The sequence below is a fragment of the Cupriavidus basilensis OR16 genome, assembly GCF_000243095.1.
Lineage (GTDB): Bacteria > Pseudomonadota > Gammaproteobacteria > Burkholderiales > Burkholderiaceae > Cupriavidus > Cupriavidus basilensis_D.
Genome location: NZ_AHJE01000038.1, coordinates 1 through 57,671 on the forward strand (window position 1 = coordinate 1; position 57,671 = coordinate 57,671).

Here is a 57,671-nt window from a genome sequence, read left to right on the forward strand (position 1 = left end):
CGGCATGACCAGCGTGACACCGGCGGCGGCGAAGGTGTCCATGTAGCCGCGCGCTTCACAGTAAGCCTTCACGCCCAGCGTGCCAAACTGCAGGAAGAGCCGGGTACGAGGCGACACCTTGAGGCCATGGTCCAGGCCCCAGCGCAGCACCTCGTGGTAGTAGTCGAAATCCTCGCGCTTGCCGGCCGTGCAGGAGCCGCCATAGGCAATGTCCACCGGCACCGGCTGCGCCAGCGTGTTGGCCGCGATGCCATTGCCGGGGGTCGCCGGGACGCGCAACCATCGGCGCGATGGCGGCAGCATCGATGCGGATCACGTCGCGATACGCGGCGCCGGCATCGCTGCGCATCCAGTCCTCGACCACAAAATCAGCATCGCGCCGCGCCTTCAGGAAGGCCACCGTCTTGTCATCCGGCTCGACAATGCCCGTGAAGCCGCCCAGTTCGGCGACCATATTGGTCAGCGTGGCGCGCTCGTCGATCGACAAGCCTCGCACGGTGCTGCCGGCGTATTCGAACACCACGCCGATGGCCCCGCCGGAGCGGATCGCCTCCATCTGCAGCAGGTGGAGCACGATGTCCTTGGCGGTCACGCCCGGCGCCAGATCGCCCTCCACCTCCACGCGCAGGGTTTCCGGCACCTTGCAGCGCACGTAGCCCGTGACCCAGCTATTGGCAAGATCGGTGGCGCCAGCGCCAAACGCCAGGCAGCCGAGCGCGCCCGAATGCGGCGTGTGCGAATCGGTGCCCACCACCACCTGCCCGGGCAGGGCGTATTGCTCGGCCATCAGCGCATGGCAGATGCCTTCCGAGCCTGGCACGTCGCCGGGCAGCGCGTTGTGCGAGCGCACCGGGTAGTCGCGCGTAAAGCCGCTATGGCCCTGCATCAGGTTGGCCACGCCGGACAGCAAGCCGTCGCGCACATGCGGGAAGCTCTGGGCCGCCAGCACAAGATGATCCTGGAAGGCGATGATGTGATCCGGCTCGTGCAACGTTACCGGCTTGCCGAACGCGCGGTGCATCAGGTGCGCGCACATGCCGGTGAAGTAGTCGTGCGAGAAGCGCCAGTCGGCCGCCACGAACACCCCCTGGCCGCGCTCGGCGGATGCCGTGCCGGGCAGCAGATGGCGGGCGATGATTTTCTCCACCAGCGTGCGCGGCGCGGCATCGCTGGTTTCTTTCGCGTCGTGCGTGCCTTCGCCCGCCGCCGGCCAGCTCGCGGCGCGGCTATAGGCCAGCAGGCCGCCGGCGCGGATCACCTGCTGGGTCAGCGCGTCGCGCCCGCTCAGGAATGCCTCGATGGGAATTGCCTCGCCTGCCAGCACGCGATCCAGCACGGAGAAATCCGTGGTGGTCAGGATGCCGATGTTGTCGCAGTTCTGCTGGTAGATGCGCTCGAAGCTCTCTGCCACGATCAGGCGGATGCCGGCAGACAGCTCTGCCAGCGGACTGGACTCGCGCGAGGAACCCTTGCCGTAGCGCTTGCCGGCCACCGTGACGGCAAAGCCGCCGTTGCGGATGGCGTCGCGCCCGATCGGCTGCTCGCCCCCGGCCTGGAACCCCACATAGGGAAACTGCCCCAACCGCTCATCGTAGGTCAGCATGATGGTGACCGGCGTGATCTCGTCGGTGGAGATGTTGTCGCGCAGCGGGCCGGCCTCGGCCAGGGTCATGGGCTTGCCCTCCAGCTGGGCGCGCACGCAGGCGGGATCTTGCGACAGGTACAGCACGCGGCCGTCGAAGCGGAGGGTGGCTTCCATTGCGGGGATTCTCGTTTTGATGAGCCCACTATATGGGTTGGCGCCGCCGGGGCAAAGTGCGCAGTCGGCATGGCAGGCGTCTCGGATCGAGACGCCTGGCGATTGGCCCGCTTTCGCCCGGGCTTGGCCCGCAGCGCCTGCGCTATTGCCGGCAAAGGAAGCCCACCAAGGCCGCGGCACTCGCCGAGAGATGCTCCCGCGCGTGGAACACCACCACCAGTTGCCGGGTCGCCCAGGGGTCCGTTAGCGGTCGCGCCGCCACGTCGAGCGTGTTCAGGTAAAGCTCGCCCACTTGCCGGGGCACGATGGCGATGCCAAGTCCAACATGCACCATACGGCACAGTGCATCCAGGCTCGCCACCCGGATCTAGATCTTGAGCGCCGCGCCCAGGCGCGTGGCCTGCTCCGCCAGAAGCCGGCTCAGCGCACTCTCATCACGCAGCGCCACGAAGGTCTCGCCGAGTACGTCCGCAAAGCCCACCTGCTGCGCCGACGCCAGCGGATGCCCGCGCGGCACCAGCACGCACAGCTGGTCCTCCCGGTAAGGCAGCGCGACAAACTGCTCCACGCCCTGGATCGCATTGCAGATGCCAAAGTCCGCGCTGCGCTCGCCCACCATGCGCAGCACCTCGGGGCTGTGCTGCTCCTCCAGTTCGATGCCGATATCCGGATACACGCGCCCAAAGGCCGCCAGGTCTTCCGGCAGGAACTGCACGATGGCGCCAAGGTTGCACACCAAGCGCACGTTGCCGCGCGCGCCGGACGTGAAGCGCGACAACGCCGCGCCGAGCGCCTCGATATTGCCAATGATGGCGAGCGCATGCCGCAGCACCGTCTCGCCCACCGGCGTCACCGTGATGCCACGCGGATGCCGCTCGATCACCGGCAAGCCAATCAACGTCTCGATCTCCGCAATGCGGCGGCTGACCGCCGACGGCGCAATGAATTCTCGCTCGGCCGCGCGCGCGATGTTTTGTTCCTGGCAGACCGCGACGAACAGGCGCAGCGAGGTCAGGTCAAGTTTTCTGAGCAGATTGTCCATGGGGCGATGCTACAACGGTTGGCCGGCGTCGCGGTTGATGCCGTGAGCGTGTCAACGCGATGAGCGCCGATCCCGCTGGATTTGTGCCATGCACAATGTCCTAGCGCATGAGCGCCGGCGATGGAACTCCCGAATGGTGATGAGCAGTATTCGGGGCACCCTATTGCGGGCACGCCACGCCCGGGCGCAGAATCCGCGCGCCGGCGTGCACTTCTGCGCCTAGAATAAAAACTTGCGTTGCCCCACCATTCATCAGCCCAGTCTTGCGTCGTAATCCGCGCCGGTGCTGCACATCGTGCCCGCGCCCTCTTGCACGGAGACCTCGATTGCCGCTGTCCGTCGCACCCCGGTTCTCTCCGTCTTCCGTCCGGCCGTCCTGGCCGGGCGCGTCTGGCCGTCAATCGCAATCCCGATCGCAACCCGAACAGCACCAGGCTGCGCCACTGCAGCGGCATCAGCGCAAATTCAAGGAAATTCCATGGCTAACTTCAGCCCAACGCGTCGCACTTTCCTGAAAGCCAGCGTCGTGGCCGGGGTGTCGGTGTATATCGCACCGATCGGCGGCAAGGCCTTCGCGGCCCTGTTCGAAGAAAAAATCCTGACCCCGGTCCAGTGGGACCCCAAGACCGGCGCCCCCAGGTTCCGCATCGACGGCATGGCCAAGGTCACCGGCGCCAAGGTCTTCGCGCGCGATATCCGCTCGCGCGACATGCCGCACTGGCCCAAGGAACAATCGCACGCCTTTATCCTGCGCACAACCAAGGCGGACCGCAGCTATGCGGGCTTTGACCTGGCGCTGCTGGGTGACGACCTGAAGCCCGACCGCGTGGTCACCGCGGCCGACCTGGCGCGCGATGGCGTGGCCTTTCCTGCCTTTTACGGCGAGGACATGCTGCTGCCGGAAGGCAAGACGCCGGCCTATCTGGGCCATGCCGTTGCCATCCTGATTTATCACGACTTTGCCCGATTCCGCTTTGCCAAGGACAAGCTCAAGTTCCACGACGAGATCATCCGCTACGGCGCCGAGACCGGCCCGCTGGAGCGCGATCCGTGGGGCACGTTCCGCTTTGTGCGGGTGGGCGGCGAGACGCCCTTCGACGACGACGTGTTCTCCAGCCTGAAGAACGCACCGCTGTTCCCCAGCATGATGCGCAAGCACGAGCCGGTCTGGCCAGATGGCAAGGATCACGGCCAGCTTGGCGAGCAAGGCATGTTCCATGCGGGCCAGATCCGTCAGCAACTGGATCAGCCACCGACCGGCTGGCTGGTGCTGGAGCGCGAGTACAACACGCAGTCCATCGACACCGCCGCGCTGGAACCGGACAACGCCAACTGCTGGTACGACGCCGCCAACCAGGCGCTGCACATGGTGGTGCCGACCCAGTCGCCCATCGAAGTCGGCGACAGCACGGCGGAGATGATGGCCAAGGCCAAGGGCGTGTTCCCGGTCAAGCAGGTGTTCGTCCACCCCTGCTACACCGTGGGCTACGGCTCCAAGGATCACTACAACTTCCCCTTCTACGGCCTGGTGACAGCGCTCTACGCCGACGGCAAGCCGGTGCGGCTGGCCAACGATCGCTATGAGCAGTTCCAGACCTCGATCAAGCGCCACGCCTTCAAGATGCGCTACCGCATCGCGGTGGACAAGAACACCGGGCTGTTCCAGTCGTTCCAGGGCGACTTCGAGGCCAACGGCGGCGGCCGCGCCAACTTCTCGCCGTCCGTGGCGATGGTGGGCGCCACCGCGGCGCAGTCGATCTATTACTTCCCGAAGAACGACCTGACCGCGGTGGCAATCGCCTCGCGCGCCATCGACGCGGGCTCCGCGCGCGGCTACGGCACGCTGCAGAGCATGGCGGCTACCGAGATGATGGTCGACGAGTTCGCCGAGCAGTTGAAGCTCGACCCGATCGAGTTCCGCCTGAAAAACGCGCTGCGCTCGGGCATGAAGAACACGCAGGGCGCGATCCCCGCCGGCGCGATTCGCGTCGACGAGGTGCTGCAGGCGGCCAAGGCCCACCCGCTGTGGACCAACCGCGCCAAGAAGAAGGCCGATTTTGAGGCCAGCCACCCGGGCCGGCGCTACGGCGTGGGCTTTGCCTGCGTGCAGAAGGACTTCGGCACCGGCGCCGAGGCCTCGTTCGCCAAGGTGGAGATGCGGGCGGACGGATCACTGCGGCGCGGAGATCGGCACCGGCATGTCCACCTCGCAGGCGGTGGCCGTGATGCGCTGGCTGGGCAAGCCCGCCACCGAGGTGCGCGTGGCGGTCACCGACTGGCCCGACCTGCCCGTCACCGCCACCGGCGATCCGTACATCATGAGCCAGGCCGACCAGGACAAGCTGTCGGCCAACCCGCGCTGGTCGCCCGCGTATGCGTCGCCATCGAGTGCCACCAACTCGGCCTACTACTTCACCCACAGCACCCGTGAGGCCGCCCGCGTGGTCTTCATGCATGGGCTGTGGCCGGCGGCGATGGCGATCTGGAGCCAAGGCCTGGGCGGCGGCCAGGCAGCCTCGCTGGTGGTGCGCGTCGAGGACGCGCGCTGGGTCCAGGGCAAGCTCACGGCCGGCGGCCTGCAAGCCCTGCCCTACGAGCAACTGGCCAAGAAAGCGCACGAGCTCGGCCTGGTCACGGGCGCCACCGTGCACGTGTTCAATCGCTGGCAATGGACGGAGGCCGATTTCGAAGTCAATGGCGCCGCCACGCGGCTACCCATCGACGGCCTGTCGGTACGCTACGGCGAAGGTGCCGACGCCGCGCGCAAGGCGCGCATGACCACCAGCGGCGGCTACCAGGTGCTGGACCGCAAGAAGGTCTACATTGCCCCGACCCAACGCAACAACGCCACCGTGACCTACTACAGCGCGGTAGGCACGCTGGTGGAGCTGTCGGTGCTTGAGGCCAGCGGCAAGGTCGACATCCTCAGCCATCACTCCATCATGGAATGCGGCTCGCAGCTGTCGCCGGAGCTGGTGTCCGGGCAGTTGCAGGGTGGCATCGCCATGGGCATCGGCCATGCGCTGCACGAGTTCCTGCCGCTGTACGAGGACGGGCCCGGCAACGGCACCTGGAACTTCAACCGCTACCCGTTGCCGCGCGCCAGCGACGTCGCCGTGTGGACACAAAGCGGGACGGTCCTGCCTCCCGTATCCGAAACCGATCCGCCCAAGGGCATCGCCGAAGTGGTGATGATTCCGGTGGTGGGCGCCATCGTCAACGGCATCGCGCATGCCATCGGCCATCGCTTCACCGCCCTGCCGGTCAGCGCCGAGAAGATTAAGGAGATCCTGGCATGAGCATCGCCACCCAACCGCTTTCCCTCAATATCAACGGCAAGGACGTCGGCCCCATCGATGTGCCGGAAGGCCTGATGATGATCGACTTCCTGCACGAGTACCTTGCGCTCACCGGTTCGCGCCTGGGCTGCGGCCAGGGCATCTGCCACGCCTGCGTGGTGATCCACGACAAGGCCGACGGCACCAGCGAGGAAGTCCGCGCCTGCATCACCGGCGCGCATTACTTCCAGGGCAAGAAGGTGCGCACGGTGGAAGGCCACGCCAAGCGCAACGACAAGGGCGAGGTCATGGAACTATCGCCCGTGCAGCAGAAGTTCCTGGAGCACTTCAGCTTCCAGTGCGGCTACTGTACGCCCGGCTTCGTCAACGGCGCGACCATCCTGGTGGAGCGCCTGAAGCGCCAGCCGGTGGCCAAAGGCAAGGTGGACGAGACCATCACCGCGGCGCTCAACGACCATATCTGCCGGTGCACCGGCTATGTGCGCTACTTCGAGGCCGTCAAGGACGTGGTGATCAACACCCCGGGCCTGGTAAAGGAAGACAAGTGATGATGAGCCAGCCCAACTTCCTCCGGCACGCGCGCACCAAGCTGGCGACCATGGCCGCGCTGGGCGCGGCCCTGCTGGCTGGCTGCGGCGACCACGCCGCCCCGGTCGACGCCGCCGCCGACCAGCAACCCGCCACCAAGCTCTCTCCCGCCGACCAGATCGCACGCGGGCGCTACCTGGTGCGCGCCGCGGATTGCACCGCCTGCCATACCAGCGCCCAGGGCGCGCCGTTTGCCGGCGGGGTGGAACTAGCCTCGCCGTTCGGCACCTTTTACGGCACCAACATCACGCCGGACAAGGACCACGGCATCGGCAAGTGGAGCGCGGACGATTTCTACAAGTCGCTGCATGACGGGGTCACGCCGGACAAGCATCTCTATCCAGCCATGCCCTATACCTCGTATCGCGGCCTGTCGCGTGGCGACACCGACGCGATGTACGCCTACCTGATGCAGCTGAAACCGGTTGCCGTGGCCAACAGGCCGCACGCTCTCAGCTTCCCGTACAACATGCGTGTGGCGCTGGTCGGCTGGAACCTGCTGTTCCTGAAAGACCAGTTGCCGGATGCATCCACGGGGCAGACCCCCGCCTGGCAACGCGGCCGCTACCTGTCCAACGCGCTGGGCCATTGCGCCGAGTGCCACACGCCGCGCGCCATGTTCGGCCGGCTGGATTCGGCCAAGCCACTGGCCGGCGCCGCGCTCGGCCGCGTGGCCGCGCTGGACATCACGCCCACCGGCTTGGCCGCGCGCGGCTGGACGGGCGCCGACCTGCAGGCCTTCTTCGCCACCGGCATGGCGCCGCAAGGCTCGGCCTACGGCGAGATGTTCCCCGTGGTCCATCTCAGCAGCCAGTACCTGAACAAGGCCGACCTCACCGCCATGTCGACCTACCTGCTGGGCGACCAGCCGCCACAGCCCCAGCCACTCAAGCCGGCTGCCGCGGAAGCGGACGTAGCCCGGTTCAAGCCCGGGCGCCAGCAATACCTGGCCGTCTGCGCCGGCTGTCACGGCCGCGAGGGCGAGGGCAAGCCGCACGTGGCGGTGGCGATGCTGGGCAACTCCACCGTGCGCAACGCCGACCCGCACAACCTGATCGTATCCATGCTCGACGGCATCGAAGCCCAGAAATTCCCCGGGCTGGAGAGCATGCAGGACATGCCCGGCTTTGCGTCGCGCCTGAGCGACACGGAACTGGCCGGCCTGGCCAACTACCTGCGGGCGAGCTACGGCGGACAACCCGGCGACGTGAGCGCGGACAAGGTAAAGGCCCTGCGCGCGGAAGCGGGCAAGGGCCATTGAGGGCGGCCGCCGGCGCGGACGTGCCGGCGCCCTGCCCTCCGGTTCAACCGGCTACTTCATCGCTACTTGCTCGTGCATGCAGCGCGGCGCGCCGCCCGGTTCACGGGACGTTGCACTCCGAAGGGTTGGGGCTCAGGAAGGCCGACAGGCGCTCAGGCGCCGTCGAGGAAGGGATTGCGCTGGCCTAGGCGCGTCCCGAGCGCATCGGGGGCCAGGCTCATGCTGGCGGCGTCCATTGCCGGGTTGGGGCTGCGCGCCAGCGTCGGGTCGACCGGTGCGCTCGCCATGCCCGGCTGAACCGGCTGTTCGGCACTCTGCGCATAAGGATCGCGTGCGGCCGGCAGCGTCGCCTGGGCCGATGGCGCTGCCGCCGGCATGGCTTGCATAGGCTGCGCGGATGGCACCGACTGTGCGGATTGCATAGGCTGGGTGGATTGCATCGGCTGAGTCATCGGCATCGGCTGGGCCGGCTGAATGGGCTGGGCCTGCTGCGCGAACAGCGGGTAGGACGCGATCATCGCGCCAGCCATCAACAGGGATTTCGCCAGATGTTGCTTCATTCGTGTACCTCCAAAAAACGCCTTCAGGCATGGGAAGGACCACTGTAGCGCCGAGGCACCTGACATTTTGTTTGATTTTGCAACAGTCATTTACCAGCCTTGCCATCGACGCCAAGGCGGGGTAACCGCGCGCGCTCGCTGTGCATCCCCATCCTCTGCGGCACGCCCCTTGCGGGCTTCACGCCGATTCCGATGCCGCCTGCGGTATAGTCCTCGCGTTCAATTTCGGCAGAGAGATAGCATGGCGGAGAAAAAGATCCGGGTGTCGCATATCGGTGTCCCCGGCAACCTGAGTGTGTTGAAACTCAAATCGTATCTGCGGACTGCCGTTGCCGATGCGGCGCGGACGGAGAATACGGAGGAAACCGAGAGTGAGGCGGAGATCCTGCTGGTCAAGGTGCTGGTTCCCCGCCCGCTCGGCTTGCGTGCCGGGGAGAAGCTGTTTGACAAGGTGCTGCAGGGCATCGTCGACAAGGATCCCCGCGTTGCCCGCGTCTCGGTTGAGTTCATCGATGGCGAAGTTACGCAGCAGGCCATCGACGCTAGCATGGCGAGGATCCAGAAGGAACTGGATGCGTTCGGGCACGTCTTGCATGAACAGCCGCAGGATGAGGACCGGGAGTGATCCACGCTGTCGTGGCTGCCGTTCCGCGCGCCCGGCTATCCCGGCCACGGCGGCAGGCGCTGGCTTAACGCACCCAGGGCGCATCCACCGCCGTCCTCGAGATTGCCCGCAGCGCGGCAATCGCCACGTGGTACCGGTCGATCTCGAAGAAGCGGCGCAGCGCGGCGCGCGTGTCGCTGCGCCCGAAGCCATCCGTGCCGAGCGCGGTGAACGGCGCGCTCAGGTAGGAGGCGACAAGCTGCGCGTAGGCCCGCACGTAGTCGGTGGCGGCGATGACCGGAGTCGCGCCCGGCAGGCAGCGCTGCAAATGGCTTTGCGTCTCGCCGCCGCTGGCGAACAGGCTGGCGCGCTCGCATTCGCGGGCGTCCCGGGCCAGCTCGGAGAAGCTGGTCACGCTCCAGATCTCCGCTTTGATACCCCAGTCGCTCGCCAGCAGTTCCGCGGCGGCGATGACTTCGCGCAGGATGGCGCCGGAGCCCAGCAGCCTGATGCTGGCGGCAGCGCCTTCCGGGCCGCGGGTGCCATAGAGGTACATGCCCTTGATCACGTCTTCGTGCGCGTCCTCGCGCAGCGGCGCCTGCGCGTAGTTCTCGTTGTTGACGGTGAGATAGTAGAACTCGTCACGCTGTTCTTCCAGCATGCTGCGCGCGCCGTGGTGGATGATGACCGCGGCCTCGCTGGCGAAGGCCGGATCATAGGCGCGGCAGTTCGGCACCGTGGCGGCGATCAGCTGGCTGGTGCCGTCCTGGTGCTGCAGGCCTTCGCCGGCAAGCGTGGTACGCCCGGCGGTGGCGCCGATCAGGAAGCCTCGCGCGCGCTGGTCCGCCGCCGCCCAGATCAGGTCGCCGACGCGCTGGAAGCCGAACATCGAGTAGTAGATATAGAACGGCAGCATGGCCACGCCGCTCACGCTGTACGAAGTGGCCGCGGCCGTCCACGATGCCAGTGCGCCGGCTTCGGTGATGCCTTCTTCCAGCAACTGCCCTTGCTGGCTCTCCTTGTAGTACAGCATGGAGCCGGCATCCTCCGGTTCGTAGAGCTGGCCCACCGGCGAATAGATGCCGATCTGCCGGAACAGGTTGGCCATGCCGAAGGTGCGCGCCTCGTCGGCCACGATGGGCACCACGCGCGGGCCGATGGTCTTGTCCTTGATCAGGTTGGTAAACAGGCGCACCACGCCGGTGGTGGTGGAAACGGCACGCTCGTCCGGCTCCATGGCGAAGCGGCCATACTGCATCAGCTCGGGCATGCGCAGCGCGGGCGCGGTGCGCGCGCGGGCCGGCAGGTAACCGCCCAGCGCCTGCCGGCGGGCGTGGAGGTAGGTCATCTCCGGGCTGTCGTCGGCCGGCTTGTAGAAGCGCAGATCCGCCACGGCATCGTCGTCCAGCGGCAGCGCAAAGCGGTCGCGGAAGGCTCGCAGCGCGTCGATATCGAGCTTCTTCTGCTGGTGCGCCGTCATGCGGGACTCGCCCGCCTCGCCCATGCCGTAGCCCTTCTTGGTCTTGGCTAGGATCACGGTGGGCTTGCCCTTGTGCGCCTGCGCATCCAGGAATGCGGCGTACAGCTTGCGGAAATCATGGCCGCCCCGGCGCAGCGCATCGATATCCGCGCTGCTCATGCTGGCGACCAGCGCCTTGAGCTCGGGGTCCGTGTTGAAGAAGTGAGCCAGGTTGTAGTCGCCGTCCTTGGCGCCGAGGTTCTGGTACTCGCCGTCCACCATCGCGGCGAAGCGCCGGAGCAGCGCGTGATTGGTGTCGCGCGCAAACAGCGCGTCCCACTCGGAGCCCCAGACTACCTTGACGACGTGCCAGCCTGCGCCGCTGAACAGTGCCTCCAGTTCGTGGATCACCTGGCCGTTGCCGCGCACCGGGCCATCGAGCCGCTGCAGGTTGCAGTTGATGACGAAGGTGAGGTTGTCGAGCTTCTCGCGCGCCGCCAGCGAGAGCGCGGCAAGCGATTCCGGCTCGTCCATCTCGCCATCCCCGAACACGCCCCACACGCGGCGCGCGGCGGTGTCGGCGATGCCGCGATGGCCGAGATAGCGCAGGAAGCGGGCCTGGTAGATAGCGCTGATCGGCCCAATGCCCATGGAACCGGTCGGGAATTGCCAGAAATCCGGCATCAGCCACGGATGCGGATAGGAGGACAGGCCACCGCCGCCCGTTTCCTGCCGATAGCTTGCCAGCTGGGACTCGGACAGCCGCCCCTCCAGGAAGGCGCGCGCGTAGACGCCCGGGGCGGAGTGCGGCTGGAAGTAGACCAGGTCGCCCTTGTGCTCGCCGTCGTCGGCGCGGAAGAAGTGATTGAAGCCGACTTCGAAGATCTCGGCAGCGGAGGCATAGCTGGCAAGGTGGCCGCCAAGTTCGCCGTAGGCCTTGTTGGCGCGCACCACCATGGCGAGCGCGTTCCAGCGGATGATCGAAGTCAGCCGCTGTTCCATGGCGAGGTCGCCGGTATAGCGCGGCTGCTCGCCCACGCCGATGCTGTTCTGGTAGGCCGAGTACGGATTGGCCCGCTCGCCTAAGCCGAGATGGCTGGCGTGCTCGGCGAGGCGCTCCAGCAGGAAGCGCGCACGCGGCGCGCCCCCGGTGCGGAAGACGCCGGCCAGGGCGTCGAGCCATTCGCTGGTTTCCTCAACGTCGGGGTCTTGGCCTTCGCCAGGGGCAATCTGGATGGCGGCTGTGGTGGGCAGGGCAAGCATTGCGGTCTCCGTCGGCTTAGTTCTTCTCTATCCGATTGTAGGGAGGGGGCCGCGGCAGAAGCTGCCGAATTGCCAGGGGACACGGGGCGCCGGCAGCGTAGCGTGCTGCGGCTGGGCCGCAGGCAGCGCAACGTGCTGTGGAGACTGGGATGCGGTCCGATATGGCCAATAGGCCACATCCGGATTCAGGACATTGCGCCTCCCAGATTGGCGTCCCGCCCGCTGCTTACTTCGCCGTAGGCATGGCGAACTCGGCGCCCTTGCCGATGCTGTCGGGCCAGCGCTGCATGACCGACTTCTGCTTGGTGTAGAAGCGCACGCCTTCCTCGCCATAGGCATGGGTGTCACCGAACAGGCTGCGCTTCCAGCCGCCAAAGCCGTGCCAGGCCATCGGCACCGGGATGGGCACGTTGATGCCGACCATGCCGACCTGAATGCGCCGCGCGAACTCGCGCGCCACGCCGCCGAGCACCGGACCGAAGATCTCTTCCTTGTAGATGCGCATCGCGGGGGTCACGTTGTCGAACAGGGTGCCGCCCGTGAAGAAGCCCGCTTCATGGCCCGGCACGCGGCAATCGCGGCCGTCCACCACCAGCGTGGCGCCTTCCTCCACGCCCAGGCCGACATAGCCCTCGATCCGCTCCAGGGCCTGGCGCGTGACGATGGGGCCCATCTCGGCTTCGGCGTTCATGCCGTTGCCGATCACCAGCGCCTTCACGCGCTCGGCCAGCAGCGGCAGGATCTTGTCCGCCACATCGCCGACCAGCACGGCAATCGAGATCGCCATGCAGCGCTCGCCCGCCGAGCCGTAGCCGGCGCCGATCAAGGCGTCCACGGCTTGCTCGATGTCCGCGTCGGGCATGACCACCAGGTGGTTCTTGGCGCCGCCGAGCGCCTGCACGCGCTTGCCGAAATGCGCCGAGCGCTCGCTGATGTACTGCGCAATGGGGGTGGAGCCGACGAAGCTCACTGCCTTGACTTCAGGATGCTCGATCAGCGCATCGACCACGACCTTGTCGCCCTGCACTACGTTGAACACGCCGGCCGGCAGGCCGGCTTCGGTCAGCAGTTCCGCCATGAACAGGCTGGCGCTGGGATCACGCTCGCTAGGCTTGAGCACAAAGGTGTTGCCCGCCGCCAGCGCGATCGGGAACATCCAGCAAGGGACCATGCAAGGGAAGTTGAACGGCGTGATGCCAACGACCACGCCCAGCGGCTGGCGCAGCGTCCAGTTGTCCATCCCGGTGCTGACCTGGTCCGTGTAGTCGCCCTTGAGCAACTGGGGGATGCCGCAGGCAAACTCGATGATGTCGATGCCACGGGAGACTTCGCCCTGCGCATCGGAGAAGACCTTGCCATGTTCAGCCGTGATCATCGCCGCGAGCGTGTCGCGATTCTGGTTCATCAACTGCAGGAAGCGCTGCATGACCCGCGCGCGTCGGATCGGGGGCGTGTCCGCCCAGGCCGGGAAGGCGGCGGCGGCGGCGGCCACCGCCGCGCCGGCTTCGTCGACCGAGCCCAGCGCCACGGTGCGCGCGGCGGCGCCGGTAGCGGGGTTGAAGACATCCTGCGCGCGGCCGCTGCTGCTGGCAACCCGGCTGCCGTTGATGTAGTGGCCGATCTGGCCGCCTTCGGTGTATGCGGTGGGAGTCTTCACGTTGTTGCCTTCCAGGAAAAGAGAGGGGGGATTAGCCAATGCGACGAGTGTAGTCAGTGACCTTCCCCCCATCAATGCCGCGCGACTTGACTCATTGTTTAGCAAAGTAAACAATGCGGCGATGGAAGACGAAAATAAAGAGCCCAACTGGGCGCACCTCTATTCGCTGGTCGTGCTTGGCGAGCTTGGCAGCTACACGGCCGCGGCCGTGCGCCTGGGCCTGAGCAAAGGGGCGATGAGCCAGCGGATCGCGGAGCTCGAGCGCAGCGCCGGCGTGCCGCTGGTGCAGCGGACCACGCGCAGCGTACGCCTGACGGAAGCCGGCCAGCAGCTCGCGGACACCACGCGCAACGCCTTCCAGGACATCGAGCGCAGCTTTGCCGGCGTGCGCGATCTTGCCGGCGAGCCGCGCGGCCTGCTGCGGGTAACGGCGCCCGTGGCGCTGGGCCGGCAGCAGATCGTCCCGCGCATCCCGGCCTTCCTGAAGGCCTACCCGGAAGTGCGGATCGAGATGGAGTTCTCCGACAAGTTCACCGCGCTGGCGCAGGAGGGTTTCGACCTGGCGATCCGGCATGCCTCGGTGGCGCCCGATACGCATATTGCCTGGACACTATGCCGGACCAGCTCGGTCCTGGTAGCAACGCGCAGCTACCTGAAGCGCCATGGCGCGCCGGAAACCCCGGAGGAACTGGCCGAGCATGCTTGCCTGCATTACTTCCGGCGGGGCGAATCGCCCACCTGGAGCTTCGAGCCGCTGCGCGGCGCGGGCCCTCGCCGCAGCGTGGCCATCAACGGCAGCTTTGCCGCCAACAACAGCGAGGCCCTGCGCGAGGCGGCGCTGGGGGGCCTGGGCATCGCCCTGCTGCCGGACTTCACCGCGCAGGCGGACGTGGCCGCCGGCAGGCTGGTCAAGGTGCTGCCCGGCTGGCGCCCGGCGGGCGCCTTTGGCGACCACCTTTTCGCCATCCGCCCTTATAGCCCTTACCTGCCGCGCGCTGTCCGCGTGTTCGTGGACTACCTGCGCGAGACGCTCAAGGATGGCTTCACCATGGGCTGAAGCCCTGCCCTACTGCAGGTTGCCCCAGCGCGGCACCGCCGGCTCCGCCACCGCCCATTTCCAGCCCGAGGGCTGCCGGCAGGCAGTGACCAGGAACCAGGCGCGCTGCTGCTTGTTGTCGTCATCCACCGAGAACAGCGCCTCCCGGCATTGCGCCAGCGGCGTGCGGATGACGCGCACCACCCGCACCCAGCCATGCTCGTTGGCATAGGGCAAGGGATGGCGGATTTCCCAGCGATGCTGCTCGTCGACCGGCATCGCGCCGATGGTGGCGGCGATGCTGTCCTGCTCCGCCTGGTGCCAGTTGCGCATGACGTATTTGGTGCCGGCATCCGTGGCGGCGGCGACGCCGATGGCCGCGCCCGCCGCCAGGGCCGGGTTGGCGGTGACCGCGCCAGTCGCCACGCCGGCCACCGCGCCGGTCAGGTCGCCGACCGACGCGCAGCCGGTGGCCAGGGCGGCCGCAAGCACGGGCGCGATCACCTGCAACCGGTGCAAGCGGCTCATTGCAGCGACCCCCAGCGTTCGGTGGCCGGCTCCGCCGACGCCCACTTCCACGTCTGGCCGTCACGGCAGATCGCCGCGATATAGAAGGCGCTGGATTTTGCATCGTCGTCCACCGAGAACACGATCTCCTTGCACGGCAAGGACTTGCCGCCAATCTCGCGGCTGACCGTGACGCGGCCATGTTCGGCGGGCTCCAGCGGCACGGCGTGGTCGGTCTTCCAGTCCGCCACCGCGTCCACGGCCAGCGGGCCGGCGGCCATGGCGATGCGGTCTTGCGCCGCCGCGTGGATCTTCCGCTGGCTGTACTGCAAGGCTGCCCTGGCACCTGCCTGCACGCCCAGGCCGATACCGGTCGCCACCGCCGCGTTGTCGGTCAGCGCGCCGGCAACGCTCGCGCCGGCAATGCCCGCGCCGGCCGCCGTGCCTTCACCGAGCAGGGAGCTGCAGCCCGATGCGGACAAGCAAAGGGCGAGCGCCGCGGCCAGCGCAGCGGCATCGCGCAGACCGGGCCAGCGCCGGGCGGATGGGGAGTCAGGAGTGATCATGGGAGATGGGAAATCGGGCAGGGCAATGCCCCGGCATCGCCGGCGCATTCGCAAATGCGGGCCAGCATACGCGTGCGCACTTGTGTCGCAAAGCGCAGAAGTGTCAAAGATTGTAAGAACGACAACGTGCGCTGGATGCCTCAGGTGAGCGGCGCATCCGCCCGACGCGTCGCCAGCGTCGAATCGTCTGGTTTTAGTCTGCCTTTATACTGCGGCATGGCCTACGATCTCACAGACAAACTCGTTATCGGCATCTCGTCCCGGGCGCTGTTCGACCTCGAGCACGAGAACGGCATCTATCAATCCGAAGGGGTGGCATCCTACTGCGCCTACCAGCGCCTGCATGAGGACGAGCCCCTGCTGCCGGGCACCGCGTTCCCGCTGGTGCAGGCGCTGCTCGGGCTCAACAGCCTGATTCCCGGCCGGCGGCTGGTGGAAGTGGTGGTGATCTCGCGCAATTCGCCCGACACCGGGTTGCGCGCCTTCAACGCCATCGAGACCCACCGGCTGGACATCACCCGCGCGGCCTTCACCGGCGGCGAGCCGATCTCGCGCTACCTGCAAGCCTTCAAGGTAGACCTGTTCCTCTCGCGCGAGGCCACCGACGTACAGGCCGCCATCGACGGCGGCGTGGCCGCCGCCCAGTTATACGCCGCGCCGGCCGACTATCACGCGCCGGCCGGCCAGATCCGCATTGCCTTCGACGGCGATGCCGTGCTGTTCTCGCCCGAGTCCGAGCAGATCTTCAAGCAAAAGGGACTGGAAGCCTTTATCCGCCATGAGCAGAAGCACCGCCACAAGGCCATGGCCGAAGGGCCGTTCGCCAAGCTGCTGCTCCGGCTGGCCGAGATCCAGTCGCACTTCCGGCCCGGGACGTGCCCGGTGCGCATCGCCATCGTGACGGCGCGCAACAGCCCCGCGCATACGCGGGTGGTGCATACCCTGCGCGCGTGGAACGTCAGCATCGATGAAGCCTTTTTCCTCGGCGGCTTGCCTAAGGATCAAGTGCTGCAGGCGTTCGGCGCGCATATGTTCTTCGACGACCAGGAAGGGCATGTGGAACTGGCGTCGGCGGTGGTGCCGTCGGGGCGGGTGCCTTACAAAGGCGGGGAGCTGGGGGGCGGCAAGCGGCGGCCGGCTACCCGCAAACGCGTGAAGAAGGACGACGCAGAGAACGCCAGCCAGGCTGCCAAAGCGCAGCCCTCCACAACATGAAGACCTTCGCCCTTTACCTCGTCACGGCCTGCGCGGAGATCCTGGGCTGCTATTTCCCCTACCTGTGGCTGCGCCAGGGCGCAAGCGCATGGCTGCTGGTGCCGGGCGCGCTGTCGCTGGCGCTGTTCGCCTGGCTGCTGTCGCTGCATCCGGATGCCTCCGGGCGGGTTTATGCGGCTTACGGCGGGATTTATATCGCAGTAGCCATTATGTGGCTCTGGCTGGTGGACGGGGTGAGGCCTAGCCACTGGGATCTGGCGGGGGTGGCAGTGGCGATTGCGGGGATGGCGATGATTGTGTTTCAGCCGCGTTGAAATGCCGGCGGCGCTGATCGCGAACCCGCGCTGCCACAAGCGCGCCGCCCTCTCCCCTCCCTGGTGGGCGCCAACCCGCCATTGGCACCCGCGACCACTCAGGCAGCAGCCCGCGCCGCCGCCCCGCGATACCGCGCCAGCAAATCCACCCGGCGCGCAGCCGCCTTCTCCATATTGGCTTCCTTGACATGCCCGAAACCCCGGATGTCGTCGGGCAGGCTCGCCAGCGCCACCGCCGTATCCAGCCGATCCGCATTCAGCGTCGCGCCGAACTCCTCCGCCATTGCGATGTAGTCCTCGATCAGCTTGCGTTCCGAGCGTCGCTCGGCGGTCTTGCCGAAGACGTCGAATGCGGTGCCGCGCAGGCCCTTTGCGCGCGCCAGCAGGCGGAAGGCCGTCAGCATGGCGGGGCCAAACCGGCGCTTGACCAGGTGGCCATGCGAGTCCCGCTTTGCCAGCAGCGGGGGCGCCAGGTGGAAGCTCAGCTGGTAGTCCCGGCCCGGCTCGCCCTCGAACTGCGCGCGCAGCTTGTCGAGGAACGCGGGGTCGGCGTACAGGCGGGCGACTTCGTACTCATCCTTGTAGGCCATCAGCTTGGCGAGGTTGCGCGCCACGGCTTCGGCGAGCGGCATGCGCGGGTCGGCGCCCACGCGCTTCTCGGCGGCGCGAACGCTGTCGACCGCGGCGCGGTACCGGGCAGCGTACGCCGGGTTCTGGTAGGCCGTGAGCAGGGCTTCGCGCTGACGGATGACGCTATCCAGCGTTTCCGGCATGGCCACCACCTGGGCACGCGGCGTGGTCTGCAATTGCGCCGCGAGCGCGGCCTCGCCGTGATGCGCCAGATAGCGGCCCCAGTCGAAGGCCAGCAGGTTCTTCTCCACCGATACGCCGTTCAGCTCGATGGCGCGCACGAGGCTATCGCGCCGCAGCGGGACCCAGCCCTTTTGCCAGGCAAAGCCCAGCAGCAGCGGGTTGGAGTAGATCGAATCGGCCAGCAGCTTCACGGCCCACGCATTGGCGTCGATAAAGGCGCAGGCGTTGCCGACGCTGGCGCGCAGGTCCTGCTCGGCCGAGGCGCCCGGGAATTTCCAGTTCGGGTTCTTGATGAAGTCAGCGGTAGGCGTATTGGCGCTGTTGATGGCGGCGGCCGTCACATCGAGCCGGGTCTTGGACAAGACCTCGGGCGAGGCGGAGACGATGGCATCGCAGCCGATCACCAGCCGTGCTTCGCCGGTGGCGATGCGGGTGGCGTGCAGCGCGGCGGGGGTCGGTGCGATCTGCACGTGGCTGATCACGGCACCGCCCTTCTGCGCCAGGCCGGCCATGTCGAGCACGGTCACGCCCTTTTGCTCCAGGTGGGCGGCCATGCCGAGCAGGCCACCGATGGTGACCACGCCAGTGCCGCCAACGCCCGTTACCAGCACGCCGTAGGGCCGTTCCAGCGCGGGTAGCACCGGCTGCGGCAATGCGCTGAAATCCGCGAGCGCACCCTTGCCGCCGGCCGCGGCCGGCTTGCGCACTTGTGCACCTTCGGCCGTGACAAAGCTCGGGCAGAAGCCGTTGACGCAGGAGAAGTCCTTGTTGCAGGAGGACTGGTTGATCTTGCGCTTGGTGCCCTGTGGCGTTTCCAGCGGCTCCACCGACAGGCAGTTGGACTTGACCGAGCAATCGCCGCAGCCTTCGCAGACCGCGTCGTTGATAAAGGCGCGCTTGGCGGGGTCTGCCATGGTGCCGCGCTTGCGGCGGCGGCGTTTTTCGGTGGCGCAGGTCTGGTCGTAGATCAGGATGGTGACGCCGGCAGTGTCACGCAGCTGGAGCTGGATGTCATCGAGCTGGTCGCGGTGATGCACCGTGACGCCGCCGGGCAGCATGCTGCCGTCGCCATACTTCTCGGGCTCGTCGGTCACCACCACGATCTTGCTGGCGCCTTCGGCCAGCACCTGGTGCGCGATCTGCGGCACGGTCAGCACGCCGTCCACGGGCTGGCCGCCGGTCATCGCGACCGCATCGTTGAACAGGATCTTGTAGGTAATGCAGGCTTTGGATGCAATGGCCGCGCGGATCGCCAGCAGGCCCGAGTGGAAATAGGTGCCGTCGCCAAGATTGACGAACACGTGCTTCTCGCCGGTGAAATGCATCTGCCCGGTCCACGCTACGCCCTCGCCGCCCATCTGGCTGAAGGTGTCGGTATTACGGTCCATCCACATCGCCATGTAGTGGCAGCCGATGCCTGCCAGCGCGCGCGAGCCTGCGGGCACGCGGGTGGAGGTGTTGTGCGGGCAACCCGAGCAGAACCAGGGCTTGCGCTCCACCGAGATGCGCGGGCGCGCGGCTTCGCGCTCCTTGGCCTCGATCAGCGCCACCCGCGCGGCGATGCGCTCGCGCACGTCGGTGGGCAGGTCGCTTTTCTCCAGCCGGGTGGCGATGGCCTTGGCGATCAGCGCGGGCGATAGCTCGTAGTGCGCGGGCAGCAGCCAGTTGCCGCGCGGCAGCGACCATTCGCCGCCGTGGTTGCCGCGCTCGTCGAACTTGCCGTAGACCTTGGGGCGCACATCGTCGCGCCAGTTGTAGAGTTCTTCCTTGAGCGCGTATTCGAGGATCTGGCGCTTTTCTTCCACCACCAGGATCTCTTCCAGGCCGGTGGCGAACTCGCGCGCGTCGTGCGCGTCCAGCGGCCACACGCAGCCCACCTTGAACACGCGGATGCCGATACGCTGGCAGGTGTCGTCGTCAAGGCCCAGGTCCGACAACGCCTGGCGCACGTCGAGATAGGCCTTGCCCGCGGTCATGATGCCGAAGCGCGCATTGGGCGAATCCAGCACCACGCGGTTGAGCTTGTTGGCGCGGATATAGGCCAGCGCCGCATACCATTTGTGGTCGAGCAGGCGGGCTTCCTGCGCTAGCGGTGGATCGGGCCAGCGGATATTGAGGCCGCCCTCGGGCATGGCGAAGTCTTCCGGTAGCACGATCTTGACGCGCTCCGGGTCGACCTCCACCGAGGCGGTGGATTCCACCACGTCGGTCACGCATTTCATCGACACCCACAGGCCGGAGTAGCGGCTCATGGCCCAGCCATGCAGGCCGTAGTCGAGGTATTCCTGCACATTGGACGGATACAGCACCGGGATGCCGGAGGCCAGCAGCACGTGTTCGGACTGGTGCGCCACCGAGGATGACTTGGCGGCGTGGTCGTCGCCCGCCAGCAGCAGCACGCCGCCGTGCTTGGCGGAGCCGGCGGAGTTGGCGTGCTTGAGCACGTCGATGGAGCGGTCCACCCCCGGGCCCTTGCCGTACCACATCGAGAACACACCGTCGCGGGTGGCGTCCGGGAACAGGTTGACCTGCTGGGTGCCCCACACGGCGGTGGCGGCCAGGTCCTCGTTCACGCCAGGCTGGAACACCACGTCGCTGGCGGCCAGGTGCTTCTTGGCCTTCCACAGCGCCTGGTCCACCCCGCCCAGTGGGGAGCCGCGGTAGCCGGAGATAAAGCCCGCCGTATTGAGCCCGGCGGCGAGGTCGCGTGCTTTTTGCAGCATGGGCAGGCGCACCAGCGCCTGGGTGCCGCTGAGATAGACGCGGCCCTTTTCCAGTGTGTACTTGTCGTCGAGGGAAACCGACGCTAGCGCGTCCTGCTGGGCTGGGGTCAGGGGGGCATTCATCGATGCTGTCTCCGTGTGCTCTTGTGGGCTACAGCGGAGTGTAGGAAGGCCCGGCGATATCGTAAAATCAAGAATTCAGAGATCAGGTATCCGAAAAACGCATAGCGGAGCGGCATATGGCGAAAGCACGGCACGGGAAGGAAGACAGCGGGCAGCGCATCGCCAAGGAAATCACGCTGCGGCAGTTCCGCTATTTCGCCGCGGCGGCGGAAACCGGCCAGTTCTCGATGGCCGCCACCGCCGAGCATGTGTCGCAATCGGCCATTACCAATGCCGTGCTGATGCTGGAGCAACAGCTTGGCGTGCGCCTCTTTGACCGCCTGCCGCACGGCGTGGCGCTGACGGCCGAGGGCCACCGGCTGCACCAGCGCGCCCGGCAGATCCTGGACGCCGTGCAGGACACCCTGCGCGAGCCGCGCTTCCAGGCGCACAACCTGAGCGGCACGGTGCGCCTGGCGGCGTCCTACACCGTGCTGGGCTACCTGTTGCCGGGCCTGCTGGCGCGGTTTCGTACCAACTATCCGGATATCGATTTCGACCTGCACGACATGGACCGCCCCGGCATCGAGCGCGCGGTGCTGGCCGGCGAGATCGAGCTTGGCATCGGCCTGCTGTCCAATATCGAGAAACTGCAACGCTTTGCCCACCACACGCTGATCCGCTCGCGGCGCCAGCTTTGGGCCTCGCCGTCGCACCCCTTGCTGGCGCTGCCCCGGCTGACGCTGAAGGACATCGCGGCGCATCCCTACATCCTGCTGACGGTGGACGAAGGCGAGCGCTCCACGCTGCGCTACTGGCGCAGCAAGCGGCTCGCACCCTCGATCGCGTTCCGCACCAGTTCGATGGAGGGGCTGCGCGGGCTGGTCGCGCACGGCTTTGGCGTGACGGTGTTGTCCGACATGGTGTATCGCCCGTGGTCGCTGGAGGGCAAGCAGATCGAGGCGCGGCCGATTGCCGAAGGCGTGCCGGACATGGAGCTGGGGCTGCTGTGGCAACCGGGGCGCAAGCTGGACAAGCCAGCCGATGCGCTGCGGGAGTTCCTGATCCATGCCAGCGGCAGCTAGGCGGCGATCCGCTGTGCCAAGGCGCCACACGCTGCTCCAGATTGGTACACCTTGGGGCACCGCGGCACACCGGAAGCCGCCTGCATAGCCCCCTCCTCGCCAGGTTTTACGTGGTTTCCCCGTTCTCGCAGCGCCGCGCCCGCCGGGCACAGCTTTTGCGGATGGATGCTTGTGCGCGAACCAAGCGGCACGACAGACATCACGAATCGGAGAGAGACATGAACATGGCGGAAATCGCCCAGCTGGGCGTTGCGTATCCCTACAAGGAACAGTACGAGAACTATATCGGCGGCGCCTGGGTGGCCCCGGCCGATGGCCAGTACTTTGAAGCGATCTCGCCGGTCACCGGCAAGCCCTTCACGCGCGTGCCGCGCTCCAACCAGAAGGACGTGGATGCCGCACTCGACGCCGCGCACCGCGCCAAGGACGCCTGGGGCCGCACCTCCACCACCGAGCGCGCCCGCATCCTGAACCGCATCGCCGATCGCATCGAGGCCAACCTGGTCACGCTGGCGGTAGCCGAGACCATCGACAACGGCAAGCCCATCCGCGAAACCACGGCTGCGGACCTGCCGCTGGCGGTCGATCATTTCCGCTATTTTGCTGGCTGCATCCGCGCGCAGGAAGGCGGCATCTCCGAGATCGACCACGAGACCGTGGCCTATCATTTCCACGAGCCGCTGGGCGTGGTCGGCCAGATCATCCCGTGGAATTTCCCGATCCTGATGGCCACCTGGAAGCTCGCGCCCGCGCTGGCAGCGGGCAATTGCGTGGTGCTCAAGCCGGCGGAGCAAACCCCGGCCTCGATCCTGGTGCTGATGGAGATCATCGGCGACCTGCTGCCGCCTGGCGTGCTCAATGTGATCAACGGCTTTGGCCTGGAAGCCGGCAAGCCACTGGCTTCCAGCTCGCGCATCAGCAAGATCGCCTTTACCGGCGAGACCACCACCGGCCGGCTGATCATGCAGTACGCCTCGCAAAACCTGATCCCGGTCACGCTGGAGCTGGGCGGCAAGTCGCCCAACATCTTCTTCGAGGACGTGCTGTCCGCCGACGACGCCTACTTCGACAAGGCGCTGGAAGGCTTCGCCATGTTCGCGCTGAACCAGGGCGAGGTCTGCACCTGCCCGTCGCGCGCGCTGATCCAGGAGTCGATCTACGAGCGCTTCATGGAGCGCGCGCTCAAGCGCGTGGCGGCCATCAAGCAAGGCCACCCGCTCGACAAGGCCACCATGATCGGCGCGCAGGCTTCGCAGGAGCAGCTTGAGAAGATCCTGTCGTATATCGACCTGGGCAAGCAGGAAGGCGCGCAATGCCTGATCGGCGGCGAGCGCAACGCGCTGGCTGGCGACCTTGCGAGCGGCTACTACGTCAAGCCCACGGTATTCGCCGGCCACAACAAGATGCGCATTTTCCAAGAAGAGATCTTTGGCCCGGTGGTGTCGGTGACCACGTTCAAGAACGAGGAAGAAGCGCTGGAAATCGCCAACGACACGCTCTACGGGCTGGGCGCCGGGGTATGGACACGCGACGGCGCGCGCGCCTTCCGCATGGGTCGCGGCATCCAGGCCGGCCGCGTGTGGACCAACTGCTATCACGCTTATCCCGCACACGCGGCGTTCGGCGGCTACAAGCAATCCGGCATCGGGCGCGAGAACCATCGCATGATGCTGGACCACTACCAGCAGACCAAGAACCTGCTGGTGAGCTATAGCCCGAATGCGCTCGGCTTCTTTTGATACAGCGCAAGGATGGGCGCGCGCGCCCATGACATGATCGACGTGACGCTCGCCCCTGCCGGCCTGCCGCCGCGCGGCGCGGGCGTCCTTGCCAACAGAATCAGGAGTCGAGATGACAGCGATGATGAAAGCCGCCGTGGTGCGGGAATTCGGCGCCCCGCTCACAATTGATGAAGTGCCCGTGCCGCAACCCGGGCGCGGCCAGATCCAGGTCAAGATCGAAGCTTCCGGCGTCTGCCACACCGATCTGCACGCCGCCGAAGGCGACTGGCCGGTCAAGCCCACCCTGCCCTTTATCCCCGGCCATGAAGGCGTGGGCTATGTGTCCGCCGTGGGTGCTGGCGTGTCCCGCGTGAAGGAGGGCGATCGGGTCGGCGTGCCCTGGCTGTACAGCGCCTGCGGCTATTGCGAGCACTGCCTGCAAGGCTGGGAGACCCTGTGTGAGAAGCAGCAAAACACCGGCTACTCGGTCAACGGCGGCTATGGCGAATACGTGGTAGCCGATCCCAACTACGTGGGCCTGCTGCCGGACAGCGTGGGCTTCGTGGAGATCGCGCCGATCCTTTGCGCGGGCGTGACCGTCTACAAGGGCTTGAAAGTCACCGACACGCGACCCGGCCAATGGGTCGTGATCTCCGGCATCGGCGGCCTTGGCCATGTGGCGGTGCAATATGCGCGCGCCATGGGGCTGCGCGTGGCGGCGGTGGATATCGATGACAAGAAGCTCGAGCTTGCCCGCAAGCTCGGGGCCGAGGTGACGGTCAATGCGCGCACCACCGATCCGGTGGCCTTCCTGCAAAATGAAATCGGCGGCGCGCACGGCGCGCTGGTCACGGCGGTCTCGCCCAAGGCGTTCGGCCAGGCGATCGGCATGGTCCGGCGTGGCGGCACGGTGGCGCTCAATGGCTTGCCGCCCGGCGACTTCCCCACGCCGATCTTCGACGTGGTGCTTAAAGGCATCACCATCCGCGGCTCCATCGTCGGCACCCGCAGCGACTTGCAGGAATCGCTGGACTTCGCCGCGCACGGCGCGGTCAAGGCGACGGTTTCCACCGCGCCGCTGGAGAAGATCAACGAGATCTTCACGCGCATGCGCGCCGGCGATATCGAAGGCCGGGTCGTGATGGATTTTGCTGCTTGACGTTTGCTGACTGAAGCTTGCTACCTGAAGTTGTCGTCTGAAGTTGCCGTCTGAAGGCAAGGAGCCGCCCGATGCCCAACACTGAGTCACCCGACGCCGTGCAGCGCGTCGTCGCCACGCCCGCCGCGCTGGCGCTGATCGAGCGCCTGCGCGCGCAGCACGGGGCGTTGATGTTCCACCAGTCGGGCGGCTGCTGCGACGGCAGTGCGCCGATGTGCTATCCGGACGGCGAGCTCCGCGCGCGCAGTTCGAGTACTGGCAGCACACGCGGCTGGTGATCGACGTGGTGGCGGGATCGGGCGGCATGTTCTCGCTGGAGGGGCCTACCGGGTTGCGGTTCTTGACGCGCTCGGAGCTGTTCAGCGATGAAGAGGCGGCACGGCTGGAGCGGGAGCCGGCGCCATGAAGCGCCGGCATGAAGTGAAACCGCGCCAATTCGCCACAACTTAACCGCGATTCAGCCGCGATTTAACTGCGATTCAGCCGCCGGTAAATCGTATTGCGCGACAGGCCGAGCTCGCGCGCTGCCTGGCTGACATTGCCGCCGTGGCGCGCCAGCGCCTGGTGGATCATGGCGGCTTCCCGATCGCGCAGGCGCTCGGGGGGGCTGGCGGGCGTCACGGGCATGACGGCTGGCGCCGCGTCCCTATCCTCCGCGAAAATCGGCTCGCACTCGAAATCCTCCGGCAAATGCTCCGCGCGGATCTCTCCTTCGCCTTCGGCCATGATGGCCGCGGTGCGCAGCACGTTGACCATCTGGCGCAGGTTGCCCGGCCAGGGATGGCGCCCGAAGCGCGCCAGCACATCCTCGGCAACGCGGGTTGGATGCGCATCGCCATGCTCCGCCTGCGCGAGTTGCTGGGTCAGGATGCGCGCCACCAGCACCGGCAGGTCCGTACGGTCGCGCAGCGCGGGCAGCGTCACCGATAGCGCATTGATGCGGTAGTACAGATCCTCGCGGAAGGTGCCCGCCGCGATCATCGCGCGCAGGTCGCGGTGGGTGGCGCAGATGATGCGCAGGTCCACGGGAATCGCCTGGGCCCCGCCCAGCGGGGTCACGGCGCGCTCCTGCAGCACGCGCATGAGCCGCACCTGCTGCGCCAGCGGCATGTCGCCAATCTCGTCAAGGAACAAGGTGCCGCCGTGCGCCTGCACCAGCTTGCCCGGGCTGCCACGCCGGCGCGCGCCGGTGAAGGCACCGTCCTCGTAGCCGAACAGTTCCGCCTCGATCAGGGACTCCGGAATCGACGCGCAATTGACGGCGACGAATGGCGCTGCGCCGCGTGGCGAGTCGCGATGGATGGCGCGCGCCAGCCATTCCTTGCCGGTACCGGTGCGGCCCAGCACCAGGATCGGGATGTCACGGCCGCGTACCTTGTCGACCCGCTGCAGCACGGCGGCCATGCGGGCGTCGCCGGTATCGAGCGCGGCCAGCGCCGAGGCATGCGCCGGGGAGGATGCCGGGGCCGATGGACGCGCGGCCGGCGCGGGCGCGCGACGCGGCGGTGCGAGCAGCGCCATCCGGGCGAACACCAGCACGCGGCTTGGCAGGGTCAGCGTCAGCAACTGGCCGCACGCCTCTCCCCCCTGCCTGAGCGCGGTGCCCAGCGGCATACCGAACAAGGCGGCAAAACTCTGGCGGTCCAGCGTATCGGGCGACAAGCCGAGCTGGAACAGCCCGCTGCGGTTGGCCGCCACGAAGGTGCCATCGGCCGAGAACGCCGCCATGCCTTCGAATAGCGTGCCGACGAACTCCGGCCGCGCGTGAAAGCGTACCAGCGCGGCATCGGTGAAATGCGTGGCAAACAGATGGTTCTCGATCATCTGCGCGGACATGCGCACCAGCGCCATGGTGTGCTTGTGGAAACCGCGATGATCGCCGCTCACATCGAGCGCGCCCAGCACCTGGCCAAACGGCCCGGCGATCGGCGCGCAGGAACAGGTCAGCATGCGGTTGGCGCGCAGAAAATGCTCGTCGGCATGGACCACCGCGGGCCGGGCCTCGGCCAGCGCGGTGCCGATGGCGTTGGTGCCCTTGCTCGACTCCGCCCACGATACGCCCGGCGCCAAGGCCACGCGCTTGGCCCGGTCGGCAAAATCGCCGTCGCCCAGGCTGTGCAGGATCACGCCGCCGCTATCGGTCAGCAGCACCATGCTCTCGGTATTGGCGATCTGCGCGTGCAGGGTTTCCATGACCGGCAGCGCGTGCCTGTACAGCAGTTGGTTGGCGTCGACCAGTTCGTGCAGCGTGCGCAGGCCCAGCGCTTGATAGTCCACCGCGTGGCTGGCCTCAAGGCCGAAACCGGTGGAGCGCGCGTGCGCGCGGGCAATCAGGATGCGGCGCTCCGGGTCGGCGTCCGGCGTTGCGGCGTGGCTGGCAAGCGTGCTGCTCATGGCGGCAGGTCTCCTGTTCTGGATCCCGGTGTGGCCGGGTCAGGCCGTCTTTCGCGCCGGCCTGTCTGGCGGCGTGGCGACCTTGCCGCCAAACCTTATCATATGCCGCCAGCGCAACGCGCGCGCGCCACCCGGAAGTCTGGTGCAACACCCATGTCCGCGGTACGCGCGCTTCGCGCCCGGCCCCTCCCGTTGTGATGGTTGAAGGGACTTCCCCGGGGAATGCGCCAGCCCGCTACTTCGGCGGGGACGTTTGATCGCTGCCCGCGGGTGACGGCGCAAGCAGCGCGAGCGTCGACGCGGATGGCGGCGCCTCCAACATAGCCTGCAGCGTGTCCAGTACATTGGATACGCTATAAGCCGGCTCCCAGAATCGATTGGCGATCTGCAAGTCCATGGCGGCTTCCCACGCCGCCCAGACTGCGCTGCCATAGATGCCAACCAGCGAGAGCCGCTGATGCAGGATCGCGGGCGGGATCAAGGGCAGCAGCACCGCAAGGTGCGCCAGGCAGCGCCGATAACCCTTGTTCCACGTGTCGCCTACGGCCTCCCGGAGCAGCTCGCGATCGGTCAGCTGCACACTCGCGATCATTCCGCCTCCATCTGGTCAAGCATGGCCTGGCGCCGGGCATCGATGCGCTGCGCGCCGTCGAGCACCAACTCCTTGAGCAGGTCGCGCCTGGATCCAAAGTGATAGTGCAATGCGGCGTTGTTCCGCTGGCCCGCGGCCGACACGATCTCCTGCACTGTCACGCCCTCAGCGCCGCGCAGGGCAAATAGCCGCTGTGCCGCCTGCTTGAGTCGAGCCCGCGTCTCCAAACCGTCAGCCCTCAGGGTTTTCACTGATGCCATCTCTAGTTAAGTGAATTACATTAATTAAACAATACCACTTACTTACCAGCAAGGAGCGTATCGACATGCGAGTGATCATTGTAGGCGCGGGCATCGGAGGGCTTTGTGCGGCGCAGGCGCTGCGGCACCACGGCATTGATGCGGTAGTTCTCGAACNGGCGGAAAGATTGACGGAGGTGGGCGCCGGCATACAGATCGCAAGCAATGGCGCACTTGTGCTGCGTGAACTGGGCGTCGAGGCAGCCCTTGCTGCTGTTGCCACGCAACCCGATCGCTATGGTGCGCCGATGTACAACGTGCATCGCGCCGACCTGATCGACATCCTCGCGCGTGGGCTGCCTGCAAGCGCGGTCCGGCTCGGCGCAAAGGTCGCCAGGATTGGCCAGACTGCCGATCAGGCGTGGGTGGATCTTGTCGGAGGGGAGCGGCTCGAGGCAGACGTCGTGGTCGGTGCCGATGGCATTCACTCGGCCGTGCGTGCAGCGCTTCGGGGGCCGGAAAAGACGCAGTTCGCCAACATTCTGATGTGGCGCGCGCTGATCCCTGCCCACAAGCTTGCAGGGCTGCCGCTTCCCGTGCGAGGCAACAACTGGTTCGGCCCGGGACGCACCGTGATCTCGTATTGGGTGCGTCCGGACCTTTACAGCATTCTCGCGTCCGTGCCGGCGGGGGAAGTGCATCGCGAGAGTTGGAGCACCAACGGCAACGTTGAGGAACTACGACGCTCATTCCAGGGAGCCGAGCCGACGGTTACCGCATTGCTCGATCAGGTGGAGACCAGCTTTATCACGGGCATGTATTACCGGGATCCGATTGAGCAGTGGAGTACTGGCCGCATCACGCTGCTTGGCGACGCTGCGCATGCCATGGTGCCCTTCCTCGCGCAGGTTCCTCGCGCAGGGCGCATGCCAATCCATCGAGGACGCCTGGACCCTGGCGGTCACGCTGGCAAGGCAGAGCAACGCGAGCATCGCCGAACGACTGCTCGAGTATGAGCGCCGCCGGCAACCACGCACCACGCGTGTACAGGCCGGAGCCCGCGCCATTGTGAAAATGGCGCACGAAGCCGATCCGGAGCGCGTGCGCGTACGAAATGGCCGCTGGAAAGGGATGGCGCGTATCGATCCGCTTGCCGAGACCTCCTGGGCCTTTGTATGGGGACACGACGAACGCCTGGCAGCTCAGCAAGCTCCCGACGAAGTGGTGGGCATCGCCAATGCCCGCGAGGGCAAGCGCATGCAGCGGCCCGAGAGCCAGCGCGCATTCAACATCTGGAAAAATACATTCACGCCAGAAGACGTGGCTCGCGGCCACGATGGCATGCGCGAGGCCTATGACCGCATGCTGCTGAGCCACTTCCCGGTGCCGCGCGACGTGTCCATGGAGAAAGTCGAACTCCACGGCGTGCAGGCTCTCAGGGTAGACGCTGCCGAAGCGTCAACAGATAGCCCCGTCGTGCTGCATTTCCACGGCGGCGCATATGTGCTGGGTTCAGCGCGCAGTTCGCTGGAATATGCGCATCGGCTTTCCGCAGCAGCCGGCGGGGCCTGCTACACGGTCGACTACCGCCTGGCCCCCGAGCACCCCTATCCTGCCGCCGTCGACGATGCCCTGGATGCCTACCGTGGCCTTCTCGCTACCGGAGTCCCTTCTCGACAGGTCTTCCTCAGTGGCGAGTCGTCGGGCGGTGGACTGGCGCTGGCCCTCGCCATCGCGATCCGCAGCGCTGGCTTGCCTGCGCCCGCCGGCGTCTTCGCGGTCTGTCCCTTTACCGACCTGACGTTGAGCGATCCGACTGTCCAGGCCCGCTCCGGAGACGACCCGGCAGCGCACCGGGACTCGTTATGCCTGCTTGGCGCGTCGTATTTCCAGGGTCACGAGCCGACTGATCCGCTCGTATCCCCGCTGTATGGGGACCTGCGCGGCCTTCCGCCACTGTTCCTTGCAGTCGCGCAGGGCGAGGTACTCCAGAGCGATGCCACGCGATTGGCTGACAAGGCGCGCGCCGGTGGGGTGGACACGACGCTACGCGTAGTCGAGGATTCGGTGCACGTCTTCACGCTGTTCCCGTTCTTGCCCGAGGCGCGGCGGACATTGGCCGAATTTGCCGATTGGAGTCGCGAGCGCATCGGCTGCGCCCCGCAGTCTTTGACGCCGGCGTAAAGGACCGATCCGCCGACGTTCAAGTCCAGCGCAGTGTGCGCATCGCGCGAGCGCCGGATGCGGCGCCCGCCGGAATCAGCGCTTGCCGTCGAGCAGGTCGTTCAGCACGTCGTCAAATGCCGCTTGCGCATCTTCCAGCGCCTGCAGCGACGCGTCGAAGGTCTGCAGCGCCATCTTTGACGGCTTGCCGCTGCCCTGCGGCGCAAACTGCCCCTGCAGTGCAGAAAAGGCCACCTGCACCTGGCGGGTGGCGTTGACTACGCGCTCCATCGCCCGGGCTTCTTCCGCGCGGTTTTCTTCGTCGTTCTGCAGGTCTTTCTGCTCGTTTTGGTCGTTTTGTTCGCTCATGCCCTTGGCTCCGTGCGCGGCCGCACCGGCCGCCGTTGATGTGAGGCGTATCGTACAAGAATCGGACGAGAACTTGCGCGCGGGTTGCCCGGTCGAATGCCGTGCCCCCCGGAAAATGATCCAGGAGACGCCAGGACACGCCCCCCCCGCATTGTGCTGAAAAGCCAGGCTGAACAAACCCTCCGAACCCATGCCACCCCATTCACGCAAGGCCATCGCCGCCGTCCTGCTGACAGCAGGCGGCTTTACCTGCTACTGGACCTACCTCACGCTGAACCAGGACAGGTTGCTGTTCGACGCTCGCCGCCGTCCGCCCCGGGAGCTGCCCGAGGGCATTACCGCCTACTCGCACGAGGTGCCGGGAGGCTTCCTGCGGGGCTATGTGTACGGCGCCCAGGGCGTCCAGGACGCGCAGACCGGGGAAACCGTGCGCGATGCCGAAACTGCGCGCGACCTGCTGTTCTACCTGCCCGGCCGCGGCGAGGACGTGCTGGACACCATGCGACACCTGGCCTGGCTGCCGCCAGGCGTGGGCTTTGCCACCATGGACTACCGCGGGCTGGGCCACTCTGACGGCCAGCCCTCCGAGGCGGCCGCCGTGGCGGATGCCAGCCAGTTCCTGCTGCACCTGCGCCGCAGGTTCCCGGGCACGCGCGTGCACGTGGTGGGCCGAAGCCTGGGCACGGGCGTAGCCATCCAGCTGGCGGACCTGCAGGATTTCGAGAGCCTGCAGCTGATCACACCTTACGACTCCCTGCTGGAGATCGTGCGCAAGCGCTTTCCGCTGGTGCCGCTGCGCCAGCTGATGCGCCATCACTTCGACTCGATCTCCCACTGCAAGAAGGTGGTGCAGAGCACCAAGGTACTGCTGGCCGAGGTCGACGAGGTGGTGCCGCACGAATGCTCGGAGCGCCTGATCGCGGCCTGGCCCGGCCAGGTAGTGCGGCAGATGATGCCGGGCACCAACCATTTCACCATCATCGAGCAGCCCGAGACCTGGCACGCGCTGGCGGAGTTCGCGCAGCAGGTCGGCCGTCCCGGCGCCCGGCCGATCGTGCCGGAGGCACCGCAGGCGCCCTGGATCGATGGCGCGCAACCGGCCACGCCGGAAGCCCCGGACGGCGTGGCCGGTTTCCCGGCCTTCGCCCCAAGGTAGAATGCGCGCATGAAAAGAGTCGTTGTAAAAGCAGCAAGCGTCACCCTGGCGCTGGCTGCGGCCTCCACCCTGCTAGTTGGGTTCGCCGCCGTGGTGAGCCTTCGTCAACTCCCCGCCGTCGATGCGCTGCGGGACTATCGTCCCGACCTGCCGCTGCGGATATTTACCAGCGACAACGTGCTGATTGGCGAGTTCGGCAACGAGCACCGCGAATTCGTCCCGCTGGAGCGCATGCCCAAGCCAATGTCCAACGCCCTTCTTGCGGCGGAAGACGATCAGTTCTACCAGCACGCCGGCGTGGACATTGCCGGCATCTTCCGCGCCGCCCTGGCCAATATCGGCGAGGGCTACGCCCAGGGCGCCTCCACCATCACCATGCAGGTGGCGCGCAATTTCTACCTGTCGCGCGAGAAAACGCTCTCGCGCAAATGGTATGAAATCCTGCTGGCCTGGAAGATCGACAGCTCCCTGCCAAAGGACCGCATCCTCGAGCTGTACATGAACCAGGTCTACCTGGGCGAGCATGCCTATGGCTTTGGCAGCGCGGCGCAGGCCTACTTCGGCAAGCCGCTGGATGCGCTGTCGCTGGCGGAAACCGCGATGCTGGCCGGCCTGCCCAAGGCGCCGTCGACGATGAATCCCGTGGTCAATTTCCCGCGCGCCAAGCTGCGCCAGCAGTATGTGCTGGGGCGGATGCAGGCGCTGGGCATGATCTCGCACCAGCAGTACCAGGCGGCCCGCGCGGAAACGCTGAAGGTGGCCGGCTCGCATAACGGCCGCTTTGACGGGCATGCCGAGTACGTGGCGGAGCTGGCCCGCCAGCTCGCCTACGACCGCTTTGGCGAAGCCGCCTACACGCGGGGCCTCAACGTCTACACCACGGTATCGTCGGTGAGGCAAAGCCTGGCCTACGAGGCCGTGCACGCCGGCCTCGACCAGTACGGCAAGCGCCATGGCATTGCCCAGGGCCAGCAAGCCGCGGCGCCGCAGGCGGCGCTGGTCTCGCTGGACAGCAAAACCGGCGCCATCGAGGCCATGATCGGCGGTGCCGACTTTGCCACCAGCCGCTTCAACCATGCCACGCAGGCGCTGCGCCAGCCGGGCTCGACCTTCAAGCCCTTCATCTATTCCGCCGCGCTCGAGCGCGGCGTGTCGGCCACCACGCAGATCAACGACGCGCCGCTGGATGCGTCGTCGCGCTGGCAGCCGGGCAACGACGACGGCCGCTTCCTGGGTGCGGTGAGCGTGCGCCAGGCGCTGGCGCAGTCGCGCAACCTGCCCGCCATCCGCACCTTGCAGGCCATCGGCATTCCCTATGCGGTGGACTATGCGGGAAAGTTCGGCTTCTCCGAGCAGCGCCTGCCCCGTTACCTGCCGATGGCGCTGGGCACCGGCACCACCACGCCATTGCGCCTGGCCGCCGCCTATGGCGTCTTCGCCAGCGAAGGCTACCGCACCGAGCCCTACCTGATCGAGCGCATCAGCGACGGTGCGGGCCAGGTGCTGTTTACTGCCGACAGCGAGCCCCAGCCGCACCGCGTGATTCCCGAGCGCAATGCCTATGTGATGAACAGCCTGCGTGGATGGGGTTCGACGACAACCGCAGCCTGGGCCAGCACGAATTTGGCGCCACCACGGCCCTGCCGATCTGGGCCAGCTACATGGAAGGCCGCCTGGCAGGCCAGCCCGAGGCGGAATTCGTTGCGCCCAAGAACCTTGTGCGCAACGGCGACGACTGGGTCTACGCGGAATATGCGGACGGCGGCCACGGCATCGCCTCGCTCGGCTTCCCGCCACCATCGGCACAGGCCGACGCGGCGGCGGACCCGGCACTCACCGACAGCGGCGGCTCGACCGAACCCCTGAAAACGGCGAGCCCGGCCCCAGCCGCGGCGCCGTCCAGTGCAGCGCCGCCCACAACCTGAACCGCCACCCGCAAGGCTGAGATGGATCTTTCCCCCTACAGTGGCCCCCTGATCTGGGCGGTGGCAACCGCCACCACCGTTGGCGTCATCATGCGGCCGTTCCGGCTGCCCGAGGCCTTCTGGGCCGTCGCGGGCGCGCTGCTGCTGTGCGTGACCGGCTTGCTTGCAGTGCCTGACGCCATGGCCGCCGTGGCGCGCGGCTATGATGTGTACCTGTTTCTCGGCGGCATGATGCTGGTGTCGGAACTGGCCCGCAAGACCGGGCTGTTCGACCATGTGGCGGCCGTGGCGGTGCGCCAGGCCGGGGGGTCGGCGCGGCGGCTGTTCATGCTGGTCTATGGCTTCGGCACGCTGGTCACCGTGTTCATGTCCAACGATGCCACCGCGGTGGTGCTCACGCCGGCCGTGCTGGCCGCCACCCGCGCCGCCAAGGTCAAGCATCCCCTGCCCTACCTGTACAGCTGCGCGTTTATCGCCAACGCCGCCAGCTTCGTGCTGCCGATCTCCAACCCCGCCAACCTGGTCATTTTCGGCGAGCACATGCCCTCGTTGGCGGGCTGGCTGGCGCGCTTCACGCTGCCGTCACTGGTGGCTATCGTGGCAACCTTTGCCGCGCTTTACTGGACCCAGCGCGACGCGCTGCGCGAGCGCATCGCGACCGACGTGCCGGTGCCGCCGCTGACGCTGGAGGCCAAGCTGACTGCCGCCGGCATCGTGGTCATGGGCCTGGTGCTGCTGATGGCCTCGCTGCGGGGCGCCGATCTGGGCTGGCCGACCTGCCTGGCCGGCGTGGCGACGCTGCTGCTGGTCTGCGCCTGCCGCCCCGGCTTGTGCCTGCCGGCGCTGCGCGAGATTTCCTGGGGCGTGCTGCCACTGGTGGCAGGCCTGTTCGTGCTGGTGGCGGGCCTGGAGCAGACCGGCCTGATCGGCAAGCTCGCCCACCTGGTGCAGGCGCTGTCGCAACAGTCGCCAACGGCCGGCGTCTGGGTGACCGGCGGCGCGGTGGCGCTGGTATCCAACGTGGTCAACAACCTGCCGGCCGGACTGTTCGCGTCCTCGGCGCTGGCGGCCAGCCATGCCTCCACGCAAGTCACCGACGCGGTGCTGATCGGCATCGACCTCGGGCCCAACCTGTCCGTCACCGGCTCGCTGGCGACCCTGCTGTGGCTGGCTGCGCTGCGGCGCGAGGGCCAGCACGTCGGGGCGCTGCAGTTCCTGCGCATCGGCGCGCTGGTGATGCCGCTGGCGTTGGTGCCGGCCCTGGCCACGCTGCTGCTCTAAAGGCCGCCGGCCTCAACCTAGCTTGTCCAGCAGGCTGTACCAGGCCACACCCGCTGCAATGTAGAAGCGCTGCAGGCCATGCAGCGGAATCCCGGTCACGGGCGTGATGGGATATGGAAAATCCCTGCCCTTGCCCGCTAGCCGCGCGGCGATATGCTGGCCCAGGCTGGTGCACAGCGCGATGCCCCGCCCATTGCAGCCCAGCGCCATGACGACGCCCGGCGCGGGCTCATGCACGTGGGGCATGAAATCCCGCGTGATCGCGATACGCCCTGCCCAGCGGTACTCGTAGGAGAGCGGACCGAGTTGCGGAAACAGCAGCTCCAGCGAGCGCTCCAGGTGCGCAAAGTCCTGCGGCCCGCGCGGATCGGCAAAGAAGCCGCGGCCACCCATCAGCAGGCGCCCCTGCGCATCCTTGCGGAAATACAGCAGCAGCCGCTGTGAGGTGGATGCCGTCTCGCCTTGCGTGAGGATGCCTTGCGCCTCGGCGTCCCGGAGCGGTTGCGTGGCCACGATGAAGCTGTTGGCCGACAGCACCGTTTGCGCCAGGCCGGGCCACAACGGGCCGGTGTAGCCGTTGGTGGCGATCACAACCTGCGTGGCCGTCACCGTGGTGCCCAAGGAAGTCGTCGCCACCCATTGCGTGCCCTGGCGCTCCAGCGCCGTCACCGCCGTGCCGCCATGCACCGCGGCGCCCGCCTGCTGCGCGGCGCTGACCAGCCCGCGCGTATAGGCCAGCGGCTGGATGGCGCCGGCGCGGCCATCCAGCCAGCCGCCGGCGAAGGCCTGCGTGCCCACGCGCCGCGCTACCGCGGCGCGGTCCAGCACTTCCACCGGCGCCCCGCGGCGCGCCCATTGCTCGGCGCGCGCATGCATTGCGGGCACGGCGCCCGGTGAATAGGAGAGTTGCAGCCAGCCGCTGCGCACGGGCTGGCAATCGATGCCGTGACGCGCGATCAGGTCGAACACCAGGTCGGCCGAGCGCGACACCACATCGATCAACGGCTCGGCCCGGGCGGCGCCGAACAGGCGCACCAGCGCGTCCGGATCGTGCTTGAGCGTGGGATTGACCTGGCCGCCGTTGCGCCCGGACGCGCCCCAGCCCGGCTCGTTGGCTTCCAGCACACATACGCGCGCGCCACCCTCGGCCAGGTGCAGCGCGGTCGAGAGGCCGGTGAAGCCAGCGCCGATGACCAGCACGTCGGTGTTCAGCGATGCGCGCAGCGCGGGCGTGGGCGGCGCAGCTGGGGCGGTGGCCGCCCACAGGGAAGATGGCATAGGCATCGCGGTAGCCGGGGCCGGCCGGCTTGCCGTGAACTGGCTGGAGGTCATGGCGCCAGGTCCCCCGCCGCTGCCACCGGCTTATGCAACACGCGCCGCAGGAAGTCCTGCGTGCAGGCGTGGCTGGGCGCGCCCAGCACCTGCGCGGCCGCGCCTTCCTCAACGATGGTGCCGCTGTGCAGGAAGCACACACGATCCGCCACTTCCCGCGCAAACCCCATCTCGTGCGTCACCACGATCATCGTCATGCCCTCGCGCGCCAGGTTGCGCATGACTTCCAGCACGTCGCCCACCAGCTCCGGGTCGAGCGCCGAGGTGGGCTCGTCGAACAGCATGGCTTCGGGCCGCATCGCCAGCGCGCGGGCAATCGCCACGCGCTGCTGCTGCCCGCCGGAGAGCTGCGGTGGATAGGCCTGCGCCTTGGCGGCCAGGCCGACCTTTTCCAGCAGTTCCATGGCTTCGCCGCGCGCCTTGTCCCGGCTCTCGCCCTTCACGTACACCGGGCCTTCCATCACATTTTCCAGCACGCTGCGGTGCGGGAACAGGTTGAAGCGCTGGAACACCATGCCCATGCGGCTGCGCAGCCGGTGGATGTCCTTGCCGCTGCGGTCCACGCGCTCGCCAAAGGCTCGGATCTCGCCGCCCTCGTAGGACTCCAGCCCATTGATGCAACGCAGGACCGTGGACTTGCCGGAGCCGGACGGGCCGATTTGCCGGAGCCGGACGGGCCGATCAGGCAGACCACCTCGCCCGCGTCGACATGCAGGCTCACGCCGCGCAGCACGTGGTGATCGTCGAAGTACTTCTGCAGGTTGTCGATCCGGATCATGGCTTTTTCCTCCCCGCGCCAAGGCGGCGCTCAAGCCGGCGCAGCCCGAACACCAGCGGCAAGCTCATCAGCAGGTAGAGCAGCGCTACCAGCGTGTACACCGTCATGTTCTGGAACGTGGACGAGGCGATCAGCTGGCCCGCGCGCGTCATCTCCGCCACGGTGATGGTGGACACCAGCGACGAGTCCTTGAGCATCATCACCAGCGTGTTGCCGTACATGCCCATGGCCTGCGCGGCCTCGCGCTGGCCCGGGTCGACAGCCTCGATGCCGGCGCGGAAATTCTCCGCCTGGTAGGCCGAGTAAGCGATGCCCAGGCCGATCACGCCGGCCTGGAAGGCTGTCAGGTGAATGCCCGCATCCGGCAGCACAAAGTAGATGTAGAACAGTTGCACGATGATGGGCAGCCCGCGGATCACATTGATCACGCCGGACGCACCCCACGACAGCGTGCGCGCAGGCGATAGCTTCATCAGCGCCAGCGCCAGCCCGAGCAAGCTGCTGAGCACGAAGGCGAGGACGGTCACCTCGACGGTGACCACCGCGCCCTGCAGCAGGATCGGCAGGAACTCCCGCGCGTGCTGGAAAAAATTGGCGTCCATGTGAGCTCACATGTTCCATTTCTGGATGATGCCGGCCAGCGTGCCATCGGCCTTGATCTTGGCGATGGCCTTGTTGATGCGGGCCAGCGTCTCGGTGTCGCCCTTGCGCACGACCAGGCAAACGTCGCCGACGTTGACCGGCTTGTAGCTGGCGGCCAGCTTCACGCCCGGGAAGGCATTCTGGCGGATCTGGTAGGCGATGATGGGCTGGTCGCCCAGGCCAGCCTTGATGCGGCCCAGCGTCAGGTCGCGCGTCATGTCCGCCACCGAGTCGTAGCTGCGCACTTCCTTGAAGATGCCCTTCTTGTTGAGCATGTCGAGAAAGACCGTGCCCACCTGTGCCCCCACGATCTCGCCCTTGAGTTCGTCCAGCGAGGCATAGGCCTTGTTGTCGTCGCCCTTGACGATCAGGCCTTCGCCGTATGCATAGACCGGATCGCTGAAGTCCACCACTTGCTGGCGCGCCGGCGTCTTGAGCATGGCAGCCGAGATGATGTCGATCTTGCTGGAGGTGAGCGACGGGATCAGCGCGGAGAAAACGGTCTGCTGCACATTGACGTTGAAGCCCCCCGCCTTGCCGACGGCCGTGACGGTATCGACCATCATGCCCTGGATGGTGTTGGTCTTCACGTCCAGGAAGGTGAACGGCACGCCGGTGGCCGTCGCGCCCACGTTGTAGGTCGGCGCCGGTCCCTGGGCCCAGGCGAACGAAACGGTGCTGGCAGCGCACAGGATTAGTGCGGCGCGGCGGAACATGGTGAATCGAGACATGCGGACACTCCTGGCGGAAGGGAACAAAAGGCGCCCGGATTGGGGCGACCCACCGACTTATGCAATGAGCATGCCAATTTTCAATTACTAGCGCTCGAAAATTAATTGTCGTTAACCAGTAATTGCTTTATTAGAATCGATATGCGATTCTATAACATGATTAAATGCCTTTTTCAGCACACCAATGTCGCAACCTGAAGCCAACGATTCCGCCAGCCTCTTGTTCAACCAGTCCTTGGAGAAGGGACTTGCGGTGCTGCGCGCCTTCAGCGCGCAGCACCGCACCATGACGATTGCGGACGTGGCGGATGCGGCCGGCATCAACAAGAGCTCGGCCCAGCGCATGGTCTTCACGCTTGAGCAGCTCGGCTACCTGCGCAAGCATCCGCAAACACGGCGCTACCAGCTGACACCCCGCGTGATGGAAATCGGCTTCAACTACCTGGCCGCCAACCCGCTGATCGAGGTGGCCAACCCTTTCCTTTCCGAGCTGACCAAGGTCACCACCGAGACCTCGTGCCTGACGGAGCCGGACCTGCTCGACATGGTCTATATCGCGCGCTTTGTCAGCGCCCACTTCGTGCCGGTGCATATGCCGATCGGCAGCCGTATCCCGATGTACTGCACCGGCTCCGGGCGCGCCTACCTGAGTGTGCTGCCGGACGACGAAGCGCGCGCCGTGATCGAGCGCTCGGCGCGGACCGCGCATACGGTCCACACCTGCACGGCAGTGGCGGACATCATGGAGAAGCTGCGCGAGACCCGGCAGCGCGGGTACGCGGTCAACAGCGAGGAGCTGTTCCTTGGCGACATGACCCTTGCCGCGCCGGTGATCGGGGGCAATGGACGGCCGCTTGGCGCGATCCACCTGGTGGCGCCCACCGGCCGCTGGACCCGCGAGGAAGCGGAACGCAAGCTCGGGCCGCCGCTGTTGCAGTGCGCACGGGCGGTGAGCAGTTCGGCGCGGGCGATGGGCTAGGCGCAGCTATTGCCGCGCGGAAGATGCCGCTGGCGGGCTCGCCAACGTTCAGGCCGGATCGAGAGTGAGCTGTCCAATACCTTGCTCGCTCTCTTGCTGCCGATGAAATTACGTGTGGCGGTACAGGCCGTAGGTGCCGGTCACAAGGGCGAACACGCTCCACACGATGTTGGGGCGCAGGTAGGCGATCCAGCTCCAGCGCGTGGCCTTGTTGTGCAAGGCCACCTGCAATTTCGACCTCGGCTGCTGGCGCTACTCGAATTGGCCAGCGATTGCAGCAAGACCAGGTGGACGACGCCGGCGCCCGCGGGCAAGAGCGACGCTCGCTATCGCACACCCAAGACGATAGCGAACCAGTGAAAACCCGGATCCACAGGCCCCGGATAGTGCTTTTCCGGACGGAATCGATCATGCCGACTGTCCAGTACGCGAATCTACTTAAGAACTATCCCTAGGCACCGTAAAGCTAGTCAGAACTTAAGATACGAAGAACAGCCCGAAGGGCAGGAGGGCAACATGCGCCCGCACTATGCAAACGAAAAAGACAGTAAGGAAATACAGGATCTGCTCCAAGCTTGCGGCTTGCCGGTTGACGGCGTAACGGAGCAAATCGGCAATTTCCTGGTGGTACGCGACAACGCTGGCCTACTCGGCTGCGCCGGCGTGGAGAACTATGGGCAAGTGGCCGTGCTGCGCTCGGTCGCCGTGGCCGAGCGTGCGCGCTCGGCGGGCCTTGGCGAATTGCTGGTGGCTGCGATGCTGGCCGAGGCCCGCACGCGCGGCGTGCAGTCCGTGGTGCTGCAAACTACCACCGCCGTCGACTATTTTGCCCGGCTGGGCTTTGAGCGCGTGGAGCGCGCCTGCATGCCCCAGGAACTGCTCGATTCCGCGTTGTCCCGCGAAACCTGCCCGGCATCCGCCACTTTGATGCAAGCCGCGCTGTAGCGGTCCCTCCCAAGGGCCCGCGCCCGCGCTGCGGCCCAGCCACATCGTGATCTGGCCGGCTCCCTCTTCCCAGCCCCCGCGCTGTTGCGTGCCACGCACCCATGGCTAGTCGGAGCCGGCGTAGGATATTGTTGTAAAGTAAGCGCACAGAGGCAACCGGAGGCCATGCGGGCCAAGGGGGTAGCGGCAAGCCATGCCCGCCTGCTCGCCGAGCCTTCAACGATCCTTCAACGACCCTTCAACGACAGCCACGAACCGCACGATATGGAATCCGACCACCAAGCACCCGCCCCCGGCCTCGAGGAGGCCTTGGGTAGTGTGTCGACCCGCATACGGTCGCGTTTGCAGGCGGCACGCGAGCGCTTCCACGCCAACGACAATATCTCCGCGTACGTCGAGCCCGGCGAACTGGACGAGTTGCTCGATGAAGTGCAGTCGCGCATGGAAGAGGTGCTGCGCAGCCTGGTGATCGATATCGAGCACGATCACAACACCCGCGAGACCGCGCGCCGCGTGGCCAAGATGTACCTGAAGGAGATCTTCGCGGGCCGCTATGTCAACCAGCCCAATGTGACCGAGTTCCCCAACGCGGAGCGGATCAACGAGCTGATGATCGTGGGCCCGCTGCGCGTGCGCAGCGCCTGCTCGCATCATCTGTGCCCCATCATCGGCAAGCTGTGGGTGGGCGTGATGCCCAACCAGCATTCCAACCTGATCGGGTTGTCCAAGTATGCGCGCCTGGCCGAATGGATCATGTGCCGCCCGCAGATCCAGGAGGAAGCCGTGACCCAGGTGGCCGACCTGCTGCAGGAAAAGATGAGCCCGGACGGGCTGGCCATCGTCATGGAAGCCGAGCATTTCTGCATGCACTGGCGCGGCGTGCGCGATACCGATGCCAAGATGACCAACAGCGTGATGCGCGGCTCGTTCCTGAAGGATGACAGCCTGCGCCGAGAGTTCCTGACCTTGCTGAACCGGACGCGCGACTAAGCCAGCGCCATTCACCGCCACGCACGCCAACCCAGTGGAGACAACATGCTCGTACGCCTGCTCTACGCCAGCCGCGCATGCCAGCCGGCCGATCCCGCGCTGGTAGACGCGATCATCGCTACCAGCGTGGCGAATAACCCAAAGCACGGCATCACCGGCGTGCTGTGCTACGGCAACGGCATCTTCATGCAGGCACTGGAAGGCGGCCGCACTGAAGTCTCGCGCCTGTACCAGCAAATCGGCCGGGACGCGCGCCATCAGGACGTGGTGCTGCTCCACTACGAGGAAATCCTCGAGCGCGAGTTTGCCGGCTGGGCGATGGGCCTGGTCAATACAAGCAAGGTCAATATGGCCACCATCCTGAAGTACTCCGCCCACGGCGAGCTCGATCCGTACCGCACCAGCGGAAACGCCTCGCAGGCCCTGCTCAAGGAGCTGATCGCGGGTGCGTCGATCGTGGGGCGCAGCTCGGAGCGCCATCGCTTCTGAGCGTTTCCTTGCTGCGCACTGGCCAGCCCCCGCTATTGAACAATCCATCATTCCACCATTCCATCACCGATCACCCAGGAGAATTTGTGAGCGCACCCTTCAACCCCGGCCCCGCGGCGATGCTGCTGGCCGATGCCTTGCGGCGCGGCGTGCAATTCGCTGACCTGCCCGCCGATGCCAAGCCGGCGACGCTCGCCGGCGGTTATGACGTGCAGGACCGCTTTATCGCGGCCCTGGGGGACCCGGTGGTGGGATGGAAGCTGGGTGTCGGCAGTGCCAACGCCTTGCGGCGCGCTAAGCTGGCGCGCCCGCTGGTGGGCCAGGTGGGGGCATCGCGCTGTTATGCCTCGGGCGATACGGTGCCGGTCCCCACGGGTGCGGTGGTGACCATCGAATTCGAGATCGCCGTGCGGCTGGCGCGCGACGTCGCGCCCCTGCAGGCCGAACTGGCACCGGCAGCGCTGGCCGATCTGATCGAAAGCGCGCAGGTTGCCGTCGAGGTGGTGCTGTCGCGCTATGAGGACCGCGTTGCGGTGGGCATGCCGGCTTTTGCCGGCGATAACGTGGGCTTCCATGCGCTGGTACTGGGCCCCCGGATCGGCACCGACAGCATGGAAGACGTGCGCGCGAGCGCCAGCGTGGCGCTTGATGGCGTGGCGTGCGCGCAGCCGCTTGCCGGCGACGACGCGGTCTACCCGTTGGAAGCCCTGCAATCGCTGCTGGCGCATGCCGCCGAGCGCGGCGTCACCTTGCGCAAGGGAACCGTGGTGACCACCGGCACGCTCACACGCCCGTTCGATGTGCCGGCCGGCGCCCATACGGTCGTGGCCGCCTATGGCGGCGGCGAACTGGTGGTGAAGCTCGCGCCGCAAGCCGCGGCCTGAAGACGGGGCCGTTTCCAGGCCCATCCGTCCCGTATCGTTCTCGTCACCCGAGCTGCCGGCCGAGGCGCTTCGCGCGCACTCGCGGCCTTGGCATTTCCAGTGGATAGGCTAGAACTATCACAAGGGCCTGGTTTTCAGGCCGCTGGTGAGAAGGAGCCGTTCATGGAACTCCATTTGCATATGCAGCCGCACCATTTCGCCCGCCGCGCGCCGGACTGGCGCACCGCTGCGATTGCGGGCCTGATCGCGGGCACCCTGTACGTCGTGCTGGAGTTGTTGACGGCGCGCTTTGTGCTGTACCAGGGGGCGTGGGGCACGGTCAAGATGGTGGCGGCCCTCATGCTGGGCCGGGAGGCGCTGGCCTCCGCAGACGCGTTCAGCTGGACCATCGTGCTGGCCGCGGGCATCGTGCACTTTGGCCTGTCGATCGTGCTGGCGACGATCCTTGCCATGCTCATTGCGTCGTTCCGCTTTGATTCCAGCATCGGCATGGCCACGCTGGTGGGCGCGGTGTTCGGGGTGCTGGTCTACCTGGTGAATTTCTATGTGATGGGCCGGTACTTCAACTGGTTCGACGAGGCGCGCGGGTGGGAAAGCCTGTTCGCCCACATCATGTTCGGGGTGATCGCGGCCGATGCCTACGCCAGCCTGGAACGGCGTGAGCCGGATGCGCCGGGGATGGCACCGGGTGGCTGAGCGCACCGCGGGCAAGACACATCGCGACGGCTGGCTACAGGCCGGCCTGTGCCATGCCGATCACTTCCGGCGAAGCGTTTCGCCGATCCCACGCTGGCAGCACAAGCTGGCAGGGCATCCGCCCCGGCCGCCGCCGTCCCTTGCAGCGCCAGGAAAAACCTGGACTCCAGGCTTGACAAACCCGCCGGGCCGCATTCCTCCCCCCGCTACCGCCCCACAGTGTTATCCACACTTTATGTGGATAACACTGTCAACAAGCTCCGCAAATGGCTCTAGCACGCGGACCCCATCGGACTGCCCACAAAACGGGCAACTGCAAGCCGGCGAGTCCGGCGGGGCCATCCGCCGCACTGCCTACAACGGATTAACGGCTTCGTCAACGGGAAGATACCGCGTTGCGCGCGCCAATCCAGGGCGAGCCAAAAACGGCAATGGCGCCCCGCCCGACACCAGAAGCCATAGGTGTCCGACGGGGCGCCATGCCGAAGTGAGTGCGGGCTAAGCTGTGGCTGCCACCTGAGCGCGCGGCGGCTCGCCAGCGTGACTGGCCGCGGCCTGCATCACCACCAGTTGCGCCGGCATCGGCGCGGCAAAACCGGCCTCGCCGAAGCATTCGCGAATCACGCGGTTGGTGTCGAAGTACACCTGCCAGTAATGATCGTTGTGACAATGCGGGCGCACCGCCAGCACCGGCCCGACAAGGGTGAATTCCAGTATCTCCACGTCGACGGCCGGAGCGGCCAGCACATTGGGGATGGCCGCCACATGCTGCTTGAGCAAGGCGATGGCCGCGGCATGGTCGGTGCTCCCCGCCAGCTGCGCCTTGAGCTCGACGCGGCGCGACGGGTTGGCCGTGAAGTTCTGGATGGTCTCGGCGAAGATCTTGTTGTTGCCGACCACGGTCAACACGTTGTCGGGCGTATCAAGCGTGGTGGCAAACAAGCCGATCTCGCGCACGGTGCCGGTGACCCCGGCCGCGGTGACAAAGTCGCCCACCTTGAAGGGGCGCAGCACGATCAGGAAGGCGCCGGCGGCGAAGTTGGCCATCAGGCCGGACCACGCCATGCCAATGGCCACACCCGCGGCAGCGATCAACGCGGCGAAGCTGGTGGTCTGGATGCCGAAGTAGCCGAGGATGCCGATCACCAGCACCACGTTCAGCGTGACCGTGATGATCGAGCCCACGTAGCGCAGCAGCGTCGGGTCCACCTTCTGCCGCCCGAGCGACGCCTGCACCATCCGCACCACCATGTGGATCAGCCAGCGGCCGATCACCCAGAAGGCGATGGCCGCGAGCACCTTCACGCCGAAGTCGCTGGCGTAGGCCAGCGCCAGGTCCTGGTATTTCTGCAGCGTAGTCAGCTCCATCGCTTCCCCCTTTCCCGGCGTCGTGTGCGTTGAGCGGCAGTATCGCCGTGCGCACAGCGCAGGTACAGGACGGGATTGCAAAAAATTCTGTCGGAGCCAACCCGCTGGCCGCCGCGGTGACGGCGAGCGCCACGCGCAACGCCGGGAGCGCTCAGCCGGCGAGCTGCGCCTGCGCATCGCGCAGCGCGGTGCGCAGGCCCTCTTCCACGACCGGGTGGTAGTACGGCATGGCCAGCATCTGGTCGATGGTGAGCGATTGCTGGTAAGCCCAGGCCAGCAAGTGCGCGATATGCTCGGCACGCGGGCCGGTCCATTCGGCACCGAGGAAGCGCCCGCTTTGCTTGTCGGCATAGACGTGCATCAGCCCACGGTTCTTGAGCATCACGCGGCTGCGTCCCTGGTCCTCGAAGCTCACCTCGCCGGTGACAAAGCTGTCCGGCGCGAGGTCGGCATGGCGCTGGCCCACCATGGCGATCTGCGGGTCGGTGAAGACCACGCCGATCGGGGCACGGCGTGACAACGGGCGTACCGCCGGATAAGCCGCGGCGTTCTCGCCGGCGGCCTTGCCCTCGTCGGCGGCTTCGTGCAGCAACGGCAGGACGTCGTTGGCATCGCCGGCGATGAAGACAGGCGCCGTGCCGCATTGCAGGGTGGCCGGATCGAACACCGGCAGGCCGCGCCCATCCAGTTCCAGGCCGGTGTGCTCAAGCCCGAGGCCGCGCACATTGGGCTGGCGGCCGGTGGCGGCAAGCACGTAGTCAAAGCGCTCCGTGACCGTGTTGCCCGACAGATCGGTAAAGGTGATCACCGCCTCGTCGCCCTCGCGGCGCATCTCGCCAAGCTTGGCGTCCGGGTCAAGGTAGAACGCTTCGCGGTAGCTGGCCACGGCATTGGCCTTGATGGCCGGGTCGGTGAGCGGGCCCACGCCGCCACGCAGGCCGAACACGCGCACCTGCACGCCCAGGCGGGACAGCGCCTGGCCGAGTTCCAGGCCGATCACGCCGGGACCGAACACGGCTACGCGGCGCGGCAGGTCGTCCCAGGCGAAGACGTCATCGTTCACCACCAGTCGATCGCCGAACACCTTGAACGGCGGCGGGATCACCGGGCTGGAGCCGGTGGCGATCACCACGCGGCTGGCGCGCACCGTGGTGTGCTCGCCAATCTGCAGCACGGTGTTGTCGATAAAGCGCGCATAGCCGCTCACCTTGTCTTCGGCGGGAATGCCATCCACGCCGCGCACCACGAAGCCGACGAAGCGGTCGCGCTCGCGCTTGACGCGCGCCATCACCTCGCGCCCGTCGATGCGGATCCGGCCATCCACATGCACGCCGAAGGGGGCAGTGTGGCGCAGTTCATGCGCGGCCTCGGCCGCGGCGATCAGCAGCTTGGAGGGCATGCAGCCCACGCGGGCGCAGGTGGTGCCGTAGGGTCCGCCTTCGATGATGACGGCGCGCTTGCCAGCGGCGCGGGCCGCGCGGTACGCGGCCAGGCCTGCCGTGCCAGCGCCGATCACGGCTACGTCGGTCTGGATGGTTTGCACGGTCTGCGGGTCCTGCACATTCTGCTCGTTCTGCGCGGTGGTCATGTCGGCGTTCCTGGTAAAGGCTGTGTCAATCAACGGACCCGATGGCACCGGGTGGCGCTGCCATCGGGTCCGCCGACTGGGGCGCGGCTGCCGGTCTTGCCGGCGCCGCGCCCTGCGGCGTTGAAGCGGTCTTGCGTGGCTGGCTCAAGGCTTAGCGAACGAGATAGGTCTCAAGCGCGTCGGCGCCGCCAATCAGCTTGCCGTTGATGAAGATCTGCGGCGCGGTCATGTCGCCCGACAAGGCACCCAGCACCTTGCCGCGGATCTTGTGCTCCAGCGGCACGTCGATGTACTCGAAGCCGTTGTCCGACAGCATTTGCTTGGCCTTGGCGCAGAACGAGCAGCCCACCTTGGAGAACACCACGACCTGGTCAGGCTTCTTCGCGTTGGGCGCGATGTAGTGGAGCATGGTGTCCGCGTCCGACACCTTGAACGGGTCGCCCGGCTCTTCCGGCTCGATGAACATCTTGTCGACCACGCCGTCCTTGACCAGCATCGAATAGCGCCAGCTGCGCTTGCCGAAGCCCAGGTCGGCCTTGTCGACCAGCATGCCCATGCCTTCGGTGAACTCGCCGTTGCCATCGGGAATCATCACGATGTTTTCCGACTCCTGGTCCTTCGCCCACTCGTTCATCACGAACGTGTCGTTGACCGAGACGCACAGGATCGCGTCCACGCCGTGCTTGGCGAACACCGGCGCCAGCTCGTTGTAGCGCGGCAGATGGGTGGACGAACAGGTCGGGGTGAATGCGCCTGGCAGCGAGAACAGCGCGACGGTCTTGCCTTCGAACAAGTCGGCCGTGGTCACGGTCTTCCATTCGTTGTTCTCGCGAACGCGGAAGGTGACATTGGGAACGCGTTGACCTTCACGGGATTGCAGCATGGGTTAGCTCCTGGATGACTTTTGGGGTGGATGGCCGCGTGTTGCAGCGAAGACCCGATTCTGTTCGCCCCGGTGTGATTTGTACAATTCATCGTTACAACTGCGATGATTGTTTTTTGCTATCGACAACGAATAGCCGGGCCCTATGACGATGAAAGAGATATCCGAAGACGCCCTTCTCCCCGGGCCGGCAGCGGCACGGCCGTGCTGGCGCCGGCGCAATGGCCAATTTGGCTCGAAGGGATGGATTGAGGGATGGATAGGCGACGGATGCAGCGCCCCGCGCCGCCGACACTCGCCGTATAGGACGCGTCCGATTTTACGGAAGGCATGCCGCCAGTAGACTGGCGGCATGCCTTCCACTGCCGCTTTCCACCCCATCGCCTTTGCTCCGAACTCCACATTTCTTGCGTCCGAGGACCGTCTCGCGGGCAAGAAGAGCGTGGCCGGCTAACCATGTCTAGATGGCCCTGGAACAACCTACCGCTTAGGTTTTTGCTGCTGGCGCTGTTCCAGGGTGCGCCGGCGCTGGCTGCCCTTCCGGCCGAGCCCCTGCGCACGCTGCTCCTGAGCTCCCAGGTGCGCCTGGATTCCGCCGGCACGAGCGATGCCATCGACCGTGCCGCGGCACCCCAGGGCGACGATGCGGCGTTGCATGCATGGCGCCGCGCGCACAAGGCCTTGCGCGTAGGCGTGGTTGGCAACTACCTGCCGCCGTTCGACCTGGTCGACCTGAAAGGGAACTACTGCGGGATCTCCGCGGATTACCTTGCCGTGGTGGTAGCCAGGCTTGGGGTGCCGGCGCGGATCCAGCGCTATCCCTCACACGAACTGGCACGCAGCCAGCTGGCGGACGGCACCATCGACCTCATCGCCACGTCGCTGGACAGCCCCGCCACCGGCACGCGAACCGCGCCGTACCACGACCATCGCTTGATCGAGGTGGTGTCCCGGCGAGACGGTGCGCGCAACAACGCCAACCGCGCCATCGGCTACCTGGCAGGCGAGGTCTCGCCCGCCGCGCTGCAGCGGGCGTACCCTGGCGCGCAGCTGCTGCCGTTCGAGAACCTGCTGAGCGCGCTCGACCAGCTCTCCCGCGATGCGGACTTCGTCATGGTCACCAACGCCACCGCCGCCGGCTACCTCGTTGAGCAATACCGGTACGACGAACTGACCGCGCGCAACTTCGCGCCGCTGGCGCAAGCAGGCATCGCCTTCGCGGTGAGGGACCCTGCGCTCGGCCGCATCATCGACCAGACGCTGGCAGGGATGCCCACTGCGCTCAAGCGCAAGATCGACACCTCCTGGATTTCCAGCTCGCTCGAATTCGACATCACCGACAAGCTCAATCTCTCCTCGGCCGAGCACGCATGGATCGCCACCCACCCGGAGGTGCGCTACCTGGCGGCGCGCGACGTCTTCCCGTTCCAGTTCGTCGACGCCAAGCAGCACCTGGGCGGGCTCACCGAGCAAGTGCTGCAGCTGATCGCGCAGCGCACCGGGCTGCGTTTCGTGCCGTACTGGCCAGCCAGCGCCGCTGGCGCGACTGCCGCGCTCGAAAACGGCACGCTGGATGTCGTGCCGATCCTGCCGCTGAACCGTGCCGCCGCCAGCCACGCCCCGCTCTCGGTCAGCGCGCCCTATTTCTCGGGCAACTGGGTCGTTGTCACGCGCGCGGGCAACGACAGCATCAAGAGCCTGCCCGACCTTGCCAACAAGGTGATCGCCGGGCCACCGCTCAACGGGATCTACGATCTCGTGCGCGCCAACTACGCGGTGACCCAGCGCGAGACCGACTCCTACGCGCAGGCGTTCCTCATGGTCGCCAGCGGGCGCGCGGACGCCACCATCGCCAACGCCTTCATGGCCGACCTCATGCTCAAGCAAACCTATGCCGGCCGGCTCAAGGTGGCGGCGGCCACGGGCGGCGTGCCGCTGGAAATCGGCGTGGGTGTCAGCAACCGGCACCCGGAATTGCTGGGCATCATCAACAAGGCCATCCTCAGCATCCCGCGCGACGATCTCGGCGCCATGCGCGCGCACTGGACGGAACCCAGCCCGCCGGGCTTCACTTGGCGCCATTTCATGCCGTGGCTGATGGCGGCCGTAGCCGCCCTGCTGCTGGTGAGCCTGCTGTTCCTGGCGTGGGTGACCTCGCTGCGGCGGCAGGTAAGCCAGCGTACCGCGGCCGAGCATGCCTTGCAGGACCAGGTCGCATCCCAGACGGCGATGCTCGACGGCATTCCCCAGCCCATCTACCTGCGCGACAACCAGTTCCGCATGATCACCTGCAATACTGCTTATGAAGCAGCGCTGGACACGACGCGGCGGGCGCTGGCCGGCACCAAGCCCGCGTTCGTGCTCTCCGCCGTCGCCCCCGATATCAGTCACGATGACCTGATTGCCGTGTATCAGCGCGTGCTGCGCACCGGTATGCCGTCCAGCGCCGATCGCCAACTGACCATCAACAACGAGGCGCGCAACGTAATCAGCTGGGTGGTGCCGCTACGCCGCGCCAATGGCGGCACGGCCGGCATCGTCGGTGGCTGGATCGATGTGACGGAACGCCAGCAGATGCTGGCCGAGCTGGCTGCGGCCAAGAACCGCGCCGAGGCGGCCAACCGCGCCAAGTCCACGTTCCTGGCCTCGATCAGCCACGAGATACGCACGCCGATGAACGCCATTCTCGGGATGCTGGAACTGGTGCTGACGCGCCAGTCCGCCCAGCCCGCCCAGCACGAGGATCGAGAGCAACTCGGCGCGGCGCATAGCGCCGCCACGTCGCTGCTGTCGCTGCTGGACGATATCCTGGACCTCTCCAAGATGGAAGCCGGCCAGTTCACGCTGCAGCCTCGCGCTGCCAGCCTGCGCCAGGGGCTGCATGAAGTCGCGCAGATGTTCGGCCCGGTCGCCTCGCAAAAAGGCCTGGCCTTGAATGTCAGCGTGAGCGATGCCGTGGCGCCGGCGCATCGCGTGGATATCCTGCGCATCAAGCAGGTCATCAGCAATTTCCTCTCCAATGCCATCCGCTTCACCGAGCGCGGCAGCGTGGATATCCGGCTCGACGGCGCTGCCGCGCGAGGGTCCTCGCAAGCGCTTTGCCTCAGCATCACAGACACTGGCATCGGCATTCCCGCGCAGGCGATCGGCAAGCTGTTCCGGCCCTTTTCCCAGGTGGAGTCAAGCGAGCGAGCGAATACCGGCGGCACCGGCCTCGGCTTGTCCATTGCACAAAGCCTGGTGCGCAAGATGGGGGGCGAGATCACCCTGGAAAGCGAGCCGGGACGGGGCACGAAGGTGTTGGTGCGCCTCAGCCTGGAGGTCTCGGCCTCGCTGCCCAAGGCGAACGCGCCGGCGACCGCCGGCGCGGGCATCGCGCTGTTTGCGCCGGGCACCCGCGTGCTCGTCGTGGACGACCACGCGCCCAACCGGCTGTTGCTGGAACGCCAGCTGGAGCGGCTTGGCATTGCCGTGGATACGGCGGGGAACGGCGCCATCGCCTTGCAAGCCCTGCTGCGCAGTCCCCCGGACCTGATCATCTGCGACTGCATGATGCCGGTGATGGATGGCTTCGGCCTGGCCCAGGCGATACGCGCGCGCAAGGATGCGCTGCGCAGTATCCCGATCATCGGCTGCACCGCGAGCGCGCAGAGCGAGGATCACCTGCATGCGCTGGCGGCGGGAATGAGCGAAGTCATTGTCAAGCCGGTGGGACTGGCCACGCTGGAACGCGCGCTGCGCGGGCACCTGCGCAGCGGCACTCGCACGGCCAAGGGCGATGGCAAGCCGTGGTTGGGATAACGGTAGCGGTCAGGCCGCGCGGGACGGCGGGCGCAGCGCGGCGAGCAACGCGTCAAGGTGCGCAAGCGTTGCGGCCAAAATGGGCAGCAACGCTTGCGCGGTGGCGAGGTCGCCGAACTGGGCAACGGATTCGAGCAGGCCGCAAAGCCTGACCAGGGCAGCGCACTCAAGGATCCGGGCCGAGCCCTTGATGCGGTGAGCCCCGCTGCCGAACCGCTGCCATGTGCCATCCGTCAAGGCCGCGCGCATCGTCTCGAGATCGATGCGGTTGGTGTCTACCAGGCAGTCCACCAGCTCCCGGACGACATCCACGTCACCGCCCGCGAGCGTATCCAGCAGCGGGCCGATGGCCGCGCATTCGTCGGGCGACACCGCGACAAACCCGTGCCCGGCCAGCACGTGCGCGAGCGTGCCGACGTCGACCGGCGCCGTCAGCGCGGCATCGAAGCCGGCCCCATGGGCCGCATCCACCACGCTCGCGTCCGCGCCACCTTGCACCACCGCAAACAGCAGGCTGTCCGGGGACAGCCCGAAGTCGCTGCGCGAGGGCTCGCCGGCATGGTCATGGGCAAGCCAGACCAGTGCCAGCCTGGACCGCTCGCGTCGGACGGGGCCCGCATCCGCCGGGGCAGGCCCACCTGCTCGACGGAGAAGCCCAGGCCCGCGAGTACGGCCGCGAGCCCGCTGATCTGCAACGCTTGCACGCCACTCTCGGTAGTACTGAGCAATAGCGCACGGATCATGAATTTGCCTTTGTAAACATTTACCTTTGTGAACATTCGCATACTGTTGAACCACTGCCGATGCGCGGCCACCGGCCGGCTGGCGTCACTGCCCGGGGTCAGGCGGCAGCGCCGCGCAATGTCGATCAGGTCCACCAGCGAGGTAACCTGCAGCTTGCCCATGATGCGGGCCTTATGGCTGCTCACCGTCTTGTTGCTGATGAATAGCAGCTCCCCGATCGCCTTGTTGGTCAACCCCCTGACCAGCATCTGCAGGATGACAATCTCCTTGTCCGAGAGCGACTCGACCCGCTCTTCGTCCGCCCGCTGGGCGATCTGCGGCAGCTCGCGCTCGTAGCGCATTTCTGGAAACACCGTGTAGCCGGCCATCACCGCCTCGACGCAGCGCACGATCCCCTTCATGTCCTGCATCTTGCTGACGAAGCCCTGGGCGCCCGCCTGCCGCACCCGCGGCGCGAACGTGACCTGGTCCTGGCCGGAAATCACCAGGATCCGGATCGGCGGATAGATCAGCTTCAGGCGCGGGATCGCGTCCAGGCCGCTGATACGGGGAATATCCAGGTCCAGGATGGCAAGATCGGGCTCGAACTGCCTGGCTGCCTCGATGGCAGCCTGGCCATTGTCAGCTTCCAGGATATTGCTGACCCCGAGCACTTGCGACAACTGAGTCTTGATGACCAGGCGCAGTGCGGGGTGATCGTCGACGATCAGGATCGTTGCCACTCGCGTTCTCCCCAAGATTGCCAAAAATACGCACTCACCTGCGCCGGGCGACAGCCGACAGTGAAAAGGTGAAGCGCGGATTATGTGGCGAAATTACCTCAGAGCTAACGTGAAATTTCCGAATAAGCCATAGGAAATTTCCCAAAGCAGGGGCGATTCGGCCCTTGAACCGTGCGCCGGCATATCGCATCGGCATCCGAGCACATCAGGCAAGGTGTTCAGGAGAACCGCTTTCAAGCGCTGAAGCCCGCAACCGATGGCGACGTTGCTCAGGCTTCCATTCGGAAGCTTCCGAGGCGCCAGGGAGAAAAAACCGAGGAGTAACGCGCCGTGGAACATCCCGGGGCCAGGCCGGTCCATTATGTGAATGGGGCTTGCATGCGTTCGAATGCCGAGAGCTTCTCCCGATACTGCGACATGAAGGTGCCAAGCATGACGGCCTGGTCGCGGTCGAATGGCGTCAGGAAATCATATTGCGCGCCATCATGCAGGCGCCGCAGGCTGCTCAGCAATTCCGCCAGCATCCGGGCCTCGACGGAGCGGTGCCTGCGCAACCGCCACACCAGGGCCTCATGCCGGTTCATCAGTTGATTCGACCGCGCGGGCGACATGCGGTCGAGCACGCGATGGGTTTCCTGGTACGCGCCGATATAGGCGCACGCGGCGGCGAGCCGCCAGTTGATCTCATTGCCACCTTGCATCAGCCGCACTGCCTCGCGCATCAGCCCGTCGGCAACGCCGCCGCGGCGCTTGCTTGGCCTGCCGAGCGAGAAGTGCGAGGGCCGTGCAGTCATCCACGCTGGCATCGATGAACAGATCCAGAAAGATGCCCTCCTCCAGCCCCGAGAAGGCCGTGGCCTTGACCACGGCCAGGTTGCGCCGCTCCAGCACGGAGATGCCGAGCCGCAGCCGGCGCAAGGCCTCCGGATCCGCGCCGCAGATTTCGTCAAATGCCTCCGCGCTGAGTCCGTGCTCGAAATATCGTCTGCTTGCCTTGATCACGTTCCCTCTCATCTATGAATTTGGTATCCCCGGGAGGCCGGGCCGATATCGCGTGGTGCCGCAATTTCGTGTCTTGGCCAGGCCATGCTCGCGCCCCGGGCGTGGCCGCGAGCATGGCAACGCCGCCGCTTCGGCTGGATCCTGATTCACCAGCCGGCAAAAAATGGCTGACGAATATGCCAATAGACAGGCGCCGCCTGTTGTGCAACGTTTTCGTAGTGTGCCGGAGGGGGTCGTTCCCCAAGCAGCGAAGGCTCTGAATCAGGCCGGTGAAGATTCCGCACTGGACACAATTTCCGCGCAGTTTCCGCGCAGTTTCCGATTGGCCCACGCGCTTGCGGCGAAATGAGGAAATTTCTCAACCCGGCATTGCGTTCCCGGCGATACAGTCAGCATTCACAAATTCAGTACTTTCTTCGGCGCGCCGCGCCGCCATTTCAAGTTCAAGTGCGCAAGGAACCCTGCCATGAGCAATGTCACCCTTATTTGCCCGCGCCCATCACCGGGACCAATGGAGCGGCCCCCGCCGTGCATGCTCTCCAGCCATTCGCCGTCGTGGACCCGTATCCATGCCGGCTAGGGTCCCGCGCGCGACATCCCACATCGTCATCGCCGATGACCATCCCGTCGTGCTGGTGGGATTGAGGGGCTTGCTGGCGCAGTTCGAGGGCATCGAGATCGTCGGGAGCGCGAGGAACTCCACCGAAATCCTCACGCTGCTAAGCCGGCAACCGTGCGACGTCCTGCTGACGGACTACGTGATGCCGGGCGGTGCCCATGGCGATGGCCTGCGCATGATCGAGCTCGTGCGGCGCCGCTATCCCGCCCTGTCGATCCTGGTGGTCACCATGCTGGAAAACCCCGTGCAGATCGGCAAGCTGGTCCGGTTCGAGCACTTGTCGGTGGTCAGCAAGCTCGACGATGCCTCGCATATCACGGCCGCCCTGGCGCAGGTGCTCGACGGCGTGCGCTGCCTGTCGCCGACGATCCAGCGGCTGCTGGACAGCAGCGGCCCGCCGGCCAGCCCCGCAAGCTGGCAGCGGGCAAGTTCGCGGCCTGGCGAAAGGACCGCGGCGCGCAATAGGAAGCACAGGAGGCCAGGGACACCACCGAAGGCCATTCACCGGATTCACTGGACTTTCCCATGGGTGCCGGCGACCATGAACGGGCACGAGTCTGCGCTTGACGGCTGCCGTGGCAATCCGTTAGGCCCTGTCACGCACCATTTATCCGGCAAGCGCCTGTCATGCCGCGCGGGCCAGGGGGGATCAAATGAACCGTCTTCGATACTCGGTGGACCTGTCGTACGAAGTCCTGGATGCCGAGGCGGACTTCCTCTTCAACATCGAAGCCGCGCGTACCGCACGCCAGAGCATCGTTTCCGAGCGCCTGACGGTGCCGCCCGTGCTGCGCATGGACCAGTACACCGACGCGGTGCTGTGCAACCGGCTGATCCGCCTGCGCGCCCCAAAGGGGCACCTGGCGATCCACTATGAAGCCGTGGTCGATATCGACCATCGCCTCGACGATCCCTCGACCTTGCGCGAAGTGCCGATCGCGCAACTGCCATTCGAGGTGCTGCCCTACCTGGCGCCTAGCCGCTACTGCGAATCCGACCGGCTGATGGAGTTTGCCCTGCGGGAGTTCGGCAGGGTGCCATGGGGCTACTCGCGTATCGTGGCAATCCGGGCATGGGCACGCAACCATGTGCGTTTCGTGTCGACATCCACCAATGAGCGCACCTCGGCCGTGGATACGATCGTCGAGCGTACCGGCGTGTGCCGGGATTTCGCGCACCTGATGATTGCCATCTGCCGGGCGCTGAGCATTCCCGCGCGTATCTCCAGCAGCCTGGACTACGGCGCGGATCCCGCGCTCGGGCCGCCGGATTTCCATGCCTTCGTGGAGGTCTTCCTGTCGGGCAGGTGGTACCTCGTCGACCCGTCCGGCACCTCCATTCCCACCGGCCTGCTGCGCATCGGCACGGGACGCGACGCGGCTGAGATTCCGTTCGCGGCGATCTTCGGGAAAGTGGAGTCCGAGCGGCCCTTCGTGCAGATCCAGGCGGTGACCGATGCGGCGCTCGGCCTGGAGATGCCACTATTTACCGACTGGGGCATCTGCACCTGGTAGTCGTGCAAGCGCCTGACCCCGACCGACGCAATCCCGGCGCGAAGCACCGGGGCCGTCGCGCGGCCGGCCGGTCAGCGGAAATATGCCCTTGTGTTCTCGTGCACGTCGCCATGCGCCAGCAGCTCGGCCGGCGTCATCCAGCAGTACTCGCTGTGCTGGTCAGGTTGCCCGAGCGGCTCGCCGCCGGGCATGGTCCACGCATAGGCGAGCACCACATAGTGCGTGGAGATGCCGGGCTCCGCGGCGAAGTTGTCCGGATAGTGATGTTCGAACACGCCACGCAGCGCGGCATCGCTACGCTCGACCCCGGTGAAGCCGAGCTCGTCCGCCACGATGCGCCGGAACGCGGCATCCAGGCCTTCGTCCTTGCGGATGCGCCCGCCTGGCACGAACCACGAGCCTTTCGCCGGCCGGTTGCGGCGCCGGCCGAGCAGCACCCGGCCTTGCGCATCGGTGACGAGCAGGTCGATCGAGACCAGCGGGGTGTTGGCAACCACTGAGAGGAAATCCGATTTGGCAAGCATGGCGTGCGACTCCGAAACCGAAAGACTACCATCGGCTTGCGCTTGCTTCGAGCCGCTTGCTCCCGCGGCCAGGCATGCTGCCCCGAAAAGAACAGCGCCGGCATGCATGCCGCGCGGAGGTCCGGGAACATAGCGTTCCGCCAAGGGGCTGGACCGACACCCGTCGACACGCCCCTGCCGGCGCAGAAAGACGCCTCGCCCACCGGGGGATAGGCAAGGCGCAAAGCACGGGCAAGTGGGTCAGACCTGTCCGCGACGTATGGAGCCTACCCAAAGCGGGGTGATTCGAAAGTGGGCTAGCGCACCAGGCGTTGCGCCCGGCGAAGTCATGGCGGATGGCGACTGCCCGGCGCACCAGGCACGGGCCATGCCTCAAAATTCTCCTGCCATTGCCGTTATTTCAGTTGCGGCCGGCAGTCTCTGGCCGCGCGCCGGCGCCAGCGCGCCAGACTGCGCCGCTGCGCGCGACCATGCTCAGGAATTCCTATGCAATACGACCCGATACAGCTCGGCCAGCTCGGCTGCATCCTTATGATAGTGCTGTGCACAGCACTCGCAATCCGGCGCACCCGCAAGCAGACCCGCGTCGACCACCGCATCTCCGATCTGGAACGCCAACTCCGCGAACGTGCGCCAAAGTGCCACGACACAACAGGTGAAGCGCGCATCTTCGGGTAACGCCACCAACCGGACGCGCCACCCGGCCCGATGCGCGCCGCGCGATGCACACCGCGCCCGGAAACCGTATCCGTCGCGTGACAAGTCGCAGCGCATAAGTTATTAAATCCGATAGCTGGACCACAAGCGGCTCTGCCGCCTGGAACGACTTGGTTACCGGTCTTCGCAGCGTGACTCCAGCATTGCCCACACCGGCCAAAGAGCCAACGGGGCAGGAGCAACGTGGTGTGGATGTCGCGGGGTGTAAAAGGCCATTCTTCGGAATGGCTTTTTTTATGGGCCTGCGCGCCCATGTGCCGTGCGCGGCGCGTTGCCGCCAGAGTCCTTATATACTCCGCCAGATCATCAAGAGCCCGCACGGGCCGGGAGAGCTGGCGTGGATCGACTGCAGGCCATGAAGACGTTCGTCACCGTGGTGGAGACCGGCGGCTTCACCGCCGCCGCGCGCAAGCTGGACATCTCGCTGTCGGTGGTCAGCCGCATCGTCAACGAGCTGGAGAGGCACTTGGGCGTGCGCCTGCTGACCCGTACCACGCGGCTGGTCCGCATGACCGACACCGGCGCGGCCTACTTCGAGAACTGCCGCCGTCTGCTGGGCGAGATCGACGAAGCCGAGCTGGCGGCGTTGGGCACGCATGCGGCGCCGCGCGGCCAGCTTGCCATCACGGCTTCCGTCCTGTTCGGCGCCGCATACGTGATGCCGATCGTCACCGAATACCTGAACCGCTACCCGGAAGTCGACGCGACCTGCCTGTTCCTGGACCGGATCGTGAACCTCGTCGACGAAGGCATCGACGTGGGCATCCGCATCGGGCAGTTGCCGGATTCGTCTTTGCAAGCCGTGCGCGTGGGCCAGGTGCGGCGCGTGGTATGCGCGGCGCCGTCTTACCTGGCCAGGCACGGCGAGCCG

43 protein-coding genes and 9 pseudogenes (1 of these 52 running past the window's edge) are annotated in these 57,671 nt (G+C 66.5%); 27 read left to right on the top strand and 25 right to left on the bottom strand.

All coding sequences use genetic code 11. The features are described 5' to 3' along the window. The 3 genes and pseudogenes from OR16_RS47285 to OR16_RS14525 form a co-directional block, all read right to left on the bottom strand. Positions 1 to 303: aconitase family protein (locus tag OR16_RS47285; protein ID WP_272942849.1), on the bottom strand; the 303-nt coding region annotated here is incomplete at its 3' end. A gap of 10 nt (positions 304 to 313) precedes the next feature. Continuing rightward, positions 314 to 1,759 (bottom strand): annotated as a pseudogene (locus OR16_RS14520) (aconitase family protein); the annotation flags it as partial. A 142-nt stretch (positions 1,760 to 1,901) separates the two neighbouring features. Further along, positions 1,902 to 2,801: pseudogene (locus OR16_RS14525) on the bottom strand (LysR family transcriptional regulator). 478 nt (positions 2,802 to 3,279) lie between these two features. On the opposite strand from OR16_RS14525, the pseudogene OR16_RS14535 reads away from it, so the two are divergent. From OR16_RS14535 to OR16_RS14545, 3 genes and pseudogenes are all read left to right on the top strand, one after another. After that, a pseudogene (locus tag OR16_RS14535) lies at positions 3,280 to 6,100 on the top strand (xanthine dehydrogenase family protein molybdopterin-binding subunit). Then, the gene (locus tag OR16_RS14540) at positions 6,097 to 6,648 is read left to right on the top strand and encodes a (2Fe-2S)-binding protein (protein WP_006158707.1); all 552 of its coding nucleotides are present in this window, start codon (positions 6,097 to 6,099) and stop codon (positions 6,646 to 6,648) included. Before OR16_RS14535 ends, OR16_RS14540 begins: the two are co-directional and overlap by 4 nt. Further along, on the top strand, positions 6,648 to 7,949 hold the full coding sequence (locus tag OR16_RS14545) for a c-type cytochrome (protein WP_006158708.1): 1,302 nt from the start codon (positions 6,648 to 6,650) through the stop codon (positions 7,947 to 7,949). Before OR16_RS14540 ends, OR16_RS14545 begins: the two co-directional genes overlap by 1 nt. Positions 7,950 to 8,101: 152 nt before the next feature. On the opposite strand, the gene OR16_RS14550 is transcribed toward OR16_RS14545, so the two are convergent. Then, complete coding sequence (locus OR16_RS14550) at positions 8,102 to 8,509, bottom strand: hypothetical protein (RefSeq protein ID WP_006158709.1); 408 nt, start codon at positions 8,507 to 8,509, stop codon at positions 8,102 to 8,104. A 241-nt stretch (positions 8,510 to 8,750) separates the two neighbouring features. Here OR16_RS14550 and OR16_RS14555 point away from each other — a divergent pair, with 241 nt between their 5' ends. Beyond that, positions 8,751 to 9,134 carry a hypothetical protein gene (locus OR16_RS14555; protein WP_006158710.1) on the top strand — a complete coding sequence of 128 codons (384 nt, stop codon included), beginning with the start codon at positions 8,751 to 8,753 and terminating at the stop codon, positions 9,132 to 9,134. A gap of 64 nt (positions 9,135 to 9,198) precedes the next feature. On the opposite strand, the gene mdeB is transcribed toward OR16_RS14555, so the two are convergent. Beyond that, positions 9,199 to 11,835: an alpha-ketoglutarate dehydrogenase gene (mdeB, locus tag OR16_RS14560; protein WP_006158711.1), complete on the bottom strand. Its 2,637-nt coding sequence runs from the start codon at positions 11,833 to 11,835 to the stop codon at positions 9,199 to 9,201. 226 nt (positions 11,836 to 12,061) lie between these two features. After that, on the bottom strand, positions 12,062 to 13,492 hold the full coding sequence (locus OR16_RS14565) for a CoA-acylating methylmalonate-semialdehyde dehydrogenase (protein ID WP_006158712.1): 1,431 nt from the start codon (positions 13,490 to 13,492) through the stop codon (positions 12,062 to 12,064). 121 nt (positions 13,493 to 13,613) lie between these two features. Here OR16_RS14565 and OR16_RS14570 point away from each other — a divergent pair, with 121 nt between their 5' ends. Next, positions 13,614 to 14,549 (top strand): LysR family transcriptional regulator, encoded by a 936-nt coding sequence (locus tag OR16_RS14570; protein WP_006158713.1) that lies wholly within the window; start codon positions 13,614 to 13,616, stop codon positions 14,547 to 14,549. A 9-nt stretch (positions 14,550 to 14,558) separates the two neighbouring features. On the opposite strand, the gene OR16_RS14575 is transcribed toward OR16_RS14570, so the two are convergent. Continuing rightward, a complete protein-coding gene (locus OR16_RS14575) occupies positions 14,559 to 15,056 on the bottom strand; it encodes a hypothetical protein (RefSeq protein ID WP_006158714.1) in 498 nt (165 codons plus the stop codon). After that, complete coding sequence (locus OR16_RS14580) at positions 15,053 to 15,601, bottom strand: hypothetical protein (RefSeq protein ID WP_006158715.1); 549 nt, start codon at positions 15,599 to 15,601, stop codon at positions 15,053 to 15,055. The genes OR16_RS14575 and OR16_RS14580 overlap by 4 nt, the downstream gene beginning before the upstream one ends. Before the next feature lie 216 nt (positions 15,602 to 15,817). On the opposite strand from OR16_RS14580, the gene OR16_RS14585 reads away from it, so the two are divergent. Together OR16_RS14585 and OR16_RS14590 are read left to right on the top strand one after the other, a co-directional pair. Beyond that, entirely contained in the window at positions 15,818 to 16,816 is a 999-nt protein-coding gene (locus tag OR16_RS14585) for a 5'-nucleotidase (protein WP_006158716.1), read from the top strand. Then, positions 16,813 to 17,130, top strand: coding sequence for a YnfA family protein (locus OR16_RS14590; RefSeq protein ID WP_006158717.1), 318 nt, complete (start codon positions 16,813 to 16,815; stop codon positions 17,128 to 17,130). The genes OR16_RS14585 and OR16_RS14590 overlap by 4 nt, the downstream gene beginning before the upstream one ends. A 98-nt stretch (positions 17,131 to 17,228) precedes the next feature. Here OR16_RS14590 and OR16_RS14595 read toward each other — a convergent pair whose 3' ends face one another. After that, entirely contained in the window at positions 17,229 to 20,789 is a 3,561-nt protein-coding gene (locus tag OR16_RS14595) for an indolepyruvate ferredoxin oxidoreductase family protein (RefSeq protein ID WP_006158718.1), read from the bottom strand. A 116-nt stretch (positions 20,790 to 20,905) separates the two neighbouring features. Here OR16_RS14595 and OR16_RS14600 point away from each other — a divergent pair, with 116 nt between their 5' ends. The 4 genes and pseudogenes from OR16_RS14600 to OR16_RS14615 all read left to right on the top strand — a co-directional run bounded on the left by OR16_RS14600 (position 20,906) and on the right by OR16_RS14615 (position 25,139). Then, the gene (locus OR16_RS14600) at positions 20,906 to 21,853 is read left to right on the top strand and encodes a LysR family transcriptional regulator (RefSeq protein WP_006158719.1); all 948 of its coding nucleotides are present in this window, start codon (positions 20,906 to 20,908) and stop codon (positions 21,851 to 21,853) included. 218 nt (positions 21,854 to 22,071) lie between these two features. Further along, complete coding sequence (gene adh / locus OR16_RS14605; RefSeq protein WP_006158720.1) at positions 22,072 to 23,592, top strand: aldehyde dehydrogenase; 1,521 nt, start codon at positions 22,072 to 22,074, stop codon at positions 23,590 to 23,592. 112 nt (positions 23,593 to 23,704) lie between these two features. After that, positions 23,705 to 24,733 carry an alcohol dehydrogenase AdhP gene (gene adhP / locus OR16_RS14610; RefSeq protein ID WP_006158721.1) on the top strand — a complete coding sequence of 343 codons (1,029 nt, stop codon included), beginning with the start codon at positions 23,705 to 23,707 and terminating at the stop codon, positions 24,731 to 24,733. A 71-nt stretch (positions 24,734 to 24,804) separates the two neighbouring features. Next, positions 24,805 to 25,139, top strand: a pseudogene (locus OR16_RS14615) (DUF779 domain-containing protein). Between the two features lie 62 nt (positions 25,140 to 25,201). On the opposite strand, the gene OR16_RS14620 reads toward OR16_RS14615, so the two are convergent. From OR16_RS14620 to OR16_RS45780, 3 genes are all read right to left on the bottom strand, one after another. Further along, positions 25,202 to 27,127 (bottom strand): sigma-54-dependent Fis family transcriptional regulator, encoded by a 1,926-nt coding sequence (locus tag OR16_RS14620; protein WP_006158724.1) that lies wholly within the window; start codon positions 27,125 to 27,127, stop codon positions 25,202 to 25,204. Between the two features lie 235 nt (positions 27,128 to 27,362). Beyond that, positions 27,363 to 27,719, bottom strand: a complete 357-nt coding sequence (locus tag OR16_RS45775) for a hypothetical protein (RefSeq protein WP_050982977.1) — start codon at positions 27,717 to 27,719, stop codon at positions 27,363 to 27,365. Continuing rightward, positions 27,716 to 27,970, bottom strand: a complete 255-nt coding sequence (locus OR16_RS45780) for a helix-turn-helix domain-containing protein (protein WP_050982978.1) — start codon at positions 27,968 to 27,970, stop codon at positions 27,716 to 27,718. Before OR16_RS45780 ends, OR16_RS45775 begins: the two co-directional genes overlap by 4 nt. 74 nt (positions 27,971 to 28,044) lie before the next feature. On the opposite strand from OR16_RS45780, the pseudogene OR16_RS45785 reads away from it, so the two are divergent. Both OR16_RS45785 and OR16_RS48245 read left to right on the top strand, forming a co-directional pair. Then, positions 28,045 to 28,803: pseudogene (locus tag OR16_RS45785) on the top strand (FAD-dependent monooxygenase); the annotation flags it as partial. A gap of 22 nt (positions 28,804 to 28,825) precedes the next feature. Then, positions 28,826 to 30,142 (top strand): alpha/beta hydrolase fold domain-containing protein, encoded by a 1,317-nt coding sequence (locus OR16_RS48245; RefSeq protein ID WP_006158726.1) that lies wholly within the window; start codon positions 28,826 to 28,828, stop codon positions 30,140 to 30,142. Between the two features lie 75 nt (positions 30,143 to 30,217). Here the strand turns inward: OR16_RS48245 and OR16_RS14635 are convergent, their stop codons facing one another. After that, on the bottom strand, positions 30,218 to 30,490 hold the full coding sequence (locus OR16_RS14635; protein WP_006158727.1) for a hypothetical protein: 273 nt from the start codon (positions 30,488 to 30,490) through the stop codon (positions 30,218 to 30,220). Between the two features lie 190 nt (positions 30,491 to 30,680). On the opposite strand from OR16_RS14635, the gene OR16_RS14640 reads away from it, so the two are divergent. The 3 genes and pseudogenes from OR16_RS14640 (at position 30,681) to OR16_RS14650 (ending at position 34,852) form a co-directional block, all read left to right on the top strand. Continuing rightward, positions 30,681 to 31,646, top strand: coding sequence for an alpha/beta hydrolase (locus OR16_RS14640; protein ID WP_006158728.1), 966 nt, complete (start codon positions 30,681 to 30,683; stop codon positions 31,644 to 31,646). A 9-nt stretch (positions 31,647 to 31,655) separates the two neighbouring features. Continuing rightward, positions 31,656 to 33,571, top strand: a pseudogene (locus OR16_RS14645) (penicillin-binding protein 1A). A 21-nt stretch (positions 33,572 to 33,592) separates the two neighbouring features. Then, complete coding sequence (locus OR16_RS14650) at positions 33,593 to 34,852, top strand: arsenic transporter (protein WP_006158729.1); 1,260 nt, start codon at positions 33,593 to 33,595, stop codon at positions 34,850 to 34,852. Positions 34,853 to 34,864: 12 nt separating this feature from the next. Here the strand turns inward: OR16_RS14650 and OR16_RS14655 are convergent, their stop codons facing one another. From OR16_RS14655 to OR16_RS14670, 4 genes and pseudogenes are all read right to left on the bottom strand, one after another. Beyond that, a complete protein-coding gene (locus OR16_RS14655; protein ID WP_006158730.1) occupies positions 34,865 to 36,184 on the bottom strand; it encodes an NAD(P)/FAD-dependent oxidoreductase in 1,320 nt (439 codons plus the stop codon). Next, a pseudogene (locus OR16_RS14660) lies at positions 36,181 to 36,962 on the bottom strand (amino acid ABC transporter ATP-binding protein). The gene OR16_RS14655 and the pseudogene OR16_RS14660 overlap by 4 nt, the downstream one beginning before the upstream one ends. Next, the gene (locus tag OR16_RS14665; RefSeq protein ID WP_006158732.1) at positions 36,959 to 37,564 is read right to left on the bottom strand and encodes an amino acid ABC transporter permease; all 606 of its coding nucleotides are present in this window, start codon (positions 37,562 to 37,564) and stop codon (positions 36,959 to 36,961) included. Before OR16_RS14665 ends, OR16_RS14660 begins: the two are co-directional and overlap by 4 nt. 6 nt (positions 37,565 to 37,570) lie before the next feature. Continuing rightward, on the bottom strand, positions 37,571 to 38,335 hold the full coding sequence (locus OR16_RS14670) for an ABC transporter substrate-binding protein (RefSeq protein WP_043419760.1): 765 nt from the start codon (positions 38,333 to 38,335) through the stop codon (positions 37,571 to 37,573). A 184-nt stretch (positions 38,336 to 38,519) separates the two neighbouring features. Between OR16_RS14670 and OR16_RS14675 the strand changes: the two genes are divergently transcribed. The 6 genes from OR16_RS14675 to OR16_RS14700 all read left to right on the top strand — a co-directional run bounded on the left by OR16_RS14675 (position 38,520) and on the right by OR16_RS14700 (position 43,318). Beyond that, entirely contained in the window at positions 38,520 to 39,314 is a 795-nt protein-coding gene (locus OR16_RS14675; RefSeq protein ID WP_006158734.1) for an IclR family transcriptional regulator, read from the top strand. A gap of 516 nt (positions 39,315 to 39,830) precedes the next feature. Beyond that, positions 39,831 to 40,259, top strand: a complete 429-nt coding sequence (gene arsN2, locus OR16_RS14680) for an arsenic resistance N-acetyltransferase ArsN2 (protein ID WP_006158736.1) — start codon at positions 39,831 to 39,833, stop codon at positions 40,257 to 40,259. Between the two features lie 264 nt (positions 40,260 to 40,523). Continuing rightward, positions 40,524 to 41,249 carry a GTP cyclohydrolase I gene (folE, locus tag OR16_RS14685; protein ID WP_043419790.1) on the top strand — a complete coding sequence of 242 codons (726 nt, stop codon included), beginning with the start codon at positions 40,524 to 40,526 and terminating at the stop codon, positions 41,247 to 41,249. Positions 41,250 to 41,294: 45 nt separating this feature from the next. After that, a complete protein-coding gene (locus OR16_RS14690) occupies positions 41,295 to 41,738 on the top strand; it encodes a BLUF domain-containing protein (RefSeq protein WP_006158738.1) in 444 nt (147 codons plus the stop codon). Between the two features lie 86 nt (positions 41,739 to 41,824). Next, a complete protein-coding gene (locus OR16_RS14695; protein ID WP_006158739.1) occupies positions 41,825 to 42,622 on the top strand; it encodes a fumarylacetoacetate hydrolase family protein in 798 nt (265 codons plus the stop codon). A gap of 162 nt (positions 42,623 to 42,784) precedes the next feature. Beyond that, positions 42,785 to 43,318 carry a hypothetical protein gene (locus OR16_RS14700; protein ID WP_006158740.1) on the top strand — a complete coding sequence of 178 codons (534 nt, stop codon included), beginning with the start codon at positions 42,785 to 42,787 and terminating at the stop codon, positions 43,316 to 43,318. Between the two features lie 498 nt (positions 43,319 to 43,816). Here the strand turns inward: OR16_RS14700 and OR16_RS14705 are convergent, their stop codons facing one another. The 3 genes from OR16_RS14705 to OR16_RS14715 all read right to left on the bottom strand — a co-directional run bounded on the left by OR16_RS14705 (position 43,817) and on the right by OR16_RS14715 (position 47,157). After that, entirely contained in the window at positions 43,817 to 44,686 is an 870-nt protein-coding gene (locus tag OR16_RS14705; RefSeq protein WP_006158741.1) for a mechanosensitive ion channel family protein, read from the bottom strand. Between the two features lie 151 nt (positions 44,687 to 44,837). Further along, the gene (locus OR16_RS14710; RefSeq protein ID WP_006158742.1) at positions 44,838 to 46,229 is read right to left on the bottom strand and encodes a dihydrolipoyl dehydrogenase; all 1,392 of its coding nucleotides are present in this window, start codon (positions 46,227 to 46,229) and stop codon (positions 44,838 to 44,840) included. A gap of 196 nt (positions 46,230 to 46,425) precedes the next feature. After that, the gene (locus OR16_RS14715; RefSeq protein ID WP_006158743.1) at positions 46,426 to 47,157 is read right to left on the bottom strand and encodes a glutathione peroxidase; all 732 of its coding nucleotides are present in this window, start codon (positions 47,155 to 47,157) and stop codon (positions 46,426 to 46,428) included. A 456-nt stretch (positions 47,158 to 47,613) separates the two neighbouring features. Between OR16_RS14715 and OR16_RS14720 the strand changes: the two genes are divergently transcribed. Continuing rightward, positions 47,614 to 50,958, top strand: a complete 3,345-nt coding sequence (locus tag OR16_RS14720; RefSeq protein ID WP_100227889.1) for an ATP-binding protein — start codon at positions 47,614 to 47,616, stop codon at positions 50,956 to 50,958. Positions 50,959 to 50,967: 9 nt separating this feature from the next. Here OR16_RS14720 and OR16_RS44075 read toward each other — a convergent pair whose 3' ends face one another. From OR16_RS44075 to OR16_RS39730, 4 genes and pseudogenes are all read right to left on the bottom strand, one after another. Then, complete coding sequence (locus OR16_RS44075; protein WP_006158745.1) at positions 50,968 to 51,432, bottom strand: Hpt domain-containing protein; 465 nt, start codon at positions 51,430 to 51,432, stop codon at positions 50,968 to 50,970. Positions 51,433 to 51,794: 362 nt separating this feature from the next. Beyond that, positions 51,795 to 52,424, bottom strand: a pseudogene (locus tag OR16_RS14730) (response regulator); the annotation flags it as partial. 359 nt (positions 52,425 to 52,783) lie between these two features. Further along, positions 52,784 to 53,146, bottom strand: coding sequence for a hypothetical protein (locus tag OR16_RS14735; RefSeq protein ID WP_006158747.1), 363 nt, complete (start codon positions 53,144 to 53,146; stop codon positions 52,784 to 52,786). After that, complete coding sequence (locus OR16_RS39730) at positions 53,109 to 53,426, bottom strand: hypothetical protein (RefSeq protein ID WP_006158748.1); 318 nt, start codon at positions 53,424 to 53,426, stop codon at positions 53,109 to 53,111. Before OR16_RS39730 ends, OR16_RS14735 begins: the two co-directional genes overlap by 38 nt. A 569-nt stretch (positions 53,427 to 53,995) precedes the next feature. Between OR16_RS39730 and OR16_RS48250 the strand changes: the two are divergent. Both OR16_RS48250 and OR16_RS14745 read left to right on the top strand, forming a co-directional pair. Continuing rightward, positions 53,996 to 54,313: pseudogene (locus OR16_RS48250) on the top strand (response regulator); the annotation flags it as partial. A 385-nt stretch (positions 54,314 to 54,698) separates the two neighbouring features. Then, positions 54,699 to 55,559, top strand: coding sequence for a transglutaminase-like domain-containing protein (locus OR16_RS14745; RefSeq protein WP_043419763.1), 861 nt, complete (start codon positions 54,699 to 54,701; stop codon positions 55,557 to 55,559). Between the two features lie 71 nt (positions 55,560 to 55,630). Here OR16_RS14745 and OR16_RS14750 read toward each other — a convergent pair whose 3' ends face one another. Next, a complete protein-coding gene (locus OR16_RS14750) occupies positions 55,631 to 56,083 on the bottom strand; it encodes a GDP-mannose mannosyl hydrolase (protein WP_006158751.1) in 453 nt (150 codons plus the stop codon). A gap of 486 nt (positions 56,084 to 56,569) precedes the next feature. Between OR16_RS14750 and OR16_RS14755 the strand changes: the two genes are divergently transcribed. Both OR16_RS14755 and OR16_RS14760 read left to right on the top strand, forming a co-directional pair. Continuing rightward, on the top strand, positions 56,570 to 56,761 hold the full coding sequence (locus OR16_RS14755) for a hypothetical protein (RefSeq protein ID WP_006158752.1): 192 nt from the start codon (positions 56,570 to 56,572) through the stop codon (positions 56,759 to 56,761). 376 nt (positions 56,762 to 57,137) lie between these two features. After that, positions 57,138 to 57,671, top strand: partial view of a LysR family transcriptional regulator gene (locus OR16_RS14760; protein WP_006158753.1) — the 5' portion only. 366 nt of this gene lie beyond the right edge of the window; only the first 534 of its 900 coding nucleotides appear in the window; its start codon is at positions 57,138 to 57,140; its stop codon lies off the right edge, out of view.

Excerpts from the sequence above, each read along its gene's own strand:
- OR16_RS14575 (WP_006158714.1), bottom strand. The coding sequence starts at position 15,056 with ATGAGCCGCTTGCACCGGTTGCAGGTGATCGCGCCCGTGCTTGCGGCC.
- OR16_RS14550 (WP_006158709.1), bottom strand. The coding sequence starts at position 8,509 with ATGAAGCAACATCTGGCGAAATCCCTGTTGATGGCTGGCGCGATGATC.
- arsN2 (WP_006158736.1), top strand. The coding sequence starts at position 39,831 with ATGCGCCCGCACTATGCAAACGAAAAAGACAGTAAGGAAATACAGGAT.
- OR16_RS14620 (WP_006158724.1), bottom strand. The coding sequence starts at position 27,127 with ATGAGCAGCACGCTTGCCAGCCACGCCGCAACGCCGGACGCCGACCCG.
- OR16_RS14700 (WP_006158740.1), top strand. The coding sequence starts at position 42,785 with ATGGAACTCCATTTGCATATGCAGCCGCACCATTTCGCCCGCCGCGCG.
- OR16_RS14750 (WP_006158751.1), bottom strand. The coding sequence starts at position 56,083 with ATGCTTGCCAAATCGGATTTCCTCTCAGTGGTTGCCAACACCCCGCTG.
- OR16_RS14650 (WP_006158729.1), top strand. The coding sequence starts at position 33,593 with ATGGATCTTTCCCCCTACAGTGGCCCCCTGATCTGGGCGGTGGCAACC.
- OR16_RS14580 (WP_006158715.1), bottom strand. The coding sequence starts at position 15,601 with ATGATCACTCCTGACTCCCCATCCGCCCGGCGCTGGCCCGGTCTGCGC.
- OR16_RS14590 (WP_006158717.1), top strand. The coding sequence starts at position 16,813 with ATGAAGACCTTCGCCCTTTACCTCGTCACGGCCTGCGCGGAGATCCTG.
- OR16_RS14665 (WP_006158732.1), bottom strand. The coding sequence starts at position 37,564 with ATGGACGCCAATTTTTTCCAGCACGCGCGGGAGTTCCTGCCGATCCTG.
- OR16_RS14735 (WP_006158747.1), bottom strand. The coding sequence starts at position 53,146 with ATGCGCGAGGCAGTGCGGCTGATGCAAGGTGGCAATGAGATCAACTGG.
- OR16_RS14745 (WP_043419763.1), top strand. The coding sequence starts at position 54,699 with ATGAACCGTCTTCGATACTCGGTGGACCTGTCGTACGAAGTCCTGGAT.
- OR16_RS14690 (WP_006158738.1), top strand. The coding sequence starts at position 41,295 with ATGCTCGTACGCCTGCTCTACGCCAGCCGCGCATGCCAGCCGGCCGAT.
- OR16_RS14540 (WP_006158707.1), top strand. The coding sequence starts at position 6,097 with ATGAGCATCGCCACCCAACCGCTTTCCCTCAATATCAACGGCAAGGAC.
- OR16_RS45775 (WP_050982977.1), bottom strand. The coding sequence starts at position 27,719 with ATGATCGCGAGTGTGCAGCTGACCGATCGCGAGCTGCTCCGGGAGGCC.
- adhP (WP_006158721.1), top strand. The coding sequence starts at position 23,705 with ATGACAGCGATGATGAAAGCCGCCGTGGTGCGGGAATTCGGCGCCCCG.
- mdeB (WP_006158711.1), bottom strand. The coding sequence starts at position 11,835 with ATGCTTGCCCTGCCCACCACAGCCGCCATCCAGATTGCCCCTGGCGAA.
- OR16_RS14675 (WP_006158734.1), top strand. The coding sequence starts at position 38,520 with ATGTCGCAACCTGAAGCCAACGATTCCGCCAGCCTCTTGTTCAACCAG.
- OR16_RS14670 (WP_043419760.1), bottom strand. The coding sequence starts at position 38,335 with ATGTCTCGATTCACCATGTTCCGCCGCGCCGCACTAATCCTGTGCGCT.
- OR16_RS14705 (WP_006158741.1), bottom strand. The coding sequence starts at position 44,686 with ATGGAGCTGACTACGCTGCAGAAATACCAGGACCTGGCGCTGGCCTAC.
- OR16_RS14585 (WP_006158716.1), top strand. The coding sequence starts at position 15,818 with ATGGCCTACGATCTCACAGACAAACTCGTTATCGGCATCTCGTCCCGG.
- OR16_RS14655 (WP_006158730.1), bottom strand. The coding sequence starts at position 36,184 with ATGACCTCCAGCCAGTTCACGGCAAGCCGGCCGGCCCCGGCTACCGCG.
- OR16_RS14715 (WP_006158743.1), bottom strand. The coding sequence starts at position 47,157 with ATGCTGCAATCCCGTGAAGGTCAACGCGTTCCCAATGTCACCTTCCGC.
- OR16_RS14640 (WP_006158728.1), top strand. The coding sequence starts at position 30,681 with ATGCCACCCCATTCACGCAAGGCCATCGCCGCCGTCCTGCTGACAGCA.
- OR16_RS14755 (WP_006158752.1), top strand. The coding sequence starts at position 56,570 with ATGCAATACGACCCGATACAGCTCGGCCAGCTCGGCTGCATCCTTATG.
- OR16_RS14600 (WP_006158719.1), top strand. The coding sequence starts at position 20,906 with ATGGCGAAAGCACGGCACGGGAAGGAAGACAGCGGGCAGCGCATCGCC.
- OR16_RS14545 (WP_006158708.1), top strand. The coding sequence starts at position 6,648 with ATGATGAGCCAGCCCAACTTCCTCCGGCACGCGCGCACCAAGCTGGCG.
- OR16_RS14555 (WP_006158710.1), top strand. The coding sequence starts at position 8,751 with ATGGCGGAGAAAAAGATCCGGGTGTCGCATATCGGTGTCCCCGGCAAC.
- adh (WP_006158720.1), top strand. The coding sequence starts at position 22,072 with ATGAACATGGCGGAAATCGCCCAGCTGGGCGTTGCGTATCCCTACAAG.
- OR16_RS14595 (WP_006158718.1), bottom strand. The coding sequence starts at position 20,789 with ATGAATGCCCCCCTGACCCCAGCCCAGCAGGACGCGCTAGCGTCGGTT.
- OR16_RS14570 (WP_006158713.1), top strand. The coding sequence starts at position 13,614 with ATGGAAGACGAAAATAAAGAGCCCAACTGGGCGCACCTCTATTCGCTG.
- folE (WP_043419790.1), top strand. The coding sequence starts at position 40,524 with ATGGAATCCGACCACCAAGCACCCGCCCCCGGCCTCGAGGAGGCCTTG.
- OR16_RS14635 (WP_006158727.1), bottom strand. The coding sequence starts at position 30,490 with ATGAGCGAACAAAACGACCAAAACGAGCAGAAAGACCTGCAGAACGAC.
- OR16_RS14720 (WP_100227889.1), top strand. The coding sequence starts at position 47,614 with ATGTCTAGATGGCCCTGGAACAACCTACCGCTTAGGTTTTTGCTGCTG.